General features: G+C 72.1%; 20 protein-coding genes (1 of these 20 cut by a window edge). 10 read left to right on the top strand and 10 right to left on the bottom strand.

What is annotated here, in order from left to right:
- Positions 1-108: 108 nt before the first annotated feature.
- The 5 genes from ACFY4B_RS17935 to ACFY4B_RS17915 form a co-directional block, all read right to left on the bottom strand.
- A complete protein-coding gene (locus tag ACFY4B_RS17935; protein WP_331768794.1) occupies positions 109-513 on the bottom strand; it encodes a DUF6009 family protein in 405 nt (134 codons plus the stop codon).
- Entirely contained in the window at positions 510-2,144 is a 1,635-nt protein-coding gene (locus ACFY4B_RS17930) for a phage/plasmid primase, P4 family (protein ID WP_387968668.1), read from the bottom strand. Before ACFY4B_RS17930 ends, ACFY4B_RS17935 begins: the two co-directional genes overlap by 4 nt.
- Complete coding sequence (locus tag ACFY4B_RS17925; RefSeq protein ID WP_387968666.1) at positions 2,141-3,244, bottom strand: bifunctional DNA primase/polymerase; 1,104 nt, start codon at positions 3,242-3,244, stop codon at positions 2,141-2,143. Before ACFY4B_RS17925 ends, ACFY4B_RS17930 begins: the two co-directional genes overlap by 4 nt.
- A 552-nt stretch (positions 3,245-3,796) precedes the next feature.
- Positions 3,797-5,563, bottom strand: coding sequence for a hypothetical protein (locus ACFY4B_RS17920; RefSeq protein ID WP_387968664.1), 1,767 nt, complete (start codon positions 5,561-5,563; stop codon positions 3,797-3,799).
- Between the two features lie 313 nt (positions 5,564-5,876).
- Positions 5,877-6,824, bottom strand: coding sequence for a ScbA/BarX family gamma-butyrolactone biosynthesis protein (locus ACFY4B_RS17915; protein ID WP_387968663.1), 948 nt, complete (start codon positions 6,822-6,824; stop codon positions 5,877-5,879).
- A gap of 106 nt (positions 6,825-6,930) precedes the next feature.
- Here ACFY4B_RS17915 and ACFY4B_RS17910 point away from each other — a divergent pair, with 106 nt between their 5' ends.
- Both ACFY4B_RS17910 and ACFY4B_RS17905 read left to right on the top strand, forming a co-directional pair.
- Positions 6,931-7,560, top strand: a complete 630-nt coding sequence (locus tag ACFY4B_RS17910) for a ScbR family autoregulator-binding transcription factor (protein WP_375875783.1) — start codon at positions 6,931-6,933, stop codon at positions 7,558-7,560.
- Positions 7,545-8,528: an NAD-dependent epimerase/dehydratase family protein gene (locus ACFY4B_RS17905; RefSeq protein WP_387968661.1), complete on the top strand. Its 984-nt coding sequence runs from the start codon at positions 7,545-7,547 to the stop codon at positions 8,526-8,528. The genes ACFY4B_RS17910 and ACFY4B_RS17905 overlap by 16 nt, the downstream gene beginning before the upstream one ends.
- A 31-nt stretch (positions 8,529-8,559) precedes the next feature.
- Here ACFY4B_RS17905 and ACFY4B_RS17900 read toward each other — a convergent pair whose 3' ends face one another.
- Positions 8,560-9,129, bottom strand: a complete 570-nt coding sequence (locus tag ACFY4B_RS17900; RefSeq protein WP_375875781.1) for a TetR family transcriptional regulator — start codon at positions 9,127-9,129, stop codon at positions 8,560-8,562.
- Positions 9,130-9,405: 276 nt separating this feature from the next.
- Here ACFY4B_RS17900 and ACFY4B_RS17895 point away from each other — a divergent pair, with 276 nt between their 5' ends.
- Together ACFY4B_RS17895 and ACFY4B_RS17890 are read left to right on the top strand one after the other, a co-directional pair.
- Complete coding sequence (locus ACFY4B_RS17895) at positions 9,406-10,584, top strand: IS701 family transposase (protein WP_387968659.1); 1,179 nt, start codon at positions 9,406-9,408, stop codon at positions 10,582-10,584.
- 204 nt (positions 10,585-10,788) lie between these two features.
- Positions 10,789-11,514, top strand: coding sequence for a BTAD domain-containing putative transcriptional regulator (locus ACFY4B_RS17890; protein ID WP_375875779.1), 726 nt, complete (start codon positions 10,789-10,791; stop codon positions 11,512-11,514).
- Between the two features lie 7 nt (positions 11,515-11,521).
- Here the strand turns inward: ACFY4B_RS17890 and ACFY4B_RS17885 are convergent, their stop codons facing one another.
- Positions 11,522-11,827, bottom strand: coding sequence for a hypothetical protein (locus ACFY4B_RS17885; protein WP_375875778.1), 306 nt, complete (start codon positions 11,825-11,827; stop codon positions 11,522-11,524).
- 265 nt (positions 11,828-12,092) lie between these two features.
- On the opposite strand from ACFY4B_RS17885, the gene ACFY4B_RS17880 reads away from it, so the two are divergent.
- The 3 genes from ACFY4B_RS17880 to ACFY4B_RS17870 are packed head-to-tail and all read left to right on the top strand — an operon-like array spanning position 12,093 to position 14,792.
- Positions 12,093-13,394: a sensor histidine kinase gene (locus ACFY4B_RS17880; RefSeq protein WP_387968657.1), complete on the top strand. Its 1,302-nt coding sequence runs from the start codon at positions 12,093-12,095 to the stop codon at positions 13,392-13,394.
- On the top strand, positions 13,385-14,029 hold the full coding sequence (locus tag ACFY4B_RS17875) for a response regulator (protein ID WP_375875775.1): 645 nt from the start codon (positions 13,385-13,387) through the stop codon (positions 14,027-14,029). Before ACFY4B_RS17880 ends, ACFY4B_RS17875 begins: the two co-directional genes overlap by 10 nt.
- A 4-nt stretch (positions 14,030-14,033) precedes the next feature.
- Positions 14,034-14,792 carry a DUF4097 family beta strand repeat-containing protein gene (locus ACFY4B_RS17870; protein ID WP_375875774.1) on the top strand — a complete coding sequence of 253 codons (759 nt, stop codon included), beginning with the start codon at positions 14,034-14,036 and terminating at the stop codon, positions 14,790-14,792.
- Between the two features lie 220 nt (positions 14,793-15,012).
- Here ACFY4B_RS17870 and ACFY4B_RS17865 read toward each other — a convergent pair whose 3' ends face one another.
- The 3 genes from ACFY4B_RS17865 to ACFY4B_RS17855 are packed head-to-tail and all read right to left on the bottom strand — an operon-like array spanning position 15,013 to position 17,684.
- A complete protein-coding gene (locus ACFY4B_RS17865) occupies positions 15,013-15,705 on the bottom strand; it encodes a 4'-phosphopantetheinyl transferase (RefSeq protein ID WP_375875773.1) in 693 nt (230 codons plus the stop codon).
- Complete coding sequence (locus ACFY4B_RS17860) at positions 15,702-16,697, bottom strand: TauD/TfdA family dioxygenase (RefSeq protein ID WP_375875772.1); 996 nt, start codon at positions 16,695-16,697, stop codon at positions 15,702-15,704. The genes ACFY4B_RS17865 and ACFY4B_RS17860 overlap by 4 nt, the downstream gene beginning before the upstream one ends.
- Before the next feature lie 51 nt (positions 16,698-16,748).
- A complete protein-coding gene (locus tag ACFY4B_RS17855; protein WP_387968654.1) occupies positions 16,749-17,684 on the bottom strand; it encodes a TauD/TfdA family dioxygenase in 936 nt (311 codons plus the stop codon).
- A 311-nt stretch (positions 17,685-17,995) separates the two neighbouring features.
- Here ACFY4B_RS17855 and ACFY4B_RS17850 point away from each other — a divergent pair, with 311 nt between their 5' ends.
- The 3 genes in view from ACFY4B_RS17850 to ACFY4B_RS17840 are tightly spaced (at most 56 nt apart) and all read left to right on the top strand, a layout consistent with a single transcriptional unit that may run on beyond the window.
- Positions 17,996-18,205, top strand: coding sequence for an MbtH family protein (locus ACFY4B_RS17850; RefSeq protein WP_375875770.1), 210 nt, complete (start codon positions 17,996-17,998; stop codon positions 18,203-18,205).
- 56 nt (positions 18,206-18,261) lie between these two features.
- The gene (locus tag ACFY4B_RS17845; protein WP_387968652.1) at positions 18,262-22,923 is read left to right on the top strand and encodes an amino acid adenylation domain-containing protein; all 4,662 of its coding nucleotides are present in this window, start codon (positions 18,262-18,264) and stop codon (positions 22,921-22,923) included.
- Between the two features lie 22 nt (positions 22,924-22,945).
- A protein-coding gene (locus ACFY4B_RS17840; protein ID WP_387968650.1) for a non-ribosomal peptide synthase/polyketide synthase crosses the window boundary here: on the top strand, positions 22,946-45,475 show its 5' portion. 8,568 nt of this gene lie beyond the right edge of the window; 22,530 of the gene's 31,098 nt are visible here — the first part of the coding sequence; its start codon is at positions 22,946-22,948; the stop codon falls past the right edge of the window.

Raw genomic sequence — 45,475 nt, 5'->3', positions numbered from 1 at the left:
GGCCGGGGGGGGGGGGGGGGGGGCGGGGGGGGCCCCGGGGGGTGGGGGGGGCGGGGGGGGGCGCGCCCCCCCCCCCCCCCTCTCCCATGAACCGCATCCCCCGGGCTGTCAGGCCTTCGGAAGCGTTATCCCCAGTTCGAGCATGGCGGGGGAGGCCGGGCCGCCCTCGGAGCGCTCGGTCTTGTAGCCCTTGACGCCCGGGGCGACGGTGCGCGGGTCCACTGCCTCGGAGGGGGCGCCGGTGGTGTAGAGGCCTTCGGGGTCCTGGTCACGGTCGTGCGGCAGGAGCCAGAAGACGCGCCGGCGGAAGGTGCCGGAGGCGCGCGAGGACTTGGCGTCGGGGCCGAGGATCGCGTAGCCGACCATGCGGCCGTCGCGGTGGTAGGCCGGGCGGCCGCGGCGGGTGGTGAGGCGGTCCAGCGACTGACGGACGTAGTCGAGGTCGGAGGTGTCCTCCAGCCAGACGAGGTCGGTTTCGTGGGCGAGCTCGGCCGGGTCGATCAGCGCGCTCACGCGTGGTGCTCCTCTGTGTCGTCGGTGATCAGGCCGATGCCCGGGTAGTACTTGCGGCTGTTGGACAGGACCATCTCCTTGGGAGATGTCATACCCAGTGTCTCCCGAACTCGTGCGGCGAAGGCACGCCCGGATACGGGATTGGCCCCCTCGAAGCCGCACCAACGGGTGTAGGCGCCGAAGAGCTGGGACTGTTCGGCCCGCATGCCCTCGCCTGTGACGCACGCCTCCTTGAGGAAGCGGCCCACGTGGTCCTCGGTCTCGGCGTAGGCCGTGGTCGCGGTCTGGACGGCCTGGGGGCCGGCGAGGTCCTTCTCCCCGGCGAAGTAGCGGCGGGCGCCCTCGATGAGCCAGGCCAGGATCCCGGGCCCCTCCTCGGCGACGAGGACGTGGGCCAGGTTGTCGATCTTGCGCTCCTCGGGCACGACCCGCTCGAACGGGATCAGGCGCATGCGCCGCCAGAAGGCGAAGCCGCCGGTGCCGACCTCGGGGCGGTGGTTGCCGAGCAGCCAGAGTTTGTGGGTGGGCTCGAAGGAGAAGAAGTCCTGGCGCATCCGGCGGGCCTTGATCTTGTCCCCGCCGGTGAGCAGCTTGACCCGGGCCTCGTCGAAGCGGTCGCCGGGCTTGAGCTCGGAGCAGACGATGATCCGGCGGCCGTGGAGCTCGGCGAGGTCGGTGGGGTGGCCGTCGAAGGTCTTGGCCATGAGGAAGCCGGGCGGGGCCGCGTCGGCGTAGTCGCCGAGGAGCTGGATCATGACGTCGAGCAGGACGGACTTACCGTTCTTGCCCTGGCCGTAGAGGAAGGGCATGACCTGGGCGCCGACGTCGCCGCTGATGGAGTAGCCGAGCAGCAGGTGGAGGAAGTCGCGGGTCTGGCGGCCTTCCTTGTCGTCGCCGAAGGTGTCGGTGAGGAAGCGGTCCCAGCGGGGGGTGGGCATCCGGGACGGGGCGAGGGTGGTGGAGCGGGAGTGGTGGTGGACCTTCGGGTCGGGCGGCACGATGGCGCCGGTGCGCAGGTCGACCACGCCGCTCGGGGTGCACAGGGCGTACGCGTCGGCGTCCAGGAGAGCCGCGTTAAGGACCATCCCCGGGGCGGACTTGGCCTGGGCGAGCATGGCGTTCATACCCGAGGTGGACAGGGCGCGGCGGCGGTGCCGACGCAGGTCGGTGTTGGTGTAGACGCCGCGGGGGTCGTGGGTGGCGATGCTCTCGGCCATCTCGCCGGCGGCCCACAGGACGGTGTCGTCCTCGTCGAGCTGCCAGCGGTGGGCGGCCCAGCGGTACCAGCCGAGTCCCGGGACGTGGCGGTAGTCGCGTCCGTAGAGGTGGACGAAGAGCTTGGCGTTGCCGCGGTCCGACAGGGAGTCCGGCAGGAGGCCCTGCGGGCTCGCCTGTGGGCCTGCGGGGGCGGGGGTGGACCGAATGACCGGTGAGGCCGTCGAGGGGCCCTGGACGGCCTGAACAGGCGTCTGCTGGGCCGCCACGGGGGCAGGTTCCTCCAAGAGGCTCTCCTGCACGGCGGTGCCGTGCCAGGGGGCCTGCGAGGGACCCGGGACCGGCGGGTACTCCAGGATCTGCTGCGCTGCGGCCACGGGGTCGAAGACCGTCCTCTTACGGGTGCTGTCGCTCATCCGCGCGCCTTCCCGATGTGCAGGGGCTGCCGGGCTCCGGCGGCGAGGCCGGAGCGGATGACGGCGGAGCTGTGCCGGTCCTGGGACGGGCGGGCGGTGTGTGCGGCATCGGTGAGCAGCCGCTCGGCGGCTGCGTGGGTGAGGTGCCCGGCGGCGACCAGGCCTCCGGCGGTGAAGGCGGCGCGGTTGAGCTTGCCGGTGAACCCGACCCCTTCGGCCGTGCCCGCGCAGTCGGTGACGTCCTGCAGAACGGTGTCGAGGACCCGATCGGCACCCCGCTTGCCGCCGCCGGCGGCCACGACGGCCTGACGGCCCCGGTAGGGGACGGCCTGCTGGGGGACGCTGTGTGTACCGGGCTGGTCCTTGAGGTGGCCGGTGCGGATGAGTTCTTCGGCGAGCCACCTGGGGAGCGGCGCGGGGACCGTGGCACCGGGCAGCGGGGTGTAGACACCGTTGGCGGTCGCCGTGACGGGAGCGACGATGTAGCCACCGTGGGCACGGACGTCGACCTGCCAGGCGAGGGCCCGGCCGGCGGAGGAGCCTGCGGAGCAGGCGAACCGGTGGTGGGCCTGGTCGCGGTACCAGATGTGCAGGCCCCCGGAGGGGGTTCGCACCCTCAGGGTCGCGGTGTCCCCGGCCGGGTCGGGCGCTCCGCGCAGAGCCGCCAGCAGGGCGAGGGTGTGGTAGCCGTTCTCCAGGCCGTCGAGGTTGACGTGCTCGTGGATCGGGATGCCTGGCAGGATCCGGTCCCGGGAGGGGACAGGGCCCGGGTGGCTGTCGACGTCGATGACGACCAGGCCCGCAGGGCCGCAGGCGACGCCCGTACCGAAGTCCGGGTTGACTCGCCACCAGGCCGTGATGACGTCCTGGTCGACGGTGGCGGCGTGGAAGCCGTGGCACCAGCGACCCACCCGGGGGCAGATGCATTCGGTGGGGGAGTGCGGGGAGTCCTGGCAGGCCTGACAGTTGGCCGGCGGGGTCTTGCGTCCGGGAGCCAGCGGATGGACGGGCCACCCCTGGGCGGCACACCAGCGAGCGACGGCGAGCGCCTCCGGCTGACGCTCCGCTCGGTCGCTCCCCACGGCCTTCGGCGCCGTCACGCTGGTCCCTTCCCCTTGGTTCGGTAGCTGATCGGTAGCTCGGTAGCTGCCCGGACGTGAGTCGCCGGCTGAGTCACTGAAGGCAAAAAGCCAGGTCAGAGCACTGGCGGATGCCGGATCAGCGACTGAAGCGACCGAAGTCCAGAAGATAGCTCACACAGACTAGCCGAGCGAGGACATACGAGCCCGAACCGGCGGAGCCCGTGGGAAGACTGAGCGACCGAACCGTTGGCCAGCGACCGAGTCGCTTCGGTCGCTGGTTCCGGTGCTTCGACGTTTCCGCAGGTAGAAGCCGTTTTCCAAGCCCATCAGCGACTGAAGCGACTCAAGCCCGGGTCTATAACGCACACACGCACACGGGAATGTCTTTATATACCCGAGCCTGAGTCGCTTCAGTCGCTGATCGGGTGAGTATATGGGTTCTGACCTGGGGTTTTGTCCAGCGACTGAAGCTCAGCGACTGAAAGCGACTGAGCCTCTCCGGACAGAACGGCGGCGTGTCGCGCGTGTCAGGCACGGCTGAAGGTGCCGGGTTCGGTCGCTTGGGTCGCTTCAGTAGCTCCGCCGAGGACGAAGGGGAGCCGGCGGACTACCCAGGAGTTCTGCTGCCGCGGGTTGCCGAGCCGCCGGCACCGGAACCGGTGAAGCCCCGTGGGCAGCGACCGAGCGACCGAAGCGACTCTGGTACCGACTTGCCGCAGGATCCGGTTCCGGCTGCCCTGCCTCAGTCGAGGGGAACGAGTCGGTACCGGCCCGAGACGTCCTCCGGACCCTGCACCGCCAGCACAGGCCGTCGTTCGCCGCGGGCCGGTCGCAGCGTGCGCTGCCGTCGCCGGTGCAGCGTTCGGCCGGGACTGCCGTGGGGGTGGTGGCCTTCGGGGTATGCCGGCAACCGCCGCACAGACCTGACGTTCCCACCGGGCGGGGGCGTTCACAGCCGGGACAGCACTGGCCGAGCCTCGGGAGGCGGTCAGGCCCGGTGGGGGCGGTGTCGGCGGGTGCTGAGGGCACCACCGGTGGGCGGGACGCGGCCCGGCGGTCGGTGATGACTTCCCGGCACGTCCGGCACGCAGTACCGGAGGACCACAGCACTCCGGTCTCGCAGTCGGGGTCAGGGCACCCCCAGCGGGGCAGTGCGACGCCCAGCAGCCAGCGGCCGACGTCCCGGATGTCCGATGGCGTCGTGGCGGCCAGGCGGGCCGTCAGGCGGGCTCGAAGCCTCGCGTCGTCGGTGCCGGTACGCAGCTGGCGGCCGGCCTCGCGGCCGATGAGCCGCTGGGTGAAGGTGTTGGCCCGGGGCAGGAGCCAGCGGACGGGTTCGAGGGCAGCGTGGACGCGGGGGCTGTAGGTGAGTTCGGGGGCGTTGCTGTCGGGGTGCTCCCCCGCGCGGAGCGCGAGACGCGGGCTCGGCAGTCGAGCCGCCACCGGCTCACCCGGGGGCACCGGTTCCGTGCGCACGGCCGGGCGGCCGGGCACCGACCCACCTACCGGTATCTCGCCTCCGGCGGGTGGGACAAGCGGACGTTCGTCCTCGGGTCGGTCAGTCATAGGGTCTTCTCTGTACGCGAGCGATCCGTCATCAACGCGGGGACCCGATCCGTCACCAACAACAGGAGACACGGGTGTGGCGAAGAGGTCGAACGGGTCGCCGGGGCGGGGTTCCGGTTCGACCGTGGCGAGGGTGAAGAGGTGCCGGCCCTGGGCGCCGGCGCGGCGCTCGACGGTGATCCAGCCGGTGGCCTCCAGGCCGTCGATCACCTTCCCGGCGGCTTCCGTGGTGATCGGGCTGCCCGCGCGGCTGCCCGTGTGGTGGCGCAGGTAGCCGGCGAGCTCGGCCTCGGTCAGGGCGATCTTCAGGGCCACGGCGTAGGCGATGGCGGCGTACGCGCGCAGTTGGCGCGACGTGAGGTCCTCGCAGGCGGCGACGGGCAGCCAGACGAAGCGCTCCGAGGACGTCATCGGCCGCACCCGGCGCAGGCAGGTGGTGCCCCAGCCGCCGGGCATGGAGCGGCGGGTGTTCTCCGGCAGTTCGATCACGCCGTCGGGCGCGCTGGAACGGAGCTGGGAGATGCCGCGTTCGACGGTGGACTTCGACAGCCCGAGGTAGGACGCGAGGGTGCGGGCGCCGGCGGTGCAGCCTTCGGGGCGCTGGGCGAGTGCCTTGATCTTGACGTAGACGCTGAGCGCCGCGTCCGCGTAGAACGGGGACTCCACGATGCGGATGGGGACTTTGACCCGTTGCCGGCGCTGTCGCGGGGGCAGCCCGTTCCAGGCGGCGATATCGTGCGACGGCTGGAAATCGCGTGGATTTTGCTTCATTATATTGCCTGTACATGTGGCATGTCCGGCCCGTACGGGAGTTGGATCACTCCAGTCGGGCGGCACGGTCCCTGTGTTCGTGTCATGTGGATGTCTCCGTGTCGGGAGGCAGAAGCCTTCATCGGCTTCGGTTCGGCAGAACCTCGTTGTTGTCCGGGTTGGCGCCCGGACGGGCTCGGCCCACTGAGTTGGCGCTCGGTGGGCGGTTTGATCTCTGGACCGCGTTCCAGGTGCCTGGCAGCGCCTGAAACGCGGTCGTCGGGGCGGCGGCCACCCGTGGCGGGGGCCGCCGCCGTCCCGTTTCTGCGGACTGTCAGGTGAGCGGGGCGGTCGCGACCTTGGCGAAGAACGCGAGACGCTCGTTCTGCCAGGCCGTGACGGTCACACAGCGCCCTTCGCCGGAATGCGGGGCGTTGGAGGTGGTCTTGATCCAGCAGGGGCTGTCGAACTCGACGTAGCGGTGGAACACGGCGTCCATCGAGACGGGGACGGTTCCGCTCCTGCCCGGCTCCAGCGAGTGGAGGGCCTGGCGTGCGGCCTCCAGCAGGACCATGCCGGGGACGTGGTCGACGGGGTGGTCGAACAGCACGGGGTGCGCGGTGTCGACCCTGAGCTGCCACCTGCCGGACTGGTCGGTGGGGGTGAGCACGACGTCCCGGGCCCGGTCGCGGCCGACGGTGCTCGGGGTGACGGGCGTGGTGGGGGCGGGCGCGTCGGCGAACATGCGCTCGACGTCACCGCGGCCGGTGCGCAACCGCTGGTAGAGCGCGGGCGCGTGGGTGCCGAAACGGGTGCTGGCCGTGGCCAGCGGGACGCCGTCGCGAAGGACCTGGAAGTCCATGGTCATGGCCACCGGGACCGAGCGGCGGTAGCTGATCTCCGAGGCCGTCACGTGGAGTTCGATCTCGGCGGGGGCGTTCGTGATGGACATGGCCGGGGCGCCGGGGCTGAGCTCGTAGGAGAAGTGCGACCAGCTCATCTGGTGTCCGAAGGGGACGCCGTAGGCGGTGTGCGTCAGGAGCAGCAGGGTCTGCCGGACCGTCTCGCAGAGCATCAGCGGATCGTGCAGTCCGTGCTCCGAGAGGTAGAAGCTGTGGCTGCGCGGCCACTGGGCGGTGACGACGAAGGTGTCCTGGCCGGTGCTGCGCCAGCCGCTGAGGAACACCTCGGAGAACGCGGCACGGTGGACGTACTCGCGGGCCACCGTGGTCGTGAGGACGGGACCTGTGGCCGTGACCGGACGCACCTGTTCGAGCAGCATGATTGCCTCCCCCTAAGCAAACCAAGGCCTCCGGACGGCAATGACCGGGGCCGGATGTAAAATAAAGGGTGTTCGTTATGTTTGTCGACCGAGGGCGGGAGGACTGATGGCGGAACCCAAGCAGGAACGGGCGCTGAGGACGCGGGAGGTGATCCTGCGTTCGGCGGCGGAGGTGTTCGACGAGTGCGGCTTCAGCGGTGCGAGCATCAGCAAGATCATGGATCGCGCCGGCGTGACCCAGGGCGGGATGTACTTCCACTTCAAGTCGAAGCAGGGCCTCGCCCTAGCCGTGATGAACAGCCAGCAGGACCACGTGGAGATCCCGGCGGGGGAGGAGGGGCTGCAGCGGATCATCGACATCACCTTCCACGTCGCCCGGGAGCTGCGGCGCAACGTCGTGTTCCGGGCCGGTGTCCGGCTCGCCGTCGAGCAGGGGGAGATCGGCCTGCAGGACGCGACCCCGTACGAGCAGTGGGTGGACCAGTTCCACGAGCAGCTGCTGGTGGCGCGAGGCCGCGGCGAGCTGCTGCCCGACGTGGACGAGAAGGAGTTCGCCCAGGTGGTCGTGGGCTCCTACAGCGGCACCCAGCTCTTCTCGCAGATCGCGACCGGGCGGGAGGACCTCGCCCACCGCGTGGCCGCGCTGTGGCGCTACCTGCTGCCGGCGGTCGCCACCCCGGAGGCGCATGCGCGCCTTCGGGCCCGGGTGGAGGAGGCCGAGTGGGCCAAGGCGTGAAGGCGCGTCGCGTCGTGCTGACCGGTGCCACCGGCTTCGTCGGTTCGGCGGTGCTGCGCGAACTCCGGGGCCGGCGCGCGGGGGACCGGTCGGATGCCGCCGCGTCACGGACGGTCGTCCGGACGGTCGGCAGGCGCCCTGCGGCCGAGGCCGACGGCGAGTGGTTCGCCGCGGACCTGGCGGACCCGGCCTCGCTGCGCGGGGCCTGCGAGGGGGCGGACGTGCTGCTGCACCTGGCCGCGTCGCTGAGCCCGGACGAGTCCGAGTGCGCCGCGGTCAACGTCGCCGGGACCGAGGCGCTGATGGCCGAGGCCGTACGGGCCGGTGTGGGGCGGATCGTGCACCTCTCCACGGCGGCGGTCTACGGGCCGGGGCCGCACCGGGGCGCCGCGATCGGTGAACTCGATCCCGCTCCGGTCTCGGCGGCCAGCCGGACCCGACTCGCCGCCGAGCGGCCCGCGTTGGCGGCCGGGGCGACGGTGCTGCGGCCGGGACTGATCGTGGGCCCGGGGGACCGCTGGGTGGTGGCCGCGCTGGCCGAGCTCGTCGAGCGGGTGCCCGCGCGCTGGGACGGCGGGCGGGGCCTGCTGTCGATGGTCGGCGTGACCGACCTCGCCCGGCTGGTCACGGACCTCGCCGCCCGGCCCGCCCCAGGGGCCGGCGAGGTGTTCCACGCCAGTCATCCGGTGCCGGTGCGCAACCGGGACCTGATGGCGGTGCTGGCCGGACACGGGGTCCTGCCGGGGGTCGAGCGGGACCTCGGCTGGGCCGAGTGCGTGCGGCGCCTGGAGGAGGTACCCGGGCGCGTGAGCGAGCGTCAGTTCGCGCTGCTGGCAAGCGATCACTGGTACCGGTCCGAGGAGGTGTGGACCACGGCCGGATGCCGGCCGGGCCCGGGCCCCCTGGTCCGGATCGGGGAGGCGGCGCGGTGGTACCGCTCGCACCTGGCGGCGCTCCGGTCTGGCTGATCCCGTCCTCCCGGGTACCCGGGAGGACGGCTCACCGGCCGGGGTCGGAGATCCGCGGCCGGACGAGGCGCCACACCCGCGTCAGCTCGGCGGTGACGGCCTCGGGGGACGCGTCGGGCCCGTCGTCCCGGATCAGGGTCTCGGCGCCCGCGACGAGCATCCGGGCCAGGGCCGTGACGTCGTCGGGCGCCGCGGGAGGGAGCAACTCCACGTTCTCGTGCGCCAGTTCGGCCAGCCGCTTGATCTCGGGAAGCCAGAACGTCGACCAGTTGGGCGAGTCCGACCGCTCGCGTCCCAGCCGCGCCGTCGCCTGGACGAAGACGTCCTTCTCCAGGAGGCGGGACAGTTCGACCGTCAGGTTGGTGAGCAGGTCCAGCGGCGGGGCCGGCAGCGCTGTCACCCGCTCCAGAGTGCCCTGCACCGCGAACCTGCCTCTCTCCGCCACCGCGTCGGCCAGTTCGCCCTTGGTCTTGAAGTGGAACGTCAGCGCTCCCATCGACAGGTCGGCCGCCTGCTTGATCTGCACCAGGGACGTGCCCTCGTAACCGTTGTGGGCGAACCGCGACGCCGCCGCCCGTACAAGGACGTTGCGGGTACGCATCGCCCTCTCCTGCTTCACCATGCTCTCTCCGAGCCCAAGACCGTTAGCCAGTAGCAAGACTGCGCAGCGCACGAGCCTCCCGGCAAGCGCGAGTTGCCGAAGATGCGCCGGGTTCGATGGAAACCCGGCCGGTTCGGCCGACCGCTGCTGCCCGCGGAGGCGCGCTCCACCCGACGATGCGTCAGTACGACAAGGTACCCCCAACAAAAAAAAGAGGGTGTTCGCTATTATTTTGCCGTGCGCGCCAGTCTAGTGCGAGCACGGGGAGGTCATGTCATGCTCACAACCGCACTGCCGGGCTCCGGTGTCTCGGTCCTGGGGTTCGCCGAGAGGATCTTCGACGCGCTGCCGCGCGTGGACCAGCGCCGCTGGGCGCACGTCTACCTGCGCGGCATGCTCGAGACCCCGGGGCGCAAGTCGGTGCGGCGCCTCGCGGCCGGGGCCGAGGACGCGCCCAGGGTGCTCCAGTCGCTGCACCAGTTCATCAACGGCAGCCCCTGGGAATGGGCCCCGGTCCGTGCGGAACTGGCCAGGTGGACGGGGCAGGGCCTTGCCGCCCGGGCGCTGGTGATCGACACCGCCGTGCTCCGCAAGCGGGGCGAGCACTCCTGCGGAGTGCACCGCCGCTTCGTGCCCGCCAGCGGCCGCTCGGTCACCTGCCAGGTCGGCCTCGGGGCCTTCCTGGCAACGCTCGACGAGGCCGTTTCGGTCGACTGGAGACTGCTGCTGCCGTCCTCGTGGACCGAGGACGCCGAGCGCAGGGAGCGCACGAGGATCCCCGACGACGTGGGCCGCTGCTCGGCGGCGCGGCAGGCGCTCGAACTGGTCGACGCGGTGGCGGCAGCCGGGGTCGCTCCCGTGCCGGTGGTGGCCGACTTCAGCGGCGAGGGCGGGGCCGAGGCGCTGGTGCACGGACTCGGGCTGCGCAAGCGGGACTTCGTGGTCGCGGTCCCGGCCGGCCTGCGGGTCACGGTCGGCGGCCGCAGTGGCGTCCAGTCGCAGCGCGCGGGCGCGGCGCAGCCCGCCGTGGCGGAGGTCCGCTCCCTGCCGTCCGGCGGGTGGGCGGACGCGGCGGGGCGCAGCGCCGTGGTCTCCCCGGCCGGGCAGGCCCGCGTGGTGACCGTCCTGGGCGGCACCGTCGGACTGGCCGACGCACCGGGGATCCCGCGGCAGTACCGGCTCTTCAGCGTCCGCACCCCCGGCTCGCGCGGCCCGGCACGGCTGTGGCTGACCAACCTGACCCACGCCCGGCCGGAGAACCTCTGCGACCTGACGCTCCATCACGCGGTGGCGCAGCGCACGACGGCCCGGCTGGAGGCCGACTTCGGGCTGACCGACTTCGAGGGGCGCTCGTTCCCGGGCTGGCACCACCACATGACGATGGTGTCCGCCTCCTACGCCTACCAGCGGCTCGGCCGGGGCGTCGCCGCGCAGGCGCTGGCAGCGGCAGGGTGAGCCGGCGGGTGCGGCCGGGGCCCGGTGACTTCCCGAAGTCGCGGGATGTGCGCCTCCGGGCTCTGAAAACATAGCGAATGTTCTTTATGATTTGAGGGTCGGGCGCACGATCGCCCGGTCAGGATCACGGGTCCACGAGACCCGTCGCTACGGCATGGGGGACGTTGCGTGTCAACGGCAGTGGAATTCCGCATCCTGGGACCAGTGGGCGTCCGCGTCGGCGGGCAGGAGGTCCATCTCGGAGGGACCAAGCCCAAGACGGTGCTCAGCGCGCTGTTGCTGGCGGGGGAGCAGGTCGTCAGCGATGACAGACTGAGCTACGTGCTGTGGCGCGACCGGCCGCCGAGAACCAGCGACGCGCAGATCTACACGTACATTTCGCGGTTGCGGAAGGCCTTCGCCGGACACGCCAACATCGCCCGCCAGGGCCAGGGTTACGCGATGTCCATCGGCGCGGCGATGTTCGACTGGAAGCAGTTCACCCAGCTCTCCGCACAGGGGCGGTCCGCCCTTGCCAACCGCCGGTACCGGCTGGCCTCGCGGTACTTCACCGATGCCCTCGACCTGCAGAGCGGACCGGTGCTCACCGACACCACCGAGTACCTGCTCAGCGAGGAGGCCGCCGCGCTGACGGAGGCGAGGGTGGTGAGCATGGAGGGGCAGATCGAGGCGAACCTGGCCCTGGGACTCTACGAGGACGTGGTGCCCGACCTGTTCCGGCTGGTGGCCAAGTACCCGTTCCGAGAACGGGTGAGGGCGCAGCTGATGCTCGTCCTGCACCGCTGCGGCCGCCAGTCGGAAGCCATCGCCCTCTACCACCAGGGACGCCGGCTCCTGGCCGAGGAACTCGGCGTGGACCCGGGCATCCAACTGCGCGAGGTCTACCAGGGGATCCTGATGGGCCGCCCCGAACTCGGCGACGCGGCCTGATGACCGCCTACCGCCACGAACCGTACGGCCGGCAGACGTGCGCCTGGCAGGCGCAGATGACCGCGGCCGCCACCCACATCGCCGCCAGCGGGCCGGGGCTGTCCACCAGTGCCACGGACAGCCCGGACACGATCGCGACCAGCACGACCATCAGCAGCCAGGACCGGCGGCGGTACCGGCCGAGCCGCCCGGCGACCGCCGCGTCGAGGCTGTCGTCGAGCAGCGCGTCGACCGCCTCCGCGACGCGGTCGTCGATCAGGTCGCCGAACTTGTCGTTGAGATCACCACGCGACGTCTGAGCGGTCGTCATCATCGGCCTGTTTCCCGTTCTCGGCTGGTTGGTCGGTACGTCCACAACTCTGCCGGTCGCGGTCACCGCGGGCAGTCATGGAGACCCACGGGCCCGCGGTGGGTTTTCCCTACCCCATGTCCGTGGGTTGCCCTTGTGCCGCCGACGCGGCCCCCACACCTACTGTTTCCCGGAGTTCAGCAGATGGATGAGCAAGGAGCGTGGGTCGGCCGTGGACGAGCAGAAGCGCCGATGGGCCGGCCCCGACGGACGACGGGGCTGAGAACTGATGATGGACAACCCGAGGCCGACGGCCGTACCCGGGAGCCGGGGCCTGTCGCACAACCCCCTCAGGGCACTGCGCACCCCCGAACTGTGGCTGGCGTCCGCGCACCTGGCCACCGACGGGGTCATGGCGCTGGCCGGCTTCGCCGTCCTGGCGCTGCTGGTGACCGGCATCATGCTGCTGCCCGTCGCCCTCACCGGAATCCCCCTCGTGGTCGGCGCCGGATGGGCGCTGCACCGGTTGGCGCGGGTCGAACGCGGCAGGTTCGCCATGCTCACCGGAGTGGAGATCGCCGGGCAGCAGGCCCCCGAGCTGTCGATGCGTCCGCTGCAGTCCACGGCCTCGGTCCTCGGCAGCGAGCCGGTCTGGCGGCAGGCCGCGTACTTCACCCTGCTGATGCCGGTGTCGCTGCTGAACTTCTTCGCGGTGGCGCTCCTGTGGGCCGGCCCGGTGATGCTGGCGCTGCTGCCCTTCTACTACTTCGGCCTGCCGAACGGACAGGCGGCGATCGGCCCGCTGGTCGTCGACAATCCGCTGACCGCCCTGGCGGTCGCGATGGCGGGCCTGATCCTCGGTGCTACGGTGTCACCGGTCGCGGTGCGCGCCCTGCTGGCCATGGACACGGGCATCGCCCGGTCCCTGCTCGCCCCGGGGCGGGACGTGGAGCTCACCCGCCGGGTCGAGTACCTGACGCAGAGCCGGGCCAGGGCCATGGACGCGGCGGAGGCCGAACGCCGGCGCATCGAGCGGGATCTGCACGACGGCGCGCAGCAGCGGCTGGTCGCCATGGCGATGACCCTGGGACGGGTCAGCTCCCGGCTCAAGGGTTCCGGCCAGGAGGCCACTGCGGAACTGGTCGACAGTGCTCGCGACGAGGCCCGCCAGGCCATCGTCGAGCTGCGGGACCTGACCCGGGGCCTGCACCCGCCGGTGCTCACCGACCGGGGCCTGGACGCCGCGCTCTCCGCGGTGGCCGCCCGCTCGCCGATCCCGGTGACGGTCGACGTCGAGGTGGAGCCGAGGCCGTCCGCCACCGTCGAGGGAGCCGCGTACTTCGTGGTGACCGAGGCACTGGCCAACGTCGGCAAGCACTCCGCGGCGACCAGCGCCTGGGTGCTGGTGCGGCGGATCGGCGACCGGCTGATGGTCGCGATCGGCGACGACGGGATCGGTGGTGCCGATCCCGCCCGGGGCAGCGGCCTCACCGGTCTGGCGGACCGGGTGGCCGGGCTGGACGGAAAGCTGACGGTCACGAGCCCGGTGGGCGGACCGACCACGATCGAGGTGGAAATGCAATGCGTGTAGTGATCGCCGAGGATTCCGCACTGCTGCGGCAGGGCATGGTGCTCCTCCTCGAGGAACAGGGCATCGAGGTCCTGGCGGCGGTCGGTGACGGAGAGGGCCTGCTGCGGGCGGTGGCCACACACCGGCCCGACGTGTGCGTGGTCGACGTGCGGATGCCGCCGACCTTCGTGGACGAGGGCCTGCGCGCCGCGCTGGTGATCCGCAACCGGTGGCCGGACGTCGGGGTGCTCGTGCTGTCCGCGTACGTCGAGCAGAGCTACGCCGTCGACCTGATCGGCGACGACGGGCAGGGAGTCGGCTACCTCCTGAAGGACCGCGTCTCGGACGTCGACGAGTTCGTCGGCGCGCTGAAGCGGGTGCTGTCGGGGGACACCGTGCTGGACCCCGAGGTCGTCAAGCAGATGCTGGCCCGCAGCCGCAGGAAGGACCCGCTGAGCTCGCTGTCCCCCCGGGAGAAGGACGTGCTGTCCGCCATGGCGGAAGGCCGCTCCAACTCGGGGATCGCCGCCCAGCTGGTCGTCGGGCCCGCCGCAGTCGAAAAGCACATCAGCAACATCTTCACGAAGTTCGGCCTGCACCCGGAGGACGGCGAGAACCGCCGGGTCCTGGCTGTCCTACGCTACTTGGGAGCTTGAAAGCATGTCCTCTGGCAAGAACAACAAGTCACTCATCACGGGTACCGCGCTGCTCGTCCTGCTCGTCGTCATCGGGGCGGGCGCCTGGACGATGCTCAAGGTGCTGCCCGGTCAAAAGGACTTTTCCCAGACCGACCAGGCCGACGCCGCCTCCGTCACGCTGCTGACCGTCAACGCGGCCAACGCGGGTGTCTCACTGAGCCCCAGCAACGACTCCGCGGTGCACGTCACGGCGACCGGCAAGTACACCGACAGCCCGCCGACCGTCACCACCAGTACGTCCGGCGGGACCATCACCGTCTCGCAGTCGTGCTCGGGCGACTGCGACATCAAGCTCGACATCACGCTGCCCGCCCAGCTCGCGGCGAAGGTGTCCTCCGGTGACTCCTGGACCACCGGGCACGACCTGGCCGGCAGCCTCGACATCACCACCCGCTCGGGCGCCATCGACCTCACCAACCCCTCCGGCCCGCTGACCCTGAAGAGCGGCAGCGGCCAGATCAAGGTGGCAGGCGCGGGCTCGGACACGATGGACGCGACGTCGAAGGACGGCGAGGTCCGGGCCGCCTTCCGCGCCGCCCCGACCACGGCGAACGTGACCACCCACGACGGTGGCGTGGACATCACCCTGCCGTCCTCGGACTACTACATCCAGGCGCAGAGCGCGAACAGCTCCCCGAAGATCGACCTGCCGATCGACCGGAACTCCAAGCACAGCGTCATGGTGAAGACCAACAGCGGCGGTATCGACATCCACCGCTGAGAGACCACCGCCACCGGTGAGCAGCACGGCGACCGCCGTTCTCGCGGCCGCCGGAGCCGGTGGCGGTTCGGACGGAGCCCAGACCATTACCCCCGGTGGTCTGGGCTCCGTCACCACCCTTCCCGGGGACGCACGGACGCCCCCGGTCCGCGCGGGGAGCGGCGGCCGGAGGCGTCGTGACGGGCAGGGTGTCGAGCAGTGGGTGTCGAGCAGTGGGTGTTCAACCGCTCCCGGCGAGTGCCGGGTCGGCGGGGACGGTGACCGCCGTCACCAGGAGTCCGCGGCAGGCGGACCAGGCCCCCTCGAAGCCGGCCAGCCGCACACCCGACACGACGGGGCCCGGTACCAGCAGACGGGCCGTGAAGACCGGGGAGTCGGCCTCGAAGGTGATGACGGCCTGGTCGAAGTCCAGCCAGTTGCCGGTCAGTGGGTACCAGGCCTTGTAGACGCTCTCCTTGGCGCTGAACAGCAGTCGGTCCCAGCGCACGTCGGGGCGGCGGTCGAGGAGGGCCGCCACCATCGACCGCTCCTCCTCGACCGCCACCATCCCCAGCTTGAAGGGCAGCGGTTCGTCGGGTTCGGCGTCCAGGCCCAGGGAGGCCACCGTGGCCGCGGGTGCCACCGCGGCGGCCCGGTACCCGGGGCAGTGGGTCATGGAGCCGACAAAGCCGGGCGGCCAGGACGGGGCGCCGGACGGCCCCGGCACCAGAGCCGCCGGGGGCGTCCCCAGCCGTGCCAGCGCGGTTCGGGCGCAGGCGCGGACGGTGGCGAACTCCCGGCGCCGGCGCCGCACGGCGTGCGTGAGCACCGCCCGCTCCTCGGGGAAGAGCGGGACCCCGTCGAGGTCGGCGAACGCCTCCGCGACCTCGACCGGCGGGGAGAACAGGTCCGCGACCAGCGCGCCGCCGCTCACACCAGGACGCTGCCGTTGCCGGGCCGCCGTCCGCGGGTGCGGCGGTTGTCCAGGTTCACGAAGGTGCGGTGCAGCCAGCGGTCGAAGCCGTCGTAGCTCGGCTCGAACGCGGTGCGTCCATGGAGGGTGACCCGGTTGTCGACGAAGGCCATCTCGCCTTGCTGGAGGACGAGCGTGCGCGCGGTCCGCAGGAAGGCGTCGCGCAGCGCGGTCAGGGCGGACCCGGCCTCCTCGTCCAGCGCCTCGGTGGCGTGGAAGTCGACGCGGACGTTGGGGTCCGCCGGGCTGCCGCTGAACACCGGGTGCACCGGGCCGGAGTCCCCGCTGCCGAAGGACGGCGGCGGGGACGTGCGGAAGCGCGGCTGGCCCAGCACCTCGACGACGTGCTCGGGCAGCAGGCCCAGGGTGTTGCGCACCGAGGTGACGAGCGTGCCGGCGGTGCGGGTGCGGTCGTTGCGCAGGCACAGCAGTCCGACGAAGTCGGGGCGGTGCGGGTGGAACGCGTTCTCCACGTGGAGTTCGAGCGGGACGGAGCCGGCGTTGCTCTGCGAGGTCTCCCGGCCGGGGACGGGCACGACGTTCTGGACGAGGGCGCCGAACTTCTCCTCGCGGTAGGCGACGATCTCCCCGAGGTTCAGCGCGACGAGCGCGGCGATCGCGGCCGGCACGGCTGCCTCGCGCTCGACCGAGTCCGGTACGGCCGGGGTGAACGGCAGCTCCTCCTCGACGACCGGCAGGTTGCGCAGCGCGAGGATGCCGTCCTCGCCGGGGTCGTGGCGGTAGGCGCGGATCACCTCCTGCAGGCGGTGCGGCAGCCGGCACGAGAGCTCCCGTGCCGCCTCCACCCACACGGGGTCGTCGATCAGCCGCGGCGCGGTGTAGGCGAGTTGCGTCGCCAGCAGCGCGACCTCGCGCCGCTCCTGCTCGGACAGCGTCAGCGTGAGCCGGTTGTCGGCGGGCGCCAGAACCGGTTCAGGCAGCAGTGTGGTCATGGGGTTTCCTCTTCTCCCGATCTTCTAGGGGCCGTACGGGCGGTCAGGGCCTCAGCTGGACATCGCCACCAGGACGCGGCGGTCGCCGGTGAAGGGCCGGCGGCCGTGGGCGACCAGGAGGTTGTCGATCAGCAGCAGGTCGCCGGTGCGCCAGTCCACGTCGACCGCGGCCTCCAGACCGCGGTCGCGGATCTGGGTGACGTACTCGGGCGGGATGGCGCCGCCGTCGGCGAAGCTCACCGACTGCGGCAGCTCGTCGGCGGGCATCACCCGGGCCAGGGCGGCGGCGTCCGCGCCGAGCATCGCCGGGTGCCACTGGTCGGCCTGGTTGAACCAGACCTCCGCGCCGGTGACCGGGTGCCTCACGGTGGCGGGGCGGTTCTGGACCACGCGCAGGGCGTTGCCGGGACGCCACTGCCACTCGGCCTCGGCGCCGGCCAGGAACCGCTCGACCTCCGCCGGGTCGTCGGTCTCGAAGGTCTCCTGCCAGCTCTTGCCGAGACCGCGGCCGCCGTGCAGGTTCTGGGTGTAGCGGACGCCGCCCGCGAAGGCCTCGCGCACCTCGGCGTCCAGCGACTCCAGCCACAGCGCGGCGTCGACCAGTGGGGTGGCCCCGCCGGTCCCGGGCTGGACGGCGCAGAAGAACAGCAGCCGCTCCGGCCAGGCATGGGCGTACGAGAGCTCGTTGTGCATCGAGATGACGAACTCGGCCGGGTACTCCGTCGAGGTGTACACGTTCCGGCCGACCTTGGTCCGCGGTGAGTTCCCGTGGACGTAGGCCGCCCGGTTCGGCAGCAGTTCGTCCATGACGGTGCCGAGCGTCTCCTCGGTGATGCCGAAGCCCCGGAACACCAGTGCCTTCCGTTCGGTCAGCAGCGCGGCGACATCCGTTCGCCGGAGCTCGGCGAGGAGCCCCTCCGCGTCGCCGGCCACGCCCGGACTCTCCGGGCCGATCTCCAGGGGCTTCCACGCCAGGCGATCCGTCATCACAGCCTTTTCCCTTTCTCCGCCATCGGCGGCACCTCCGCCGCGAGCAGCGCACGGAATCACTGAGTAGAGAGGATCTTTCGCTTTTCTATATTCCGTCTACAAAATTCAATCCGTTGAATATAGGGCCGATCCAATCGCTCTGACCTGGGTATATGCGTAAATTCTGAGTGTTCATGTCACATATCTGAGGGCTCGTCCGCGCCGCTCGGGGTGAGATATAGACCACCTATAGGGCCACTCGGAGAGTAGGTATTCAAGCATTGCCGCCGTCCGTCACCAGGCGGACGAAGACACGTATTGGGAGCGAAATGTCCGAGCAGAACGCGCAGGAGTACCTGGTCGTGCTCAACGACGAGGAGCAGTACTCGATCTGGCGGGCCGAGCGCGAGCTGCCCGCCGGCTGGCGCGCCGAAGGTACCCGCGGCACCAAGGAGGAATGCCTGTCCCACATCGGCACGGTGTGGACCGACATGCGCCCGCTGAGCCTGCGTCAGCGCATGGCCGAGAACGCCGCCTGACCCTCCCCCCTCCCCACCCCCTTTCCCCGTCCCTCCTGACCACGCTCGGAGCACTCGTGGCACGTCAGACGCCCCTCACCCGTCTCATCGCGGACCTGGCAGCCCAGGCTCCGGACACGGTCGCCGTTCGCCACGGCAACCAGGAGATCACCTACGCGGCGCTCGACGAGGCGGCCAACCGGCTCGCGCACTACCTGCGCGACGCCGGTGTCCGCCCGGAGAGCCTGGTCGGCACCCACCTGCCGCACAGTGCCGAGCTGCCGTCGGCCGTCCTCGGCGTCTGGCGGGCCGGCGCGGTCGCCGTGCCGCTGGACGCCGACGGGCCGGCCGCGCACCTGCGCCGGATCCAGCAGGGCAGCGCCGTCGGCGTCGTCCTCACCCTGGAGCGGTTCGCGGCCGAGGTGGCGGGCGAGGGCGTGCGGGTGGTGCTCCTGGACGCGGACGAGGAGGACATCTCGTTCTTCCCGGCGACCGACCCCGGGGCGACCTCGGAGAGCGCCTGGGTGAGCCGGGGCCCGGACGGCACGGCTCTGGTCGTCGAGCACGCGGCCCTGGCCAACCAGGTCCGCTGGACGGCGCGCCGGCACGGGATCGGCGCCGCCGACCGGATCCTCCACCTGGACCGCGCCGTCGACGCCCCGTGGCCGGTGTTCACCGCACTGGCCGCCGGCGCGACCGCGGTGCTGGCGACGCCGGAGGAGGCCGCCGAGCCGGGACGGCTGGCGCACCTCGTCGCCCGACAGGCGGTGACCGTCCTGCCGGCCACTCCCGACCTGCTCGCCGACCTGGTGGGCGGCCAGGAGACGGCGGACCGCTCCGCCGTCAGGCTCGTGCTCGCCGCGGGCACCCCGCTGGAGGCGGACCTCGGCCGGTCGGTTCTCAAGGCCCTGCCCGGGGCCGCGCTCTGGCACGTCTACGGACCGGGCGCCCTCGCCGTCACCGCCCACCCCTTCGACGCCGGGCAGGACGCGCCCCACGCCGTCCTCGGGCGTCCGATCGACAACGTCCGCGTCCTCGTCCTGGACGAGGAGGGCAGCCCGGTCCCGCCGGGTGTCCCCGGCGAGATCCACGTCGCCGGCCTCGGTGCCCCCCACGGCTACCTGGGCGCCCCCGCCCTGACCGCGGCGGCCCTCGTCCCCGCCCAGTACGGTCCCCCCGGCTCCCGCCTCCACCGCACCGGCGACCTGGCCCGCTGGCGCACCGACGGCGCCCTGGAGTACCTGGGCCGCACCGGAGAGGTCACTGCCACCGCCGGCGACGACCGGAAGGCACCGCGCACCGCGGGGCGCCCGCCCTACACGGCCCCCGCCACCGAGGCCGAGCAGATCGTCGCCCAGGCGTGGTCCCGCCTCCTGGAGGTGGAGCGGGTCGGCGCCGACGACAACTTCTTCCAGCTCGGCGGCTACTCGCTGGTCATCACCCAGCTCGCCGAGCAGCTGCGCGCGGCGACCGGCCGTCAGATCGCCCTCACCGACCTGTTCACCGCGGTGACCGTGCGCGAGCAGGCCCGCCTGATCGATCCCGACGGCGGCGCCGACCGGGCGACCCCGCCCGCCGTCACCGCCGTGCCGCGCGACACCGCGCTGCCGCTGTCCTACGGCCAGCGCCGCCTGTGGTTCATGGACTCGATGCAGCCGCAGAGCCCGGAATGGGTCTCCTCGCTGTCCCTGCGCGTGGCCGCGGACACCGGGCCGGAGGCCGTCCGGGCCGCCCTCGATGCCCTCGGCGAGCGCCACGAGGCCCTGCGCACCCGCTACCTGAGCCAGGACGGCGAGCCGCTGCAGGTCGTCGAGGCCCACCGGCCGATCGAGCTGAAGGTCGTCGAGGGCACCCGCGAGGAGCTGCTCACGGCCTGCCAGGAGCAGTTCGACACCGGCTTCGACCTCTCCTCCGGGCGCCTGTGGCGGGCCCTGCTCTGCGGTGAGGGCGACGGCGACCAGCTGCTCCTGATCACCTTCCACCACATCGCCTGCGACGGCTGGTCCACCGCGGTCCTGGAGAGCGAGTTCCGCGAGCTGGTCGAGGCGCACCGCGCGGGCCGCAGCGCCGAGCTGCCCGAACTCCACCTGCAGTACGCCGACTTCGCCGCCTGGCAGCAGGAGTGGCGCAGCAAGGAGAGGCTCGCCGAGAGCCTCGACCACTGGCGGACCGCCCTGGCCGGGGCCGCCCCGCTGGAACTGCCCGTCGACCACCCCCGCCCGGCCGAGCGCGACGGGCGCGGCGGCGTCGTCACCTTCACCGTCCCCGGCCCGCTGGCCGCCGCGGCCAAGGCGTTCGGCCGCCGGCACGAGGCCACCCCGTTCATGACCCTGCTCACCACCTTCGGCACCCTGCTCGCCCGGCACACCGGGCAGTGGGACGTCGTGGTGGGCGCGCCGGTCGCCGGCCGCACCCGCGCCGAGACCGAGCCCATGGTCGGCTTCTTCCTCAACTCCCTGGTGCTGCGCTGCCGCCTCGACGACCGGCAGTCCTTCGCCACCGCCCTGCAGGACGTCCGCACCTCCTGCCTGTCCGCCTTCGCCCACCAGGACCTGCCGTTCGAGCACCTGGTCGAGGAGCTGCGGCCCGAGCGCGACCTCTCCCGGACCCCGCTGTACCAGGTCGCGTTCAACATGCACGACGAGCGGCTGGCCGCGGGCATGCCCGACCGCGAGGACATCGGCTTCCTGCGCGACGCCCGCCGGGTCGCCAAGACCGACCTGACCCTGTACGTCCGCGCGGAGGCCGACGGCAGCTGGACCGGCGCCTTCGAGTACGCCAGTTCGCTGTTCGAGCACGCCACGATCGAGCGGCTGGCCGACCACTTCCTGCGGCTGCTGGAGTCCGCCGTCACCGACCCCGGTTCGGCGCTCGCCGAGCTGGACATCCTCACCGACGCCGAGCGCGAGGAGCTGTCGACCGGCTGGAACGACACCCGGCAGACGTGGGAGCCCGGCTCGGTCATCGACCTGTTCGAGGCCCGTGCCGCCGAGACCCCCGACGCCCCCGCCCTGATCAGCGGCGGACAGGTGCTCACCTACCGGGAGCTCGACGAGCAGGCCAACCGGATGGCCCACCACCTCATCGCCAACGGTGCCCGCCCGGACACCCTGGTCGGCGTCTGCCTGGAGCGGGGCCCCGGGCTGGTCACCGCACTGCTCGGCGTCTGGAAGGCCGGGGCCGGCTACGTCCCGCTGGACCCGGCCAACCCGGCCGAGCGGCTGAGCCACGTCCTGGCCGACTGCGGCGCCCCCGTCCTGGTCACCGAGTCCCCGCTCACCGCCCTCACCGAGTCCTTCGCCGGCGCCCGGGTCTTCGTCGACCGGGACGAGCAGGCCATCGCGGCCCGCCGCGCCGACGCCCCGGCGCGTCCCGGCGACCCGGAGCACCTCGCCTACGTCATCTACACCTCGGGCTCGACCGGCAAGCCCAAGGGCGTCATGGTCACCCAGCACGGCCTGGTCAACCACCTGCGCTGGGCGGCCCGCGACCTGGTCACCGGCGAGGGCGGCGCCCCGCTGTTCTCCTCCGTCGCCTTCGACCTCCCGGCGACCAATCTCTACGTCCCCCTGATCACGGGGCAGCCGGTGCACGTCCTGCCGGCCGACCTGGACCTGTCCGGCCTCGGCCCCGCCCTCGCGGCGGCCGGCCCGTTCAGCTTCGTCAAGCTCACCCCCGGCCACCTGGAACTGCTCAGCCACCAGCTCACCGCCGAACAGTGCGAGCGGCTCGCCCGGCTGATCCTGGTCGCCGGTGAGGCGCTGACCGCCCGCACCGCCAACCACTGGCGGGAGATCCTCGGCGCAGGCCGGCTCATCAACGAGTACGGGCCGACCGAGGCGTCGATCGGCTCCACCGCCCACCCGGTGGTCACCGCCTACGACCAGCCGGTGCCGCTGGGCGGCTCCCTGCCCAACACCACCGGCTACGTCCTGGACGGCAACGGCCGGCTCGCCCCGGTCGGGGTCGCCGGCGAGCTCCACATCGGCGGCGACGGAGTGGCCCGCGGCTACCTCGGCCGGCCGGACCTGACCGCGGAGAAGTTCGTTCCGGACCCGTTCGGCCCGGCCGGCTCCCGGCTGTACCGCACCGGCGACCTGACCCGCCGGCTCCCCGACGGCGCCATCGAGTTCCTCGGCCGCATCGACGATCAGGTCAAGCTGCGCGGCTACCGGATCGAACTCGGCGAGATCCAGGCCCAGTTGACCGCGATCCCGGGCATCAGGGACGCCGTGGTCGTGCTGCGCACGGACGACCGGGGGGAGAAGTCCCTCGCCGCCTACGTCGTCCCCGAGAGCGGCACCGCCGACCCGCAGGCCATCCGCGCCCACCTGGCCGGGGCGCTGCCGGAGTACATGGTCCCCGCCACCGTCTCGGAGCTGCTGGCCATCCCGCTGACCTCGAACGGGAAGCTGGACCACCGGGCCCTGCCCGCCGTCGAGTCTCCGGCCGGCGACCACTGCGCGCCGGCCACCCCCACCGAGGAGCGCATCGCCGAGATCTGGGCGGACATCCTCGGCCTGGAACGGGTCAGCGTCCTGGACAGCTTCTTCGAGATCGGCGGCCACTCGATCCTCGCGATCCGCATGACCGCGCAGCTCCAGGACGAGTTCGACGTCAACCTCACCATTCGAACGGTGTTCGACATGCCTACGGTCCGCGGACTGGCCGAGGCGATCGAGAACGAGATCAAGGCGGAGATCGAGCGGCTTGCCGACTCCGAGCTCATCGACAACTAGCGCTGGCGGGAGACCAGGGATCATGAACACCGGCGACAAGTCGTCCACCAAGCAGAACGCGGCCAACCTGCGGGAGGAGCTGCTGCGCCGCCGCCTGGCGGGCAAGCGCGGCAACCACCGGCCGGCCATCACCGCCGCCGACCGCGAGCAGCCGCTGCCGCTCTCGTTCGGTCAGGAGCAGATGTGGGTCCTCAACCGGATGGACCCCGAGAGCCCTGAGTACCTCGTCCCGCTGGCGCTGCGGCTGACCGGCGCGCTGGACGTCGGCGCCCTGCGCACCGCCTGGGACCGGATCGTGGCACGGCACGAGATCCTGCGCACCCGGTACGCGCTGGTGGGCGAGCGCCCGGTGCAGCGGGTCGACGCGGCCCGGCCGCTGGACATCGCCGTCGTCGACCTGTCGCACCTCCCGGCCGACGACCGGGAGGTGCGGGCCCGCGCCCTGGCGGAGGAGGAGGCCACCGCCCCCTTCGACCTGGAGCGCGAGTGGCCGGTGCGGGCGAAGCTGTTCACCCTGGCCGACGACGACCACCTGCTCGTCGTCACCCTCCACCACATCGCCTGCGACGCCTGGTCGGTGGGCATCGTCACGCGGGAGCTGGACCGCTTCTACCGCGCGGCCGTCACCGGCCAGGACGACCAGCCGGCCCCGCTGCCCCTCCAGTACGCCGACTATGCGGCCTGGCAGCGCGGCGAACTGAACGGCCCCGCCCTGGAGCGCCAGCTCTCCTACTGGCGCGAGCAGCTCGCCGGTCTGCCGGTACTGGACCTGCCCACCGACCGTCAGCGGCCCGCCCTGCGCGACCCGAGCGGCGCCTCGGTGCCGTTCAGCATCCCGGCCGACCTGGCCGGGCGCGTCGGCGAACTCGCCCGCCGGCACGGCGTCACCCGCTTCGTCGTCCTGCTCACCGCCTACCAGGTGCTGCTCTCCCGCTACACCCGCAGCACCGACATCCCGGTCGGCGTGACCGTCTCCGGACGCAACCGCCCCGAGCTGCAGGAACTCGTCGGCTACGGCATCAACGTCCTGGTGGCCCGCGCCGCCTGGACCGGCGACCCGTCCTTCGCCGAACTGGTCACCGCCGGCCGCGGCACCGTCCTCGACGCGTACGAACACCAGGCCGTGCCGTTCGCCCGCCTCGTGGACGAGCTGCAGCCCGAGCGCGACCTCTCCCGCACCCCGCTCTACCAGGTCGACTTCATCATGCGCGAGCAGCGTGACGCCGGCCTGGAGCTGCCCGGCGTCTCCGTGCGGCGCGAATCCGGTGAGGGCATCGCCAAGGTCGACCTCACCCTGGACGTCGAGGACGTCCAGGACGGCCCGCTCAACGCCCGGCTGGACTTCGCCACCGCGCTGTTCGACCGGACCACCGCCGAGCGCTTCGCCCGCCAGTACGTCCAGGTGCTGGAGAGCGCCACCGCCGACCCCGGGGCGCCGCTGTCCACCCTGGAGATCCTCCCCGAGGAGGAGCGCCGCCTGGTGCTCGGCACCTGGGCCGACGGCGGAGCCGCCGAGCGGCCGCAGCTCACCGTCGACCTGATCCGCGCCCAGGCCGCCGCCACCCCCGACGCGGTCGCCGTCGTCGTCGGCGAGGAGCACCTCACCTACCGCGAGCTGGACGAGCAGTCCAACCGGATCGCCCGGTGCGTGCTCGAACTGGGCGCCCGCCCCGACATGCTCATCGGCGTCTGCCTGAACCGCGACGTCCACCTCGTCCCCACCCTGGTCGGCATCTGGAAGGCCGGCGCCGCCTACCTCCCGCTGGACCCGAGCGTCCCCATCGACCGCCTCCGCTTCATGCTGGAGGACACCCAGGCGTCGATCGTGGTCACCACCGGCCAGCACATCCCCACCCTGGCCGGCATCCACTACGGCACCTTCCTCGTGCTGGACCAGGACCAGTACCTCGTCGACGAGCAGCCGGACACCGACCCCCTCGTCCCGCTCGACCCGCAGGCGCTGGCCTACGTCATCTACACCTCCGGCTCCACCGGGCGCCCCAAGGGCGTCATGATCCACCAGCACGGCCTCGCCAACTACCTGCGGTGGACCGTCGGTTCGTACGCCGCCCACGGGAACGCCGGCGCGCCGCTGTTCTCCTCCATCTCCTTCGACCTCGGCATCCCCGACCTCTTCACCCCGCTGATCACCGGCCAGTCGGTCCACCTCATGCCGATGGACCTCGACACCGCCACCCTCGGCCCCGCCCTCGCGGCGGCCGGCCCGTTCAGCTTCATCAAGCTCACCCCCGGCCACCTCGACCTGCTCACCCACCAGCTCACCCCCGAGCAGGCCCACGGCCTCGCCGGCCTGGTGATCGCGGCCGGCGACACCTTCCCCACCTCGCTCGCCGACCGTTGGCAGCGGCTCGCCGGCCCCGGCGGCACCATGGTCGGCTCGGAGTACGGCCCGACCGAGATCACCATCGGCAACTCCGGCAGCCCGATCACCGACCTGCCCGCGGCCGAGCTCATCCCGCTCGGGGAGCCCATCCCCAACAGCACCATGTACGTCCTCACCGACGACCTCGCCCCCGTCCCCGTCGGGGTGCCGGGCGAGATCTACATCGGCGGCGACGGTCTGGCCCGCGGGTACCTGGGCCGCCCGGACCTGACGGCGGAGAAGTTCGTCCCCAACCCCTTCGGCCCGGCCGGGTCCCGCCTCTACCGCGCCGGCGACCTGGCCCGCTGGCTCGCGGACGGCTCGCTGGACTTCCTCGGCCGCATCGACAACCAGGTCAAGATCCGCGGCTACCGCATCGAACTCGGCGAGATCGAGGCCCGCCTGCGCCTGCACCCGACCGTCGGGGACACCGTCGTCAGCGTGCGCGAACCCAGCCCCGGCAACAAGCGGCTCACCGCCTACGTGGTCGCCGCCGACGGCGACGCCTTCGACCCGGAGGTGCTGCGCGCCCACCTGGCCGCCGCGCTGCCCGAGTACATGGTGCCGACCGCCTTCGTCGCCATCGACAGCATCCCGCTGACCGGAAACGGCAAGGTCGACCACCGCGCGCTGCCCGCCCCGGGCGAAGCGGCCGCCGGCGGCCACCGCGCGCCGGCCACCGCCCTCGAGGAGGAGCTGACCGGGATCTGGGGCGAGGTGCTCGGCCTGCAGCGCATCAGCGTCCTCGACAGCTTCTTCGAGCTCGGCGGCGACTCCATCGGCGTCGTCCGCCTGGTCGGCGCCCTGCGCACCGCCGGCTACGACCTCACCGTCCGGGACGTCTTCCAGCACCGCACCGTCGCGTCCCTCGCCGAGCACCTCGCCGGCCAGGCCACCGACGGGTCGCTGGTCACCGCCGTGGAGCCGTTCGCGCTGATCGGCGACGAGGACCGCGTCGCGCTGCCCGAGGGCGTCGTGGACGCCTACCCGCTGTCGCAGATCCAGACCGGCATGCTGGCCGAGATGCTGGCCGCCCAGGACGACGGCGCGGGCAAGGACGTCTACCACAACGTCAACCTCTTCCGGATGGCGGACGGTCGCCCGCTCGACCAGGACGCGCTGCGCGGAGCCCTGCGGGAGGTCCTGAACCGCCACCAGGTGCTGCGCACGTCCATCCACCTCAACGGCTACTCCCAGCCGCTCCAGCTCGTCCACGCCGAGACCGGTGACCTCCCGCTGCGCATCGAGGACCTGCGCGGCCTGGACACCGCGGAGCAGGAACGCCGCGAGGCCGCCGGCCTCGCCCACGAGCGCGACAGCGCCTTCGACCTGACCGTCGCCCCGCTGCTGCGCGTCGGCGTGAACATCGAGTCGGACGACGCCTGGTCGCTCACCCTCAGCCACTGCCACGCCGTCACCGACGGCTGGACCCTGAACACGCTGCTGATGGAGCTGGTGGAGTGCTACCGGGAGCTGCGCGACGGCCGTGAGCTGCCCGCCTACGAGGCGCCGGCCGTCCGGTTCGCGGACTTCGTCGCGGCCGAGCTGGAGTCGCTGGCCTCCGAGGAGGACCGCGCCTTCTGGCAGGACGTGGTGGCGGAGCACGCGCCGCTGCGGCTGCCGGAGTCGTGGGCCGACCCGCAGGGCGGTACGCGCGACCGGCACGGCGTACGGGTGCCCTTCCTCGACCTGGAGGAGGAGCTGCACCGGCTCGCCAACGACGCCAAGGCCTCGGTGAAGGGCGTGCTGCTGGCCGCCCACCTCAAGGTGCTGGGCATGCTCAGCCCGGAGGAGGCCATTCACGCGGGTGTGGTCTACCACGGGCGTCTGGAGGCGCCGGGTGCGGAGCGGGTGCTGGGTATGCACCTGAACACGCTGCCGTTCCCCGCCACCCGCCCGTCGGGCACGTGGCGTGAGCTGGTGGAGCGGGTCTTCGCGCAGGAGTCGGAGATCTGGGCCCACCGCCGCTACCCGCTGCCTGCCATCCAGCGCGACAGCGGCACCCGCGAGCGGCTCGTCTCCGTCCTCTTCGAGTACCAGGACTTCGGCCAGCTCGGCACCGCGAGCGTCGGCACCTCGGTCCAGCAGGACATCGGCGGCAACGAGTTCGCGCTCAACGTGACCGCCTCCGACGGGCACATCGCCCTCAACACGACGTCGGACGTCGTGAGCCGGGCCGCACTCGAGCGGCTGGGCGCGCTGTACCGGCTGGTGCTGGAGGCGATGGCGGCGGACCCGGACGGTGACGCGTCGGGTGTGGTGCTGGCGGAGGCGGAGCGTGCTGTTCTGCTGCGTGGTGGTTCGGTGGTGGAGTGGGGTGCGGGTTCGGCTCTGGAGTTGTTCCGGGCTCGTGCGGTTGCTTCGCCGGATGCGGTCGCGGTGGTGTTCGGCGGGGAGCGGGTTTCGTATGGCGAGCTGGACGCGTGGTCCTCGCGGATCGCGGGCCGGCTGCGTGGGCGGGGGATCGGGTCCGGATCGGTTGTGGGTCTGTTTGTGGACCGTGGTCCGGGTGTTGTGGCGGCGATGCTGGGTGTGTGGAAGGCGGGGGCTGCGTATGTTCCGGTCGATCCGTCGCTTCCGGCCGAGCGGGTGGGCTACATGCTCACGGACTCGGGTGCGGCGCTCGTCCTGACCGATGCCGATCCGGCCGGGCGCCTGGGTGAGTACGCCGGTCCGTGGCTGGAGCTGGACGGTGCGGGAGATGACGCCTGGGACGGGGTCGTTCCCGCCTCGGACGACCTTGCCTACGTGCTCTACACCTCCGGATCCACCGGTCGCCCGAAGGGTGTGATGATCGGTCACGGTGCGCTGGTGAACCTGCTGGGTTCGATCCGTGACGACGTGACGGGCGAAAGCGCGGGTACGTGGCTGGCCTCGACGTCGGTGTCGTTCGACATCTCCGGCCTGGAGCTGCACCTGCCGCTGATCACCGGCGGGACGATCGTCCTGGCCTCGGCCGAGCAGGCCAAGGACGCGACGGCGCTGGTGGAGCTGGTGACCCGTAACGAGGTCACGCATGTCCAGGCGACTCCGTCGGGCTGGCGCCTGCTGCTGGCGGCGGGTTTCGAGGACGTGTCGGTGACCGCCCTGGTGGGTGGTGAGGCGCTGACCGCCGGCCTGGCGCGGGAGCTGCTGCCCCGTGTGGGTCGTCTGGTCAACGTCTACGGTCCGACCGAGACGACGATCTGGTCCGCGCAGGGCGAGGTCCCGGAGGGGGTGGAGCGGGTCTCGATCGGTGGTCCGCTGGCCAACACCCGGCTGCACGTCCTGGACAGTGGCCTTCAGCTGGTGCCGCAGGGTGTGACGGGTGAGCTGTTCATCGGTGGTGACGGTCTGGCCCGTGGTTACCTGGGCCGCCCGGATCTGACGGCGGAGAAGTTCGTTCCGAACCCCTTCGGGCCGGCCGGCTCCCGCCTGTATGCGACGGGTGACCTGGCCCGCGTCCTCGCGGACGGCACGCTGGAGTGCCTGGGCCGCATCGACGGTCAGGTGAAGGTGCGCGGCTACCGCATCGAGCTCGGCGAGATCGAGAGCGCCCTGCGCGAGCACGCCTGGGTCCGTGACGCCGTCGTGACGGCCCAGGAGGACGCGCACGGGGACAAGTCCCTGGTCGCCTACGTCGTCAGTGCCGACGACTCGGCTCCGGACACGGTCGTGCTGCGGGAGTTCCTGGCCCGCTCGCTGCCCGAGTACATGGTGCCGACCGCCTTCGTCGCTCTGGACGTCATCCCGCTGACCAACAGCGGCAAGGTCGACCACAAGGCCCTGCCGGTTGTCGACCAGACCGCTTTCGCCGGCGCCGAGATCGTCGCCCCGCGCACCCCGCTGGAGGAGCGTCTGGCCGCCATCTGGTCGGACGTCCTCGGCATGGACCGCATTGGGATCGAGGACAGCTTCTTCGAGCTCGGCGGCGACTCCATCCGCGTCGTCCGTCTGGTCGGCGCCCTGCGCGCCGCCGGCTACGAGGCTTCCATTCGGACGGTCTTCACCCACACCACCATCGCCGGCCTCGCCGGTGTTCTCGCCGGGAACGGCGGCGCATCGCTGGTCACCGCGGTGGAGCCGTTCGCGCTGATCGGCGACGAGGACCGGGGCCTGCTGCCGGCGGGTGTCGTGGACGCCTACCCGCTGTCGCAGATCCAGACCGGCATGCTCGTCGAGATGATGGCCGCTCAGGGCCGGGGCGAGTCCGCCTACCTGAACATCAACTCCTTCCGCATCCCGGACACCACGCCCTTCGACCTCGACGCCCTCACGAAGGCCGCTGCCGTCGTGGCCGGCCGCCACGAGGCCCTGCGCACCTCGCTGGACTTCGAGACGTACAGCCAGCCCCTGCAACTGGTGCATGCGGAGGCGACGATCCCCGTCCGCATCGAGGACCTGCGGGGTCTGACGGCCGACGAGCAGCGTGCCGCACTACTGGCCTTCACCGCCCGGGAGGAGGCCGAGTCGTTCGACCTCGGGACCGCGCCGCTGCTGCGGATCGCGATCCACCTGGAGTCGGACGAGGCCTGGCGACTGACCTTCACCTACAACCACGCCATCGCCGAGGGCTGGAGCTACCACTCGCTGCTCATGGAGCTGCTGGCGTCCTACCAGCACCTGCGCGACGGCCGTGAGCTGCCCGCCTACGAGGCGCCGGCCGTCCGGTACGCGGACTTCATCGCGGCCGAGCTGGAGTCGCTGGCCTCCGAGGAGGACCGCGCCTTCTGGCGGAACGTCGTCGCCGACCACACGCCGTTCGAGCTGCCGTCGGGGTGGCGCACCCAGGGTGGTGCGAAGGAGCCCTACCGCCTGGAGGTCGACTACCGCGACCTGGAGGACGGGCTGCGCCGGCTGGCGCGCCGCACGAGCACCTCGCTGAAGAGCGTGCTGCTGGCCGCCCACCTCAAGGTGCTGAGCATGCTCAGCCCGGAGCGGGCCTTTCATACCGGTGTGGTCTACCACGGGCGTCTGGAGGCGCCGGGTGCGGAGCGGGTGCTGGGCATGCACCTGAACACGCTGCCGTTCCCCGCCACCCGCCCGTCCGGCACCTGGCGCCAGCTGGTGGAGCAGGTCTTCGCGCAGGAAGCGGAGACCTGGGCCCACCGCCGGTACCCGCTGCCCGCCGTCCAGCGTGACAGCGGTACCCGCGAGCGCCTGCTCACGGTGATGTTCGACCATCAGAACTTCCACCAGGTCGACACCGGCACCGTGGACGCCGGCGCGGGGCTGGGCGTCGGCGTCAACGAGTTCGCGCTCGCGGTCATCGCCACCGGCGGTGTCCTCGCGATCAAGTCCAGCACGGACGAGCTCGGCCGGGATCGCGCCGAACAGCTCTCCGCCATGTACCGGCTCGTACTCGAAGCCATGGCCTCGGACCCCGAAGGCGACGCCACCGCCGCCTACATACCCCACTTGGAGCAGACCGCAGTGCCTCGGATGCGTACGGAACCAGACCAGCGCGAGCTGTCCCTCGACCTCTTCCGCGCTCGTGCGGTTGCTTCGCCGGATGCGGTCGCGGTGGTGTTCGGCGGGGAGCGGGTGTCGTACGGCGAGCTGGACGCGTGGTCCTCGCGGATCGCGGGCCGGCTGCGTGGGCAGGGGGTCGGGTCCGGATCGGTGGTCGGTCTGTACCTCGACCGCGGTCCGGGTGTCCTGGCGGCGATGCTGGGCGTCTGGAAGGCGGGTGCCGCCTACCTCCCGGTCGATCCGTCGCTTCCGGCCGAGCGGGTGGGCTACATGCTCACCGACTCGGGTGCCGCACTCGTTCTGACCGACGCCGACCCGGCTGGTCGTCTGGGTGAGTACGCGGGTCCGTGGCTGGCGCTGGACGGCGGTTCGGAGGAGAGCTGGGAGGGCGTCACCCCGGCCGCCGAGGAACTGGCGTACGTGCTCTACACCTCCGGATCCACCGGTCGCCCCAAGGGTGTGATGATCGGCCACGGTGCGCTGGTGAACCTGCTGGGTTCGATCCGCGACGACGTGACCCCCGGCCGCCCGGGCACCTGGCTGGCCTCGACCTCGGTGTCGTTCGACATCTCGGGTCTGGAGCTGCACCTGCCGCTGATCACCGGCGGGACGATCGTCCTGGCCTCGGCCGAACAGGCCAAGGACGCCGCCGCGCTCGTCGAGCTGGTGGCCCGGAACCGGGTCACCCACGTCCAGGCGACTCCGTCGGGCTGGCGCCTGCTGCTCGAGGCCGGCTTCGACAACTACGCCGTCACCGCGCTCGTCGGCGGCGAGGCACTGACCGCCGGCCTGGCGCGGGAGCTGCTGCCGCAGGTCGGCCGCCTGGTCAACGTCTACGGTCCGACCGAGACGACGATCTGGTCCGCCCAGGGCGAGGTCCCGGACGGCGTCGAGCAGGTCTCGATCGGCGGCCCGCTGGCCAACACCCGGCTCCACGTCCTGGACGTGGACCTGAACCCGGTGCCGCAGGGTGTGACCGGCGAGCTGTTCATCGGCGGTGACGGTCTGGCCCGCGGGTACCTGGGCCGCCCGGACCTGACAGCGGAGAAGTTTGTTCCGAACCCCTTCGGTCCCGCAGGTTCACGCCTGTACGCGACCGGTGACCTGGCCCGTGTCCTCCCGGACGGCACCCTGGAGTGCCTGGGCCGCATCGACGGCCAGGTGAAGGTCCGCGGCTACCGCATCGAGCTGGGCGAGATCGAGAGCGCCCTGCGCGAGCACACCTCCGTCCGCGACGCCGTCGTGGCCGCGCACGAGGACGCCCAGGGTGACAAGTCCCTGGTCGCCTACGTGGTCCCGGCTGACGACTCGGCTCCGGAGACGGTCGCGCTGCGGGAGTTCCTGGCCCGCTCGCTGCCCGAGTACATGGTGCCGACCGCCTTCGTCGCCCTGGACGTCATCCCGCTGACCAACAGCGGCAAGGTCGACCACAAGGCCCTGCCCGCCCCGGACGCCGACGCGTTCGCGCAGTCCGCGTACGTGGCGCCGCGTACCCCGGTGGAGGAGAGGCTGGCGGCCGTCTGGTCGGACGTCCTGGGCGTCACCCGGGTCGGCATCGAGGACAGCTTCTTCGACCTCGGCGGCGACTCCATCCGCGTCGTCCGTCTGGTCGGCGCCCTGCGCGCCACCGGCTACGACGTGACGGTGCAGGACGTCTTCGAGCTGCGGACCGTCGCCCGCCTGGCTCAGAAGCTGAGCGGTCAGGAGGCCGGCGCATCACTGGTCACCACGGTGGAGCCGTTCGCGCTGATCGGCGACGGGGACCGGGCCGCGCTGCCCGAGGGCGTCGTGGACGCCTACCCGCTGTCGCAGGTCCAGACCGGCATGCTCGTCGAGATGATGGCGAACCCGGGCACCGCGGTCTACCACAACCTCAACTCCTTCCTGATCCCGGACACCCGGCCCTTCCAGCCGGAGACGCTGCGCGCCGCCCTCGCGCACGTCGTGCAGCGGCACGACATCCTGCGCACCTCGGTCGAGATGACCGGCTACTCGCAGCCGCTCCAGTTCGTCCACGCCACCGCCGAGCTGCCGCTCTCGCTGCACGACCTGCGCGAGCTCGACGCGGCCGGGCTCGACGCCGCCCGCGCGGAGTTCGCCGCGCTGGACCGCGCCACCCCGTTCGACGTGACCGCCGCCCCGCTGGTCCGGCTCGCCGTCCACCTGGAGTCGGACGAGGCCTGGCGCCTGGTCCTCAGCCACTGCCACGCGGTGACCGAGGGCTGGACCGCCAACTCCCTGATGACCGAGATCGTGGCCGCCTACCAGCAGCTGCGCGACCGGGGCGAGGCCACTGACGAGGAGGCGCCGGCCGTCCGGTACGCCGACTTCATCGCGGCCGAGCTGGAGTCGCTGGCCTCCGAGCAGGACCGCGCCTTCTGGCGGGACGTCATCGGCCGGCACGCGCCCATGCTCGTGCCCGCCGGCTGGGGCGAGAGCACCGGCACCGTCGAGCGGCACTGGGCCCACGCACCGTTCGCGGACCTGGAGGAGGACCTGCGCCGACTCGCCGCCCGCGCGCGCACCTCGCTGAAGAGTGTGCTGCTGGCCGCGCACCTGAAGGTGCTGGGTTCGCTGACCTCGGAGGAGGCCTTCCACACCGGTGTGGTCTACCACGGGCGTCTGGAGGCGCCGGGCGCCGAGCGGGTGCTGGGCATGCACCTGAACACGCTGCCGTTCCCGGCCACCCGTCCGTCCGGCACCTGGCGCCAGCTGGTGGAGCAGGTCTACGCCCAGGAAGCGGAGATCTGGGCCCACCGCCGCTACCCGCTGCCCGCCATCCAGCGCGACAGCGGCACCGGCGAGCGCCTGATCACGATGCTCTTCGACCACCAGGACTTCCACCAGGTCGACACCGACACCGTCGACGTCGACGCCAACATCGGCGACGGGGTGAACGAGTTCGCGGTCAACGTCACCGCGGCCCGCGGCCGGATCTCCATCGGCAGCACCACCGAGGTGCTGAGCGGGTGGAACCTGGCGCGGCTGGCGGAGATGTACCGGCTGGTGCTGGAGGCGATGGTCGCGGACTTCGACGGGGACGCCTCGGTGGCGTGCCTGCCGGGGGCGGAGCGGGCCTCGCTGGTGGGTGAGTGGAACGCTGTGGTGGAGGTGCCGGTCGACGGTTGCCTGCACGAGGTGTTCGCGGAGCAGGCGCTCCGTACTCCGGACGCGGTCGCGGTGGTCTTCGGCGCCGAGTCGCTGACGTATGCCGAGGTGGACGAGCGGGCCAACAGGCTGGCGCAGCGCCTGGTCGCGCTGGGTGCCGGCCCGGACGACCTCGTGGGTGTCTCGCTGGAGCGCGGTCTGGACCTGGTCCCGACCCTGCTGGGCGTGATGAAGTCGGGTGCGGCCTACCTGCCGCTGGACCCGGTGAACCCGGACGAGCGCCTGTCCTACATCCTTCAGGACGCGGGTGCCCGGATCCTGGTGACCGAGTCCTCGCTGGCCGGCCGGCTGACGGGCTCGTTCGAGGGCCGGGTCGTGGTGCTGGACGACGAGGCGGAGCAGGCGCTGATCGCCGGGCTTCCGGCCGTCGCGCCGGCCACCGCGGTCACCCCGGACAACCTGATCTACGTCATCTACACCTCCGGCTCCACCGGAAAGCCCAAGGGCGTCGCCCTCAGCCACGCCAACGTCCTGCGCCTGTTCACCAGCAGTGAGCGTCACTACCACTTCGACGCCCAGGACGTCTGGCCGCTCTTCCACTCCTACGCCTTCGACGTGTCGGTGTGGGAGATGTGGGGCGCCCTGCTGCACGGCGGCCGCCTGGTGGTCGTCCCCGCGACGGTCACCCGCTCGCCCGACGAGTTCCTGAGCCTGCTGGTCGGGACCGGGGCCACCATCCTGTGCCAGACCCCGACCGCGTTCCGCTCGCTGGTGGCCATGGCCGCCGACGGCGACCCGCGCATCGACCGGCTCAACCTGCGCGCCGTCGTGTTCGCGGGCGAGCGGCTCGACCTCGCCCAGCTGCTGCCGTGGACCGACCGGGTCGGTGCGCAGCGCCCCGCGCTGATCAACATGTACGGCATCACCGAGACCACGGTGCACTCCACCTTCCGCCAGATCACCGAGGAGGACCTGGCACACCCGGCGGACAGCCCGGTCGGCATCCCGCTCGACGACACCGTGATCCACGTCCTGGACGCGGCGGGGCAGCTCGTCCCGGTCGGCGTCCCCGGTGAGATCTTCGTCGGCGGGCCCGCCGTCGCCCGCGGCTACCTGGACCGCCCCGAGCTGACCGCCGAGCGGTTCACCCCCGACCCGTTCGGCCCGGCCGGCTCGCGCCTGTACCGCAGTGGCGACCTGGCCCGCCGGCTGGCCGACGGCACCCTGGAATCGCTCGGCCGCATCGACGGCCAGGTGAAGATCCGCGGCTACCGCATCGAGCTCGGCGAGATCGAGACCGCGCTGCGCGCCCACCCGAGCGTCGGCAGCGCCGCCGTGATCGCCCGCACCTCCGAGGACGGCGAGAAGGTCCTGGTCGCCTACGTGGTCCCGGCCGAGGAGAGCGGATCGGACGCCGCCGACCTGCGGGCCCACCTGCGCGGTTCGCTGCCGGACTACATGGTCCCGGCCGCCTACGTCGCGGTCCAGGCGATCCCGCTGACCCCCAACGGCAAGCTCGACCACCGCGCGCTGCCCGCGCCGGACCGCTCGGCGTTCGCGGCCTCGCGGCACGTGGCGCCGCGCACTCCGGTGGAGGAGCGCTTCGCCGAGGTGTGGGGCGAGGTGCTGGGCCTGGAGAAGGTCAGCGTCGAGGACAGCTTCTTCGACCTCGGCGGCGACTCCATCCGTGCCGTCCGCCTGGTCGGCGCGCTGCGCACCGCCGGGTACGACGTCTCGATCCGCGACGTGTTCCAGTCGCGCACCATCGCCGCGATGGCGGCCGGCCTCACCGGCCAGGCCACCGACGGGTCGCTGGTCACCGCCGTGGAGCCGTTCGCGCTGATCGGTGACGGGGACCGGGCCGCGCTGCCCGAGGGCGTCGTGGACGCCTACCCGCTGTCGCAGGTGCAGACCGGCATGCTGGTCGAGATGCTGGCCGCCCAGGAGCGCGGCGAGTCGGCCTACCACAACATCAACTCCTTCCGGATCCCGGACGAGCAGGCCTTCTCCCCGGAGGCGCTGCGCGAAGCCGTGGCCGTGGTGTCGCAGCGGCACGAACTGCTGCGCACCTCCGTGGCTCTCAGCGGCTACTCCCAGCCGCTCCAGCTGGTGCACGCCGAGGCCGAGTTCGCGTTCACCGTCCACGACTGGCGCGGACTGGACGAGCAGCAGCGCGAGGAGCGCGGCCGTGCGTTCGCCGAGCGGGACCGGGCCGAGGGCTTCGACCTGGCCGTGGCGCCGCTGATGCGGCTCGCCGTCCACCTGGAGTCCGACGAGGCCTGGCGCCTGACCCTCAGCCACTGCCACGCGGTGACCGAGGGCTGGACGGTCAACAGCCTCCTCATGGAGCTGCTGGCGTCCTACCGGGAGCTGCGCGACGGCCGTGAGCTGCCCGCCTACGAGGCGCCGTCGGTCCGCTACGCGGACTTCATCGCGGCCGAGCTGGAGTCGCTGGCCTCCGAGCAGGACCGCGCCTTCTGGCAGGACGTCGTCGCCGGCCACGCCCCGGCCCAGCTCCCGGCCACCTGGGCCGACGACACCGGCCTGGCGGCCGAGCGGCACTGGGCCCACACCTCCTTCGCCGACCTGACGGAGGAGCTGCGGGAGCTGGCTGCCCGGACGCGTACCTCGCTGAAGAGTGTGCTGCTGGCCGCGCACCTGAAGGTGCTGGGTTCGCTGACCTCGGAGGAGGCCTTCCACACCGGTGTGGTCTACCACGGGCGTCTGGAGGCGCCGGGTGCGGAGCGGGTGCTCGGTATGCACCTGAACACCCTGCCGTTCCCGGCGCAGCGCGCCTCGGGCACCTGGCGTGAGGTGGTGGAGCAGGTCTACGCCCGCGAGTCGGAGATCTGGGCCCACCGCCGCTACCCGCTGCCCGCCATCCAGCACGACAGCGGCACCGGCGAGCGCCTGGTCACCACCCTGTTCGACTTCCAGGACTTCCACCAGGTCGACACCGGCACCGTGGACACCGCGTCCAGCCTGGACACCGGCAGCAACGAGTTCGGCCTGACCGTGATCGCCACGCACGAGCGCGTCAACCTGGCCGCCTCCACCGAGGTGCTGAGCGGGTGGAACCTGGCGCGGCTGGCGGAGATGTACCGGCTGGTGCTGGAGGCGATGGTCGCGGACTTCGACGGGGACGCCTCGGTGGCGTGCCTGCCGGGGGTGGAGCGGGCCTCGCTGGTGGGTGAGTGGAATGCCACGGTGGAGGTGCCGGTCGACGGTTGCCTGCACGAGGTGTTCGCGGAGCAGGCGGCCCGTACTCCGGACGCGGTCGCGGTGGTCTTCGGCGCCGAGTCGTTGACGTACGCCGAGGTGGACGAGCGGGCCAACAGGCTGGCGCAGCGCCTGGTCGCGCTGGGTGCCGGCCCGGACGACCTCGTGGGTGTCTCGCTGGAGCGCGGTCTGGACCTGGTTCCGACCCTGCTGGGCGTGATGAAGTCGGGTGCGGCCTACCTGCCGCTGGACCCGGTGAACCCGGACGAGCGCCTGTCCTACATCCTTCAGGACGCGGGTGCCCGGATCCTGGTGACCGAGTCCTCGCTGGCCGGTCGGCTGACGGGCTCGTTCGAGGGCCGGGTCGTGGTGCTGGACGACGAGGCGGAGCAGGCGCTGATAGCCGGGCTTCCGGCCGTCGCGCCGGCCACCGCGGTCACCCCGGACAACCTGATCTACGTCATCTACACCTCCGGCTCCACCGGCAAGCCCAAGGGCGTCGCCCTCAGCCACGCCAACGTCCTGCGCCTGTTCGGCGCCACCCGTGAGCAGTTCGGCTTCGGTGCCGACGACGTCTTCACGCACTCGCACTCCTACGCCTTCGACTTCTCGGTGTGGGAGATCTACGGTGCGCTGCTGCACGGCGGCCGCGTCGTCGTCGTCCCTTCCTCGGTGATCCGTTCGCCGGAGGAGTTCGTGGACCTGCTGGTCGGGACCGGGGCCACCATCCTGTGCCAGACCCCGACCGCGTTCCGCTCGCTGGTGGCCATGGCCGCCGACGGCGACCCGCGCATCGACCGGCTCAACCTGCGCGCCATCGTGTTCGGCGGCGAGCGGCTCGACCTCCTGGAGGTGCTGCCCTGGACGCGCCGCGTCGGGACGGACCGCCCCGCGCTGATCAACATGTACGGCATCACCGAGACCACGGTGCACTCCACCTACCACCGGGTCGGCGACGCCGACCTGGCGCACCCGGCGGACAGCCCGATCGGCACGCCGCTCGCCGACATGACCATCCACCTGCTGGACGCGGCGGGGCAGCTCGTCCCGGTCGGCGTCCCCGGTGAGATCTTCGTCGGCGGGCCCGCCGTGGCCCGCGGCTACCTGGACCGGCCGGAGCTGACCGCCGAGCGGTTCACCCCGGACCCGTTCGGTCCGGCCGGCTCGCGGCTGTACCGCAGTGGCGACCTGGCCCGCCGGCTGGCCGACGGCACCCTGCAGTCGCTCGGCCGCATCGACGGCCAGGTGAAGATCCGCGGCTACCGCATCGAGCTCGGCGAGATCGAGGCGACCCTGCGCCGGCACCCGCTGGTGCGGGACGCCGCGGTCACCGTCCACACCACCGCCCTCGGCGAGAAGTCCCTGGTCGCCTACCTGATCCTGACGGAGCAGGGTGCCGACCTGAGCGACCTGCGGGCCCACCTGCGCACCTCGCTGCCGGACTACATGGTCCCGGCCGCCTACGTGCCGCTGGCGGAGATCCCGCTGACCCCCAACGGCAAGCTCGACCACCGCGCGCTGCCCGCGCCCGACCAGGCGTCCTTCGCCACGGTCGAGCACGTGGCGCCGCGCACCCCGGTGGAGGAGCGGCTCGCGGCGATCTGGTCGGACGTCCTGGGCGTCGCCCGGGTCGGTGTCGAGGACAGCTTCTTCGACCTCGGCGGCGACTCCATCCGTGCCGTCCGGCTGGTCGGCGCGCTGCGCACCGCCGGGTACGACGTCTCGATCCGCGACGTGTTCCAGTCGCGCACCATCGCCGCGATGGCGGCCGGCCTCACCGGCCAGGGCGGCGAGTCCCTCGTCACGGCCGTGGAGCCGTTCGCGCTGATCGGCGAAGAGGACCGGGCCGCGCTGCCCGAGGGCGTCGTGGACGCCTACCCGCTGTCGCAGGTCCAGACCGGCATCCTGGTCGAGATGCTCCGGGCCGACGGCCTGGGCACCTACCACAACCTCACCTCCTTCCGGATTCCCGACGAGCGCCCGTTCGACGAGCCCGCGATGCTCCGGGCCGTCGAGGCCGTCGTCGAGCGGCACGACATCCTGCGCACCTCGATGCACCTGAGCGGCTACTCCCAGCCGCTGCAGCTGGTGCACGCCACCGCGCAACTGCCGGTGACCGTGCACGACTGGCGCGGCCTGGACGAGCAGCAGCGCGAGGAGCGCGGCCGTGCGTTCGCCGAGCGGGACCGGGCCGAGGGCTTCGACCTAGCCGTGGGGCCGCTGCTGCGCGTCGCGGTGCACCTGGAGTCGGACGAGGCCTGGCGGCTGACCCTCAGCCACAACCACGCCGTCACCGAGGGCTGGAGCTACCACTCGCTGCTCATGGAGCTGCTGGCGTCCTACCAGCACCTGCGCGACGGCCGTGAGCTGCCCGCCTACGAGGCGCCGTCGGTCCGGTACGCGGACTTCGTCGCGGCGGAGCTGGAGTCGCTGGCCTCCGAGGAGGACCGCGCCTTCTGGCGGGATGTCGTCGCCGGCCACGCCCCGGCCCGGCTCCCCGAGACCTGGGCCGACGACCAGGGCAGCGCCGAGGACGTCCACCGGGTGTACGTCCGGTACCAGGACCTGGAGGAGGACCTGCGTCGACTGGCGACCCGGGCCCGGACCTCGCTGAAGAGCGTGCTGCTGGCCGCGCACCTGAAGGTGCTGGGCATGGTCGGCACCGAGGACGCCTTCCACACCGGTGTGGTCTACCACGGCCGTCTGGAGGCGCCGGGCGCCGAGCGGGTGCTGGGCATGCACCTGAACACGCTGCCGTTCCCGGCCACCCGTCCGTCCGGCACCTGGCGCCAGCTGGTGGAGCGGGTCTACGCCCAGGAAGCGGAGATCTGGGCCCACCGCCGCTACCCGCTGCCCGCCGTCCAGCGCGACAGCGGCACCGGCGAGCGCCTGATCACGATGCTCTTCGAGCACCAGGACTTCCACCAGGTCGACACCGACACCGTCGACGTCGACGCCAACCTGACGTCCGCGACCAACGAGTTCGCACTCAGCGTCGTGGCCTCGGGCGGGCGCATCAACATCGGGACCTCCACGGACGTCGTCGGCCGTGCGGCCCTGGAGCGCTTCGGTGCGATGTACCGGCTGGTGCTGGAGGCGATGGCGGCCGACCCGGAGGGGGACGCTTCGGTGGTCCTGCTGCCGAAGGCGGAGCGGGGGCTGCTGCTGGGTGAGTGGAACGCCACGGTGGAGGCGCCGGTCGACGGTTGCCTGCACGAGGTGTTCGCGGAGCAGGCGGCCCGTACCCCGGACGCCGTCGCGATCACCTTCGGCGCCGAGTCGCTGACCTATGCCGAGGTGGACGCGTGGGCCAACCGGCTCGCGCACCACCTGCAGGGCCTGGGCGCGGGCCCGGACCGGCTCGTGGGCGTGTGCCTGGAGCGCGGTCTGGACCTGGTCCCGACCCTGCTGGGTGTCATGAAGTCGGGTGCGGCCTACCTGCCGCTGGACCCGGTGAACCCGGACGAGCGCCTGTCCTACATCCTCCAGGACGCGGGTGCCCGCATCCTGGTGAGCACCGCCGATCTGGCGGAGCGGGTGACCGACTCGTTCGACGGCCGGATCGTGCTGCTGGACGGCGACAGCCGTGAGCAGATCGCGACCCGCCCGGCCACCGCGCCGGCCACCACCGTCACCCCGGACAACCTGATCTACGTCATCTACACCTCCGGTTCCACTGGCAGGCCCAAGGGCGTCATGGCGAGCCACGCCAACGTCCTGCGGCTCTTCCCGGCGATCCAGGACGACTTCGGGTTCACCGGCAGCGACGTCGGCGTGCTCTCGCACTCGTACGCCTTCGACTTCTCCACCTGGGAGATGTGGGCCGTCCTGCTGAACGGCGGCCGTCTGGTGGTCGTGTCCAACGAGACCACCCGCTCGCCGGAGGACTTCGTCGACCTGCTGGTCGCCGAGCAGGTCACCTTCCTGTCCTACGTCCCCTCCGCGTTCGGCGCGGTGGCCGCCATGGCGGCCACCGGCGACCCGCGCATCGACCGGCTCGCCCTGCGGCTGATCGCCGTCGGCGGCGAGCGTGTCGAGGTCCCCCAGCTCCAGCCGTGGGCGGACCGGATGGGCCTCGACCACCCGGTGCTGCTCAACGTCTACGGCCCGACCGAGACCACGGTGATCGCCACCGCGCACCGGCTCGTGACGGAGGACTTCGACCACCCGTCCCGCAGTCTCCTCGGGCACAAGTTCCACGACGTCCGGATCCACCTGCTCGACGCCGACGGCCAGTTGGTGCCCGTGGGCGTGGTCGGCGAGATGTGCATCGGCGGCCCCGGCGTGGCCCGCGGCTACCTGGACCGCCCCGAGCTGACCGCCGAGCAGTTCATTCCGGACCCGTTCGGCCCGGCCGGATCGCGCCTGTACCGCAGTGGCGACCTGGCCCGCCGGCTGGCCGACGGCACCCTGGAGACGCTCGGCCGTGTCGACACCCAGGTGAAGGTGCGCGGCTACCGCATCGAGCTCGGCGAGATCGAGAGCGCGCTGCACAAGCATTCCGGCGTCAAGAGTGCCGTGGTGACCGTCCACGAGAACTCCGCGGGGGAGAAGTTCCTCGTCGCCTACGTCGTTGCCGACGGCGGCACGGCCGTCGACGCCGGCCTGCTGCGCGGGCACCTGGGTGGCATCCTGCCCGACTACATGATTCCGTCGGCCTTCGTCGCCCTCGGCTTCATCCCGGTGAACGCCAACGGGAAGGTCGACCACCGCGCGCTGCCCGCGCCGGGCCGCTCGGCGTTCGCGGCCTCGCGGCACGTGGCGCCGCGCACTCCGGTGGAGGAGCGCTTCGCCGAGGTGTGGGGTGAGGTGCTGGGCCTGGAGAAGGTCGGTGTCGAGGACAGCTTCTTCGATCTCGGCGGCGACTCGATCCGTGCGGTCCGCCTGGTCGGCGCGCTGCGCACCGCCGGGTTCGAGCTGTCGATCCGCGACGTGTTCCAGGCGCGGACGATCGCGGTGCTGGCGGCCGGCCTCACCGGCCAGGGCGGCGAGTCCCTCGTCAAGGCCGTGGAGCCGTTCGCGCTGATCGGCGACGGGGACCGGGCCGCGCTGCCCGAGGGCGTCGTGGACGCCTACCCGCTGTCGCAGGTGCAGACCGGCATGCTGGTCGAGATGCTGGCCGCCCAGGAGCGCGGCGAGTCGGCCTACCACAACATCAACTCCTTCCGGATCCCGGACGAGCAGGCCTTCTCCCCGGAGGCGCTGCGCGAAGCCGTGGCCGTGCTGTCGCAGCGGCACGAACTGCTGCGCACCTCCGTGGCTCTCAGCGGCTACTCCCAGCCGCTCCAGCTGGTGCACGCCTCCGCGCAGCTGCCGGTGACCGTGTACGACTGGCGGGGCCTGAGCGAGGAGCAGCGCGAGGAGCGTGCCCGGGTCTTCGCGGAGCAGGACCTGGCGTCCGGCTTCGAGCTGTCGGCCGCGCCGCTGATGCGGCTCGCCGTCCACCTGGAGTCGGACGAGGCCTGGCGGCTGACGCTCAGCCACTGCCACGCCGTCACCGAGGGCTGGAGCGTCAACAGCCTCCTCATGGAGCTGATGGAGTGCTACCAGTACCTGCGCGACGGCCGTGAGCTGCCCGCCTACGAGGCGCCGTCGGTCCGGTACGCGGACTTCATCGCGGCGGAGCTGGAGTCGCTGGCCTCCGAGCAGGACCGCGCCTACTGGCGGGACGTCGTCGCCGGCCACGCCGCGGCCGAGCTGCCGGCCACCTGGGCCGACGACGCCGACCTGGTGGCCGAGAACCTCGGCGCGCGGGTGCCCTTCCACGACCTCGAGGAGAAGCTGCACCGCCTGGCGAACGACGCCAAGGCCTCGCTGAAGACCGTGCTGCTGGCCGCGCACCTGAAGGTGCTGGGCATGGTCGGCACCGAGGACGCCTTCCACACCGGTGTGGTCTACCACGGGCGTCTGGAGGCCCCCGGCGCCGAGCGGGTGCTCGGCATGCACCTGAACACCCTGCCGTTCCCGGCGCTGCGCGCCTCGGGCACCTGGCGTGAGGTGGTGGAGCAGGTCTACGCCCGCGAGTCGGAGATCTGGGCCCGCCGCCGTTACCCGCTGCCCGCCATCCAGCGCGACAGCGGCACCGGCGAGCGCCTGATTTCGATGGTCTTCGACTACCAGGACTTCCACCAGGTCGACACCGGCACCGTGGACACCGCGTCCAACCTCGACGCGGGCGGCAACGAGTTCCTCCTCAGCGTGATCGCCGCCGGCGGCCACCTCAACATCGGCACTTCGACCGACGTGCTCGGCCGTGCGGCCCTGGATCGCTTCGGTGCGATGTACCGGTTGGTGCTGGAGGCGATGGCGGCCGACCCGGAGGGGGACGCTTCGGTGGTCCTGCTGCCGGAGGCGGAGCGGGGGCTGCTGCTGGGTGAGTGGAACGCCACGGTGGAGGTGCCGGTCGACGGTTGCCTGCACGAGGTGTTCGCGGAGCAGGCGGCCCGTACCCCGGACGCCGTCGCGATCACCTTCGCGGGTGAGTCGCTGACCTACGCCGAGGTGGACGCGTGGGCCAACCGGCTCGCGCACCACCTGCAGGGCCTGGGCGCGGGCCCGGACCGGCTCGTGGGCGTGTGCCTGGAGCGCGGTCTGGACCTGGTCCCGACGCTGCTGGGTGTGATGAAGTCCGGTGCGGCCTACCTGCCGCTGGACCCGGTGAACCCGGACGAGCGCCTGTCCTACATCCTCCAGGACGCGGGTGCCCGCATCCTGGTGAGCACCGCCGACCTGGCGGAGCGGGTGACCGACTCGTTCGACGGCCGGATCGTCCTGCTGGACGGCGACAGCCGTGAGCAGATCGCGACCCGCCCGGCCACCGCGCCGGCCACCGCGGTCACCCCGGACAACCTGATCTACGTCATCTACACCTCCGGCTCCACCGGAAAGCCCAAGGGCGTCAGCCTCACCCACGCCAACGTCCTGCGCCTGTACAGCGCGACACGCGAGCAGTTCGCCTTCGGCGCCACCGATGTCTTCACCCAGGCGCACTCGTACGCCTTCGACGTGTCGGTGTGGGAGATGTGGGGAGCCCTGCTGCACGGCGGCCGGGTCGTCGTCGTCCCGACCGACGTCAACCGCTCGCCCGGCGAGCTGCTCGACCTCCTGGTCGCCGAGCAGGTCACCGTGATGCTCCAGACCCCGACCGGATTCCGGGCCCTCGCGGCCCTGGCCGGCGACGGTGACCCGCGCATCGACCAGCTCGACCTGCGGCTCGTCGGCTTCGGCGGCGAGAAGCTGGAGACCTCCGAACTCCAGCCGTGGGTGGACCGGATGGGCCTCGACCGGCCCGCCCTGGTCAACCTGTACGGGCCGACCGAGACGACCATGCACTGCGCCTACCACCGGATCGGCGCCGAGGACCTCCGGCGGCCGAGCCGCAGCAACATCGGGCGTCCGCTGCGCGACCTCTCCGTCCACCTGCTCGACGCCGACGGCCAGCTCGTGCCGGTCGGGGTGCCCGGCGAGATCCACGTCGGTGGCCCCGCACTGGCCCTCGGCTACCTCGACCGGCCGGAGATGACGGCGGAGAAGTTCGTCCCGAACCCCTTCGGTCCGGCGGGCTCGCGCCTCTACCGCACCGGCGACCTGGCCCGACGACTGCCGGACGGCTCGCTGGACTTCCTCGGTCGCGTCGACACCCAGGTGAAGATCCGCGGCTACCGCATCGAGCTCGGCGAGATCGAGACCGCGCTGCGCCGGCACCCGGCCGTCCGCGCCGCGGTGGTGACCGTCATCGAGGGGGCTCAGGGCGCCAAGCAGCTCGTCGGCTACTACGTGCCGCAGCAGGGCGCCGCACCGGCTGCCGCGCAGCTCCGCGAGCACCTCGCCGCCGACCTGCCCGCCTACATGGTGCCGACGGCGTTCGTCGCCATCGACGCCATCCCGCTCACCAGCAACGGCAAGCTCGACCACCGCGCGCTGCCCGCGCCCGACCAGGCGTCCTTCGCCACGGTCGAGCACGTGGCGCCGCGCACCCCGGTGGAGGAGCGGCTCGCGGTGATCTGGTCGGACGTCCTGGGCGTCGCCCGGGTCGGTGTCGAGGACAGCTTCTTCGACCTCGGCGGCGACTCCATCCGCGCGGTCCGCCTGGTCGGTGCACTGCGCACCGCCGGGTACGACGTCTCGATCCGCGACGTGTTCGAGTCACGGACGATCGCCGCGATGGCGGCCGGCCTCACCGGCCAGGAGGTCGGCGAGTCCCTCGTCAAGGCCGTGGAGCCGTTCGCGCTGATCGGCGCCGAGGACCGGGCCCTGCTGCCGGCGGGCGTCGTGGACGCCTACCCGATGTCGCAGATCCAGACCGGCATGCTGGTCGAGACGATGGCCGCCGGCCCGGCGGACCGGGCGGTCTACCACAACCTCAACTCCTTCCGGATCCGCGACGACCAG

The organism is Kitasatospora sp. NPDC001261, assembly GCF_042896795.1.
In the GTDB taxonomy this organism is placed as follows: domain Bacteria; phylum Actinomycetota; class Actinomycetes; order Streptomycetales; family Streptomycetaceae; genus Kitasatospora.
Note: the sequence above shows the minus strand (reverse complement) of the source record. Positions and strands in the feature narration are given on the sequence as shown.

What these genes read in the sequence shown, in the direction of transcription:
- ACFY4B_RS17930 (WP_387968668.1), bottom strand. Translation starts at nt 2,144, where the DNA reads ATGAGCGACAGCACCCGTAAGAGGACGGTCTTCGACCCCGTGGCCGCA.
- ACFY4B_RS17920 (WP_387968664.1), bottom strand. Translation starts at nt 5,563, where the DNA reads ATGAAGCAAAATCCACGCGATTTCCAGCCGTCGCACGATATCGCCGCC.
- ACFY4B_RS17915 (WP_387968663.1), bottom strand. Translation starts at nt 6,824, where the DNA reads ATGCTGCTCGAACAGGTGCGTCCGGTCACGGCCACAGGTCCCGTCCTC.
- ACFY4B_RS17910 (WP_375875783.1), top strand. Translation starts at nt 6,931, where the DNA reads ATGGCGGAACCCAAGCAGGAACGGGCGCTGAGGACGCGGGAGGTGATC.
- ACFY4B_RS17900 (WP_375875781.1), bottom strand. Translation starts at nt 9,129, where the DNA reads ATGCGTACCCGCAACGTCCTTGTACGGGCGGCGGCGTCGCGGTTCGCC.
- ACFY4B_RS17895 (WP_387968659.1), top strand. Translation starts at nt 9,406, where the DNA reads ATGCTCACAACCGCACTGCCGGGCTCCGGTGTCTCGGTCCTGGGGTTC.
- ACFY4B_RS17885 (WP_375875778.1), bottom strand. Translation starts at nt 11,827, where the DNA reads ATGATGACGACCGCTCAGACGTCGCGTGGTGATCTCAACGACAAGTTC.
- ACFY4B_RS17880 (WP_387968657.1), top strand. Translation starts at nt 12,093, where the DNA reads ATGATGGACAACCCGAGGCCGACGGCCGTACCCGGGAGCCGGGGCCTG.
- ACFY4B_RS17875 (WP_375875775.1), top strand. Translation starts at nt 13,385, where the DNA reads ATGCGTGTAGTGATCGCCGAGGATTCCGCACTGCTGCGGCAGGGCATG.
- ACFY4B_RS17870 (WP_375875774.1), top strand. Translation starts at nt 14,034, where the DNA reads ATGTCCTCTGGCAAGAACAACAAGTCACTCATCACGGGTACCGCGCTG.
- ACFY4B_RS17860 (WP_375875772.1), bottom strand. Translation starts at nt 16,697, where the DNA reads ATGACCACACTGCTGCCTGAACCGGTTCTGGCGCCCGCCGACAACCGG.
- ACFY4B_RS17855 (WP_387968654.1), bottom strand. Translation starts at nt 17,684, where the DNA reads ATGACGGATCGCCTGGCGTGGAAGCCCCTGGAGATCGGCCCGGAGAGT.
- ACFY4B_RS17850 (WP_375875770.1), top strand. Translation starts at nt 17,996, where the DNA reads ATGTCCGAGCAGAACGCGCAGGAGTACCTGGTCGTGCTCAACGACGAG.